The sequence below is a fragment of the Blastococcus sp. SYSU DS0973 genome (genome assembly GCF_054051055.1).
In genome coordinates this window covers 169,418-224,416 of the sequence record NZ_JBJHAN010000002.1, presented here as the reverse complement: position 1 = coordinate 224,416, position 54,999 = coordinate 169,418, and the positions used below count along the sequence as shown (strand labels likewise).

General features: G+C 75.0%; 58 protein-coding genes, 1 tRNA gene and 1 riboswitch (2 of these 60 only partly in view). Of the genes, 31 read left to right on the top strand and 28 right to left on the bottom strand.

Going from position 1 to position 54,999, the window contains the following annotated elements; all coding sequences use genetic code 11:
- Positions 1 to 726: the 3' portion of a cysteine--tRNA ligase gene (cysS, locus tag ACI791_RS04885; protein WP_456585013.1), read on the top strand. It extends 681 nt beyond the left edge of the window; only the last 726 of its 1,407 coding nucleotides appear in the window; the start codon falls outside the window, past its left edge; the stop codon is at positions 724 to 726.
- Entirely contained in the window at positions 708 to 1,688 is a 981-nt protein-coding gene (gene rlmB / locus ACI791_RS04880; protein ID WP_456585012.1) for a 23S rRNA (guanosine(2251)-2'-O)-methyltransferase RlmB, read from the top strand. The genes cysS and rlmB overlap by 19 nt, the downstream gene beginning before the upstream one ends.
- A 2-nt stretch (positions 1,689 to 1,690) precedes the next feature.
- On the opposite strand, the gene ACI791_RS04875 is transcribed toward rlmB, so the two are convergent.
- From ACI791_RS04875 to ACI791_RS04865, 3 genes are all read right to left on the bottom strand, one after another.
- Complete coding sequence (locus ACI791_RS04875; protein ID WP_456585011.1) at positions 1,691 to 2,971, bottom strand: DUF445 domain-containing protein; 1,281 nt, start codon at positions 2,969 to 2,971, stop codon at positions 1,691 to 1,693.
- Between the two features lie 42 nt (positions 2,972 to 3,013).
- A complete protein-coding gene (locus tag ACI791_RS04870; RefSeq protein ID WP_456585010.1) occupies positions 3,014 to 4,270 on the bottom strand; it encodes a S1C family serine protease in 1,257 nt (418 codons plus the stop codon).
- A 104-nt stretch (positions 4,271 to 4,374) separates the two neighbouring features.
- Entirely contained in the window at positions 4,375 to 5,148 is a 774-nt protein-coding gene (locus tag ACI791_RS04865; protein ID WP_456585009.1) for an ABC transporter permease, read from the bottom strand.
- A 139-nt stretch (positions 5,149 to 5,287) separates the two neighbouring features.
- Between ACI791_RS04865 and ACI791_RS04860 the strand changes: the two genes are divergently transcribed.
- Entirely contained in the window at positions 5,288 to 5,980 is a 693-nt protein-coding gene (locus ACI791_RS04860) for a hypothetical protein (protein ID WP_456585008.1), read from the top strand.
- Positions 5,981 to 6,183: 203 nt separating this feature from the next.
- Positions 6,184 to 6,256 (top strand) — tRNA-Thr (locus ACI791_RS04855).
- On the opposite strand, the gene ACI791_RS04850 is transcribed toward ACI791_RS04855, so the two are convergent.
- Positions 6,256 to 6,654, bottom strand: coding sequence for a DUF5313 family protein (locus ACI791_RS04850; RefSeq protein WP_456585007.1), 399 nt, complete (start codon positions 6,652 to 6,654; stop codon positions 6,256 to 6,258). The two genes, ACI791_RS04855 and ACI791_RS04850, sit on opposite strands and share 1 nt — an antisense overlap.
- Positions 6,655 to 6,728: 74 nt before the next feature.
- On the opposite strand from ACI791_RS04850, the gene rarD reads away from it, so the two are divergent.
- From rarD to ACI791_RS04825, 5 genes are all read left to right on the top strand, one after another.
- Positions 6,729 to 7,646, top strand: coding sequence for an EamA family transporter RarD (gene rarD / locus ACI791_RS04845; RefSeq protein WP_456585006.1), 918 nt, complete (start codon positions 6,729 to 6,731; stop codon positions 7,644 to 7,646).
- Positions 7,647 to 7,762: 116 nt separating this feature from the next.
- The gene (locus tag ACI791_RS04840) at positions 7,763 to 8,101 is read left to right on the top strand and encodes a DUF3263 domain-containing protein (protein WP_456585005.1); all 339 of its coding nucleotides are present in this window, start codon (positions 7,763 to 7,765) and stop codon (positions 8,099 to 8,101) included.
- A gap of 338 nt (positions 8,102 to 8,439) precedes the next feature.
- On the top strand, positions 8,440 to 9,600 hold the full coding sequence (locus ACI791_RS04835) for a LytR C-terminal domain-containing protein (RefSeq protein WP_456585004.1): 1,161 nt from the start codon (positions 8,440 to 8,442) through the stop codon (positions 9,598 to 9,600).
- Between the two features lie 77 nt (positions 9,601 to 9,677).
- Positions 9,678 to 12,548 carry an alpha/beta fold hydrolase gene (locus ACI791_RS04830; RefSeq protein WP_456585003.1) on the top strand — a complete coding sequence of 957 codons (2,871 nt, stop codon included), beginning with the start codon at positions 9,678 to 9,680 and terminating at the stop codon, positions 12,546 to 12,548.
- Positions 12,548 to 13,420, top strand: a complete 873-nt coding sequence (locus ACI791_RS04825; RefSeq protein WP_456585002.1) for an ABC transporter permease — start codon at positions 12,548 to 12,550, stop codon at positions 13,418 to 13,420. The genes ACI791_RS04830 and ACI791_RS04825 overlap by 1 nt, the downstream gene beginning before the upstream one ends.
- A 67-nt stretch (positions 13,421 to 13,487) precedes the next feature.
- On the opposite strand, the gene ACI791_RS04820 is transcribed toward ACI791_RS04825, so the two are convergent.
- Positions 13,488 to 14,309 carry an HAD family hydrolase gene (locus ACI791_RS04820; RefSeq protein WP_456585001.1) on the bottom strand — a complete coding sequence of 274 codons (822 nt, stop codon included), beginning with the start codon at positions 14,307 to 14,309 and terminating at the stop codon, positions 13,488 to 13,490.
- Positions 14,310 to 14,367: 58 nt separating this feature from the next.
- Positions 14,368 to 14,509: riboswitch (SAM riboswitch) on the top strand.
- A gap of 12 nt (positions 14,510 to 14,521) precedes the next feature.
- Here ACI791_RS04820 and thrC point away from each other — a divergent pair.
- The 3 genes from thrC (at position 14,522) to groL (ending at position 18,160) form a co-directional block, all read left to right on the top strand.
- Positions 14,522 to 15,823, top strand: a complete 1,302-nt coding sequence (gene thrC, locus ACI791_RS04815) for a threonine synthase (protein ID WP_456585000.1) — start codon at positions 14,522 to 14,524, stop codon at positions 15,821 to 15,823.
- Between the two features lie 213 nt (positions 15,824 to 16,036).
- Positions 16,037 to 16,237: a cold-shock protein gene (locus tag ACI791_RS04810; RefSeq protein ID WP_089306482.1), complete on the top strand. Its 201-nt coding sequence runs from the start codon at positions 16,037 to 16,039 to the stop codon at positions 16,235 to 16,237.
- A 297-nt stretch (positions 16,238 to 16,534) separates the two neighbouring features.
- The gene (gene groL, locus ACI791_RS04805; RefSeq protein ID WP_347059277.1) at positions 16,535 to 18,160 is read left to right on the top strand and encodes a chaperonin GroEL; all 1,626 of its coding nucleotides are present in this window, start codon (positions 16,535 to 16,537) and stop codon (positions 18,158 to 18,160) included.
- Positions 18,161 to 18,441: 281 nt separating this feature from the next.
- Here groL and ACI791_RS04800 read toward each other — a convergent pair whose 3' ends face one another.
- Positions 18,442 to 18,582 (bottom strand): hypothetical protein, encoded by a 141-nt coding sequence (locus ACI791_RS04800; protein ID WP_456584999.1) that lies wholly within the window; start codon positions 18,580 to 18,582, stop codon positions 18,442 to 18,444.
- Positions 18,583 to 18,752: 170 nt separating this feature from the next.
- Between ACI791_RS04800 and ACI791_RS04795 the strand changes: the two genes are divergently transcribed.
- On the top strand, positions 18,753 to 19,550 hold the full coding sequence (locus ACI791_RS04795; protein WP_456584998.1) for a DUF72 domain-containing protein: 798 nt from the start codon (positions 18,753 to 18,755) through the stop codon (positions 19,548 to 19,550).
- A 9-nt stretch (positions 19,551 to 19,559) separates the two neighbouring features.
- Here the strand turns inward: ACI791_RS04795 and ACI791_RS04790 are convergent, their stop codons facing one another.
- The 3 genes from ACI791_RS04790 to ACI791_RS04780 all read right to left on the bottom strand — a co-directional run bounded on the left by ACI791_RS04790 (position 19,560) and on the right by ACI791_RS04780 (position 22,113).
- The gene (locus ACI791_RS04790; RefSeq protein ID WP_456584997.1) at positions 19,560 to 20,183 is read right to left on the bottom strand and encodes a hypothetical protein; all 624 of its coding nucleotides are present in this window, start codon (positions 20,181 to 20,183) and stop codon (positions 19,560 to 19,562) included.
- Between the two features lie 107 nt (positions 20,184 to 20,290).
- Positions 20,291 to 21,121 carry an SDR family oxidoreductase gene (locus ACI791_RS04785; protein ID WP_456584996.1) on the bottom strand — a complete coding sequence of 277 codons (831 nt, stop codon included), beginning with the start codon at positions 21,119 to 21,121 and terminating at the stop codon, positions 20,291 to 20,293.
- The gene (locus tag ACI791_RS04780) at positions 21,118 to 22,113 is read right to left on the bottom strand and encodes a Gfo/Idh/MocA family protein (protein WP_456584995.1); all 996 of its coding nucleotides are present in this window, start codon (positions 22,111 to 22,113) and stop codon (positions 21,118 to 21,120) included. Before ACI791_RS04780 ends, ACI791_RS04785 begins: the two co-directional genes overlap by 4 nt.
- A 38-nt stretch (positions 22,114 to 22,151) precedes the next feature.
- On the opposite strand from ACI791_RS04780, the gene ACI791_RS04775 reads away from it, so the two are divergent.
- Positions 22,152 to 22,436 (top strand): DUF4031 domain-containing protein, encoded by a 285-nt coding sequence (locus tag ACI791_RS04775; RefSeq protein WP_456584994.1) that lies wholly within the window; start codon positions 22,152 to 22,154, stop codon positions 22,434 to 22,436.
- Here ACI791_RS04775 and ACI791_RS04770 read toward each other — a convergent pair.
- The 3 genes from ACI791_RS04770 to ACI791_RS04760 all read right to left on the bottom strand — a co-directional run bounded on the left by ACI791_RS04770 (position 22,393) and on the right by ACI791_RS04760 (position 26,710).
- On the bottom strand, positions 22,393 to 23,034 hold the full coding sequence (locus ACI791_RS04770) for an HD domain-containing protein (RefSeq protein ID WP_456584993.1): 642 nt from the start codon (positions 23,032 to 23,034) through the stop codon (positions 22,393 to 22,395). The two genes, ACI791_RS04775 and ACI791_RS04770, sit on opposite strands and share 44 nt — an antisense overlap.
- Entirely contained in the window at positions 23,031 to 24,299 is a 1,269-nt protein-coding gene (locus ACI791_RS04765) for an ArgE/DapE family deacylase (RefSeq protein ID WP_456584992.1), read from the bottom strand. The genes ACI791_RS04770 and ACI791_RS04765 overlap by 4 nt, the downstream gene beginning before the upstream one ends.
- Before the next feature lie 626 nt (positions 24,300 to 24,925).
- Complete coding sequence (locus ACI791_RS04760) at positions 24,926 to 26,710, bottom strand: DEAD/DEAH box helicase (protein WP_456584991.1); 1,785 nt, start codon at positions 26,708 to 26,710, stop codon at positions 24,926 to 24,928.
- A gap of 433 nt (positions 26,711 to 27,143) precedes the next feature.
- On the opposite strand from ACI791_RS04760, the gene ACI791_RS04755 reads away from it, so the two are divergent.
- On the top strand, positions 27,144 to 29,228 hold the full coding sequence (locus ACI791_RS04755; protein ID WP_456584990.1) for a DUF222 domain-containing protein: 2,085 nt from the start codon (positions 27,144 to 27,146) through the stop codon (positions 29,226 to 29,228).
- Between the two features lie 151 nt (positions 29,229 to 29,379).
- Here ACI791_RS04755 and ACI791_RS04750 read toward each other — a convergent pair whose 3' ends face one another.
- Positions 29,380 to 31,065 (bottom strand): DNA repair helicase XPB, encoded by a 1,686-nt coding sequence (locus ACI791_RS04750; RefSeq protein ID WP_456584989.1) that lies wholly within the window; start codon positions 31,063 to 31,065, stop codon positions 29,380 to 29,382.
- A 104-nt stretch (positions 31,066 to 31,169) separates the two neighbouring features.
- Between ACI791_RS04750 and ACI791_RS04745 the strand changes: the two genes are divergently transcribed.
- A complete protein-coding gene (locus ACI791_RS04745) occupies positions 31,170 to 31,670 on the top strand; it encodes a DUF1648 domain-containing protein (RefSeq protein WP_456584988.1) in 501 nt (166 codons plus the stop codon).
- Between the two features lie 7 nt (positions 31,671 to 31,677).
- On the opposite strand, the gene ACI791_RS04740 is transcribed toward ACI791_RS04745, so the two are convergent.
- A complete protein-coding gene (locus tag ACI791_RS04740) occupies positions 31,678 to 33,930 on the bottom strand; it encodes a helicase-associated domain-containing protein (RefSeq protein WP_456584987.1) in 2,253 nt (750 codons plus the stop codon).
- 52 nt (positions 33,931 to 33,982) lie between these two features.
- On the opposite strand from ACI791_RS04740, the gene ACI791_RS04735 reads away from it, so the two are divergent.
- The 3 genes from ACI791_RS04735 to ACI791_RS04725 all read left to right on the top strand — a co-directional run bounded on the left by ACI791_RS04735 (position 33,983) and on the right by ACI791_RS04725 (position 36,515).
- Positions 33,983 to 34,507, top strand: a complete 525-nt coding sequence (locus ACI791_RS04735; RefSeq protein WP_456584986.1) for a hypothetical protein — start codon at positions 33,983 to 33,985, stop codon at positions 34,505 to 34,507.
- A 114-nt stretch (positions 34,508 to 34,621) separates the two neighbouring features.
- Positions 34,622 to 34,852 (top strand): hypothetical protein, encoded by a 231-nt coding sequence (locus ACI791_RS04730; RefSeq protein WP_269191625.1) that lies wholly within the window; start codon positions 34,622 to 34,624, stop codon positions 34,850 to 34,852.
- Between the two features lie 7 nt (positions 34,853 to 34,859).
- The gene (locus ACI791_RS04725) at positions 34,860 to 36,515 is read left to right on the top strand and encodes an AMP-binding protein (protein ID WP_456584985.1); all 1,656 of its coding nucleotides are present in this window, start codon (positions 34,860 to 34,862) and stop codon (positions 36,513 to 36,515) included.
- Here the strand turns inward: ACI791_RS04725 and ACI791_RS04720 are convergent.
- Both ACI791_RS04720 and ACI791_RS04715 read right to left on the bottom strand, forming a co-directional pair.
- Positions 36,512 to 36,829 (bottom strand): hypothetical protein, encoded by a 318-nt coding sequence (locus ACI791_RS04720; protein WP_456584984.1) that lies wholly within the window; start codon positions 36,827 to 36,829, stop codon positions 36,512 to 36,514. The genes ACI791_RS04725 and ACI791_RS04720 overlap by 4 nt on opposite strands.
- A gap of 52 nt (positions 36,830 to 36,881) precedes the next feature.
- Positions 36,882 to 37,649: an endonuclease/exonuclease/phosphatase family protein gene (locus ACI791_RS04715; RefSeq protein WP_456584983.1), complete on the bottom strand. Its 768-nt coding sequence runs from the start codon at positions 37,647 to 37,649 to the stop codon at positions 36,882 to 36,884.
- A gap of 20 nt (positions 37,650 to 37,669) precedes the next feature.
- Between ACI791_RS04715 and ACI791_RS04710 the strand changes: the two genes are divergently transcribed.
- The gene (locus tag ACI791_RS04710; RefSeq protein WP_456584982.1) at positions 37,670 to 38,293 is read left to right on the top strand and encodes a hypothetical protein; all 624 of its coding nucleotides are present in this window, start codon (positions 37,670 to 37,672) and stop codon (positions 38,291 to 38,293) included.
- A 40-nt stretch (positions 38,294 to 38,333) separates the two neighbouring features.
- Here ACI791_RS04710 and ACI791_RS04705 read toward each other — a convergent pair whose 3' ends face one another.
- Genes ACI791_RS04705 through ACI791_RS04695 form a run of 3 tightly spaced genes read right to left on the bottom strand, consistent with a single transcriptional unit; the run spans position 38,334 to position 39,521 of the window.
- Entirely contained in the window at positions 38,334 to 38,798 is a 465-nt protein-coding gene (locus ACI791_RS04705) for a hypothetical protein (RefSeq protein WP_456584981.1), read from the bottom strand.
- A 49-nt stretch (positions 38,799 to 38,847) separates the two neighbouring features.
- Positions 38,848 to 39,165 (bottom strand): DUF202 domain-containing protein, encoded by a 318-nt coding sequence (locus tag ACI791_RS04700; protein WP_456584980.1) that lies wholly within the window; start codon positions 39,163 to 39,165, stop codon positions 38,848 to 38,850.
- A complete protein-coding gene (locus ACI791_RS04695; protein WP_456584979.1) occupies positions 39,162 to 39,521 on the bottom strand; it encodes a YidH family protein in 360 nt (119 codons plus the stop codon). Before ACI791_RS04695 ends, ACI791_RS04700 begins: the two co-directional genes overlap by 4 nt.
- 158 nt (positions 39,522 to 39,679) lie before the next feature.
- On the opposite strand from ACI791_RS04695, the gene ACI791_RS04690 reads away from it, so the two are divergent.
- The gene (locus ACI791_RS04690) at positions 39,680 to 40,072 is read left to right on the top strand and encodes a cold-shock protein (RefSeq protein ID WP_456584978.1); all 393 of its coding nucleotides are present in this window, start codon (positions 39,680 to 39,682) and stop codon (positions 40,070 to 40,072) included.
- A 16-nt stretch (positions 40,073 to 40,088) separates the two neighbouring features.
- Here ACI791_RS04690 and ACI791_RS04685 read toward each other — a convergent pair whose 3' ends face one another.
- Both ACI791_RS04685 and ACI791_RS04680 read right to left on the bottom strand, forming a co-directional pair.
- The gene (locus ACI791_RS04685) at positions 40,089 to 40,550 is read right to left on the bottom strand and encodes a DUF2771 family protein (protein ID WP_347059309.1); all 462 of its coding nucleotides are present in this window, start codon (positions 40,548 to 40,550) and stop codon (positions 40,089 to 40,091) included.
- Positions 40,547 to 42,076, bottom strand: coding sequence for an MFS transporter (locus ACI791_RS04680; RefSeq protein WP_456584977.1), 1,530 nt, complete (start codon positions 42,074 to 42,076; stop codon positions 40,547 to 40,549). The genes ACI791_RS04685 and ACI791_RS04680 overlap by 4 nt, the downstream gene beginning before the upstream one ends.
- A 64-nt stretch (positions 42,077 to 42,140) precedes the next feature.
- Between ACI791_RS04680 and ACI791_RS04675 the strand changes: the two genes are divergently transcribed.
- Entirely contained in the window at positions 42,141 to 42,953 is an 813-nt protein-coding gene (locus ACI791_RS04675; protein ID WP_347059312.1) for a DUF3027 domain-containing protein, read from the top strand.
- Positions 42,954 to 42,960: 7 nt separating this feature from the next.
- On the opposite strand, the gene ACI791_RS04670 is transcribed toward ACI791_RS04675, so the two are convergent.
- The gene (locus ACI791_RS04670) at positions 42,961 to 43,182 is read right to left on the bottom strand and encodes a DUF2530 domain-containing protein (protein WP_456584976.1); all 222 of its coding nucleotides are present in this window, start codon (positions 43,180 to 43,182) and stop codon (positions 42,961 to 42,963) included.
- Between the two features lie 105 nt (positions 43,183 to 43,287).
- Between ACI791_RS04670 and ACI791_RS04665 the strand changes: the two genes are divergently transcribed.
- From ACI791_RS04665 to thpR, 5 genes are read left to right on the top strand one after another with little or no spacing between them, the layout of a single operon-like run.
- On the top strand, positions 43,288 to 44,850 hold the full coding sequence (locus ACI791_RS04665; protein ID WP_456584975.1) for an NCS2 family permease: 1,563 nt from the start codon (positions 43,288 to 43,290) through the stop codon (positions 44,848 to 44,850).
- A gap of 27 nt (positions 44,851 to 44,877) precedes the next feature.
- Positions 44,878 to 45,312, top strand: coding sequence for a MarR family winged helix-turn-helix transcriptional regulator (locus ACI791_RS04660; protein ID WP_456584974.1), 435 nt, complete (start codon positions 44,878 to 44,880; stop codon positions 45,310 to 45,312).
- A 47-nt stretch (positions 45,313 to 45,359) separates the two neighbouring features.
- Positions 45,360 to 46,694 carry an MFS transporter gene (locus tag ACI791_RS04655; RefSeq protein WP_456584973.1) on the top strand — a complete coding sequence of 445 codons (1,335 nt, stop codon included), beginning with the start codon at positions 45,360 to 45,362 and terminating at the stop codon, positions 46,692 to 46,694.
- Positions 46,695 to 46,751: 57 nt separating this feature from the next.
- The gene (locus ACI791_RS04650; protein ID WP_456585334.1) at positions 46,752 to 47,135 is read left to right on the top strand and encodes a hypothetical protein; all 384 of its coding nucleotides are present in this window, start codon (positions 46,752 to 46,754) and stop codon (positions 47,133 to 47,135) included.
- The gene (gene thpR, locus ACI791_RS04645; protein WP_456585327.1) at positions 47,132 to 47,698 is read left to right on the top strand and encodes an RNA 2',3'-cyclic phosphodiesterase; all 567 of its coding nucleotides are present in this window, start codon (positions 47,132 to 47,134) and stop codon (positions 47,696 to 47,698) included. The genes ACI791_RS04650 and thpR overlap by 4 nt, the downstream gene beginning before the upstream one ends.
- Positions 47,699 to 47,760: 62 nt before the next feature.
- Here thpR and ACI791_RS04640 read toward each other — a convergent pair whose 3' ends face one another.
- Complete coding sequence (locus ACI791_RS04640; RefSeq protein WP_456584972.1) at positions 47,761 to 48,729, bottom strand: aldo/keto reductase; 969 nt, start codon at positions 48,727 to 48,729, stop codon at positions 47,761 to 47,763.
- Positions 48,730 to 48,756: 27 nt separating this feature from the next.
- Here ACI791_RS04640 and ACI791_RS04635 point away from each other — a divergent pair, with 27 nt between their 5' ends.
- Positions 48,757 to 49,587, top strand: coding sequence for an acyl-CoA thioesterase (locus tag ACI791_RS04635; protein WP_456584971.1), 831 nt, complete (start codon positions 48,757 to 48,759; stop codon positions 49,585 to 49,587).
- 5 nt (positions 49,588 to 49,592) lie between these two features.
- Here the strand turns inward: ACI791_RS04635 and ACI791_RS04630 are convergent, their stop codons facing one another.
- The 3 genes from ACI791_RS04630 to ACI791_RS04620 are packed head-to-tail and all read right to left on the bottom strand — an operon-like array spanning position 49,593 to position 51,690.
- Positions 49,593 to 50,288: a TetR/AcrR family transcriptional regulator gene (locus tag ACI791_RS04630; RefSeq protein WP_456584970.1), complete on the bottom strand. Its 696-nt coding sequence runs from the start codon at positions 50,286 to 50,288 to the stop codon at positions 49,593 to 49,595.
- Positions 50,204 to 50,974: an ABC transporter permease gene (locus ACI791_RS04625; RefSeq protein ID WP_456584969.1), complete on the bottom strand. Its 771-nt coding sequence runs from the start codon at positions 50,972 to 50,974 to the stop codon at positions 50,204 to 50,206. Before ACI791_RS04625 ends, ACI791_RS04630 begins: the two co-directional genes overlap by 85 nt.
- The gene (locus tag ACI791_RS04620; protein ID WP_456584968.1) at positions 50,971 to 51,690 is read right to left on the bottom strand and encodes an ABC transporter ATP-binding protein; all 720 of its coding nucleotides are present in this window, start codon (positions 51,688 to 51,690) and stop codon (positions 50,971 to 50,973) included. Before ACI791_RS04620 ends, ACI791_RS04625 begins: the two co-directional genes overlap by 4 nt.
- A 142-nt stretch (positions 51,691 to 51,832) precedes the next feature.
- Between ACI791_RS04620 and ACI791_RS04615 the strand changes: the two genes are divergently transcribed.
- A complete protein-coding gene (locus tag ACI791_RS04615; RefSeq protein WP_456584967.1) occupies positions 51,833 to 52,639 on the top strand; it encodes a TrmH family RNA methyltransferase in 807 nt (268 codons plus the stop codon).
- On the opposite strand, the gene ACI791_RS04610 is transcribed toward ACI791_RS04615, so the two are convergent.
- Complete coding sequence (locus ACI791_RS04610) at positions 52,636 to 53,109, bottom strand: general stress protein (RefSeq protein WP_456584966.1); 474 nt, start codon at positions 53,107 to 53,109, stop codon at positions 52,636 to 52,638. The two genes, ACI791_RS04615 and ACI791_RS04610, sit on opposite strands and share 4 nt — an antisense overlap.
- Positions 53,110 to 53,289: 180 nt before the next feature.
- Positions 53,290 to 54,207, bottom strand: coding sequence for a septation protein SepH (gene sepH / locus ACI791_RS04605; protein WP_456584965.1), 918 nt, complete (start codon positions 54,205 to 54,207; stop codon positions 53,290 to 53,292).
- A 131-nt stretch (positions 54,208 to 54,338) separates the two neighbouring features.
- Here sepH and ACI791_RS04600 point away from each other — a divergent pair, with 131 nt between their 5' ends.
- Positions 54,339 to 54,467, top strand: coding sequence for a hypothetical protein (locus tag ACI791_RS04600; RefSeq protein ID WP_456584964.1), 129 nt, complete (start codon positions 54,339 to 54,341; stop codon positions 54,465 to 54,467).
- Positions 54,464 to 54,999, top strand: partial view of a circularly permuted type 2 ATP-grasp protein gene (locus ACI791_RS04595; RefSeq protein ID WP_456584963.1) — the beginning only. 934 nt of this gene lie beyond the right edge of the window; only the first 536 of its 1,470 coding nucleotides appear in the window; its start codon is at positions 54,464 to 54,466; the stop codon falls past the right edge of the window. The genes ACI791_RS04600 and ACI791_RS04595 overlap by 4 nt, the downstream gene beginning before the upstream one ends.

Here is a 54,999-nt window from a genome sequence, read left to right as displayed (position 1 = left end):
GGGGGCGGGCTCGACCTGCGCTTTCCGCACCACGAGAACGAGCAGGCGCAGTCCCGCGCCGCCGGTGACGGGTTCGCGCAGTACTGGCTGCACAACGGCTGGGTGACCCTCGGCGGCGAGAAGATGAGCAAGTCGCTGGGCAACACCGCCCTGGTCGACGAGGTCGTGCGACGGGTGCGCCCCGTCGAGCTCCGGTACTACCTGGTGGCGCCGCACTACCGCTCGACCATCGAGTTCACCGACTCCGCACTGGAGGAGGCCGGGTCGGCCTACCGCCGGATCGAGTCGTTCGTGAAGCGGGCGGTCGAGCGGGTGGGCGCCGACGCGGGCCCGCCGGTGCTGTGCGCCGACTTCAGCAACGCCCTCGACGACGACCTCGGCACCCCGGCGGCCGTGGCCGCAATCCACGAGATGGTCCGCGAGGGCAACACCGCCCTGGCCGACGGGGACGACCGGGCGGTCGCGGGCACGCTGGGGTCGGTCCGGGCCATGCTCGGCGTGCTCGGCCTCGACCCGCTGGACCCGCAGTGGGCCGCCGCCGGCGCCGATGACGAGAAGCTGACCCGGGCAGCCGACGGACTGGTCGCCCTCGCCCTGGAGCAGCGCCAGGCTGCCCGGGCACGCAAGGACTTCGCGGCGGCGGACGCCATCCGCGACCAGCTCGCCGCCCTCGGCGTCACCGTCGAGGACACCCCCTCCGGACCCCGATGGGAGCTGACCTCCTGATGGCCGGCAACAGCCAGCGCCGCGGCCGCAGCGACGGAGCGGGCAAGAAGCGCGCCACCGCCGGGACCGGCGGCAAGAACCGCCGCTCCCTCGCCGGCCGGGGTGCCACCCCGCCCGCCGAGGCGCGGCCCGGGCACCCGGCCCAGCGCCGGGCGGCCGCCGACGCGAAGGCGCGGGCCGACCGGGCCCGCGCCCGCCAGCGCGCCGAGGAGTCACCGGAGCTGCTGCTCGGCCGCAACCCGGTGGTCGAGGCGCTGCGCGCGCAGATCCCCGCGACGGCGCTCTACGTCGTCACCGGTGACACGACGCGCGGCGGCACCGACGAGCGGATCGCCGAGGCCCTCGCGCTGGCGGCCGACCGTGGCCTGCCGCTGCTCGAGGTCGGCAAGGGCGAGTTCGACCGGATGTCGCAGGGTGCGCTGCACCAGGGCATCGGCCTGCAGGTCCCGCCGTACGATTACGCGCACCCCGAGGACCTGCTCGACACCGCCCGCGACTCCGGCCGGGCACCACTGATCGTGGCGATGGACGGCGTCACCGACCCCCGCAACCTCGGCGCTGTGGTCCGCTCCGCGGCCGCCTTCGACGCGCACGGGGTCGTCGTTCCGCAGCGCCGCGCCGTCGGCATGACCGCCTCGGCCTGGCGCACGAGCGCCGGCGCGGCGGCCCGCCTGCGGGTGGCCCGCGCGGTCAACCTGCCGCGGGCGCTCGCCGCCTACCAGGACGCCGGGCTGCAGACGGTGGGCCTGGCCGGCGACGGCGACGTCGACCTGCACGAGTACGACGGCTTCGCCGACCCGGTGGCGCTCGTCGTCGGCGCCGAGGGCGCCGGCCTGTCGCGGCTGGTGCGGGAGAAGTGCGACGTCGTCGTGCGCATCCCGATCGACCGGGACACCGAGTCGCTCAACGTCAGCGTCGCCGCAGGCATCGCGCTCTACGCCGCGGCGGCCGCCCGCCGCTGAACTCAGCCGAGCAGCTGCGCCACGGTGTAGATGACCAGGCCGGCGAGACCGCCGACCACGGTGCCGTTGACCCGGATCCACTGCAGGTCGCGGCCCACCTGGAGCTCGATGCGGCGGCTGGTCTCGTCGGTGTCCCAGCGCGCGACGGTGCTGCTGACCAGGTCCGCGAGGTCGCCGGAGAAGCGCTCCACGACGTAGCCGGCCGCGCGGGCGCTGTGCCGCTGCACCAGCTCCCGCACCGCGGGGTCGGTCTGCAGGAGGCGGGCGCCGTCGCGGATCAGCGCCGTCACCCGCGCCCGCAGTGGGGAGTCCGGGTCGGCGGCTGCGGCGAGCAGCCCCTCCTTGGTGGTGGTCCAGAGGGAACCCGACCAGGTGCGAACGGCGGGGTGCTCCAGCAGCTCCTTCTTGAACTCCTCGACCCGGGCGGCGGTGTCCGGATCGGTGCGCAGCGCGTGCACGTAGGCCTGCAGCCGGGCGTCGTAGGAGCGCCGCAGCTCGTGCCGGGGGTCGGCGCCGACCTCCTCCAGAAAGGCCTGCACACCGGCGAAGGCGCGGTCGAAGACCCGGTCGTCGACCCAGTCGGGCACCCAGGCGGGCGACGCGTCGCCCAGCTGCGCGCGGAAGACCAGCCGGTTGTCGTCGAGGAAGCGGGCCATCAGCCGCAGCCCCGCGGACAGCACCTCCTGGTGCCGGCCGCCGTCGACCACCAGCTCGACGACCCGGGCCAGCGGCGGGGCGGCGGGGGTCTCGTGCAGCTTCCGGTCGACGAGCGCCGCGACGGCGGGCTGCACGTCCTCGTCCTTGAGCAGGTCGATGAGGCCGGAGAGCACGGTGGCGGCGTCCCCGCCCAGGCGCTCGGCCCGGCCGGGCGCGGCCAGGAAGGCACCCAGCCGACCCGGGACGTCGATGCTCCCCAGCTTCTCCTCGACGACCGCGCGGGTGAGGAAGTTCTCCTGCACGAAGGCGCCCAGGCTCTCGCCGATCTGGTCCTTCTTGCGCGGGATGATCGCGGTGTGCGGGATCGGCAGCCGCAGCGGGTACCGGAACAGCGCGGTGACGGCGAACCAGTCCGCGAGCGCGCCGACCATGGAGGCCTCGGCCGTGGCCCGCACGTAGCCGACCCAGGCGCCGGCGTCCTCGCCGAGCAGCACGCACCCGAGGAAGACCGCGGCGGCGAGCAGGAACAGCCCGGTCGCGAACCGCTTCATCCGCGCCAGGTCACGGGCCCGTGCCGGGTCGTCGAGCGCCCCGGTCAGGGGCGCGGTCGGTCGGGGTGCGGCCACCCGGCCCAGCCTAGGGACCGGGCCGGGAGCCGCCTCCGGGTGTCAGTTGGTCTTCCCCAGGGTGACCTCGACGGTCCGGGCGTCCGACCCACGGCGGACGGTCAGCTCGACGGTCTTGCCGGGCGCCTGGCTGCGGATCGCGGCAGTCAGCTCCGTGGACGTGGTCACCGGGCGGTCGCCGACAGCGGTGACGACGTCGCCGGCCCGCAGCGCGGCCTCATCGGCGGCGCTGCCCGGCTCGACGGTGGCCACCTCCGCGCCCGTGCCGACCTCGCGGTTCTGGTCGTCGGTGGCGGTGCGCGCGGTCACCCCGAGGAAGGCGCGGCTCGCGGTGCCGGTCGAGACGATCTCCTGGGCGACGCGCTGGGCGGTGTTGCCCGGGATCGCGAAGCCGACGCCGATGTTGCCGCTCTGCGACTGCCCACCCGGGAGGCCGGAGGCGACGGTCGCGATGGCGGTGTTGATGCCGATCACCTCGCCGGCGCCGTCGACCAGCGCGCCGCCGGAGTTGCCGGGGTTGATCGCGGCGTCGGTCTGGATGGCGTCCAGCACGGTGGCGTCGTCCTGCGTCGATCCGGTGGCGACGGCGCGCCCGGTGGCGCTGATGATCCCGTCGGTCACCGTGTTCGACAAACCCAGCGGGGCGCCGATGGCGACGGCGACGTCGCCGATCTGCACCTCGTCGGAGTCGGCGAACGTGGCCGGCACGAGGTCCTCGGCGCCGTCGAGGCGGAGCACGGCGAGGTCGAAGGCGGGGTCGGTGCCCACGATCTGGGCGTCGTAGAGCGTGCCGTCGGCGGTGCGCACCTGCACCGTGCCGGAGCCCCCGCCCTCGCCCGCGACGACGTGGTTGTTGGTGAGCACGTAGCCGTCGGCGGTGAGGATGACACCGGAGCCGCTGCCCGCGCTGGCGCCCGTGCTCACGTAGACGGTGACGACGCTCGGCGCGGCCTTGGCCGCGGCGGCCGTGGCGGTGGTCGCCCGCTCCGGGTTCTCGATGGTCACGCTCTGCGCGGACGCCGAGGACGCCGTGGAGCCGGCCGGCTCGTCGAGCAGCGCGGTCACGCCGGCGCCGGCGCCGCCGCCGATGAGCGCGCCGGCGACCAGGCCCGCGAGGCCGATCCGCAGCCGTCCACCGCGTCGGGTCGTCGGCTTCTCGGGGGCGGGGGCGGGAGTGGGCAGACCGCCGTAGGCAGGGTAGGTCACGGGCGTCATGGGCTGCGGCGTCGTCGGCTGCTGCGGGGGCTGCCAGGTGAACTGGTGGCCCGCGCCGGGGTACTGGTGCTGGTGCTCGCTCACTGGTGTCCTCTCCTCGCACAGCCGTCCGCGGCTGCTGCGTCGCTGTCCACTGTGCGACCGTCCTCTGGCGCAACACTGGGGGGAGGCTGTGAGCTTCCTGGGTGCTACCGCGGCACGGGCAGGAGCCGCCCGCGCGCCACGAGCTCGGTGACCGCCCAGACGGCCAGCACCTCCGCCGCCAGCAGCCCGATGAGCACGAGCAGCTGCGCAGCGCCGGCCTCCAGCGGGCTGCCGCCGCCGAGCAGCACGCCGACGAAGGCGCCCGGCAGGGTGACCAGCCCGACGGTGCGCGTCTGGTCCAGCGGGGGCACGAGCGCGGTGCCGGCGACCGGCCGCGCGACCAGGAGGACGGCGTCGCGCGGCGGGAGCCCGAGGGCGAGCGCGGCCTCCACCTCGCCGTGCCGCTGGGCCAGCTCCTCCCGCAGCCGCCGGCCGGCCAGGGAGGTGGCGGTCATGGCGCCGCCGACGAGGATGCCGGCGATCGGGATGACGGCCTCCCCGCGCAGCGGCACGGTGCCGCTGACCAGGACCAGGGCGACGACGGGCGCCGCGCCGCCGAGGACGGGCAGTGCGGTGGCGGCCAACCGGGGGAGGGCCCCGGCGGAGCGCAGCGGCAGGTCGGTGGTGCGACCGGCGGCGGTGACGGTCGCGACGGTGACCATGAGCAGCACGAACGCGGCGGAGAGCCACAGGAAGTCGACGACGACCAGCAGGACGGCCGAGACGACGGCGAGCTGCACCGTGGCCCGCACCGCGGCGACCAGCACCGCGCGGTCCTCGCCGAGGCCGGACAGCCGGCCGCTGACGGCGGCCAGTGCCGTCAGGGCGAGGAGGACGACGCCGAGCCGGAGGTCGAGGTCGACCACGGAGGAACCCACGACCGCCGATCCTGCCGGGTGGCGCCGGCGTGCCCCGTGGTGGGTGATCGATCCGTGGCTCCGTGTGCATCGCCGCCGGCGACGGGGTAGTGGCGGGGACGACGGGCGGTGCCCGTCATCCGCCCCGTTCCATCGCGCCGTGGAGACTCCCGTGCCCGTCCGTGGTCCCTTCCTCCGGTTCCTGATCGGTCTCGGCCTGGCCTGCGCCGCCGTGGTGGCCGTCGTCGGCGGCATCGCCCTGCGCGGTCCCGGGCTCGTCGCCGTCTGCGTGTCCGGCGCCCTGGCCGGGTGCGTGGCCGCGGGGGTGGCCCGCGAGAACCCGACGCCCGCGCGCCGCTCCGCCCTCGAGGCAGTCGGCATGGTCGCAGCGGTGACGATCGGGGCGCTCCTGGTCGTCAGCGGGACGGCCGTGCTGGCCGGCGGCGCGGCGGCCCTGCTGCTCGTCGGCGTCGGGGTGGCCGCATGGGCCGCGCTGCGCTGGGCGCGCGACCGCCGGGCGGCCGCCGCCCGGCCGGCCTCCGTGTCCGGCATCCACGCCGTCGCCGGCGGGTGGGTCCCGGCGCCGTCCCCGGCCGTCGCCGGGCTGGCGACCGCGGCGCTGGGCGAGGAGTGGCTGCGCACCGGCACCGAGCTGCAGGGCCCCCTCGCCCCGGCGGCGCGGCAGCGGATCGTGAGCCGGCGGGCCCAGGTGCTCGACGAGCTCGAGCGCCGGGACCCGGCCGGCTTCGCCCGCTGGCTCGCCGCCGGCCCCATGCACGGCGGCGACCCGGCCGGCTACGTCCGCAGCGAGCCGCCGCGCGCCGACCCCAGCACCGAGACCGAGGCGGCCTGAGGCGACCCCTGCGTCGGCGCGCGGCCCGGTGGGCCGGTCGGGTGGCGGTGGCGGGCACCCGGCGCCGTTCCGATGATCCGCTCCGGGTCGACTCCGATCCCCGGCCTCCCGGGCGACGCGCGGCAGCAGACGTCCTGACCGACGTCCCGGAGCCGTGGCCCGGGATGTCCCTATCCTGATGCGGGGCCTGGAGCTCATGTCCCGCCGGCGTGGCGCAATTGGTAGCGCACCCGACTTGTAATCGGGCGGTTAGGGGTTCGAGTCCCCTCGTCGGCTCAGTCGAAGCTGCCCGCGCCGTCCCGCCGGTAGGGGGCGAGCCGCTCGACCCGGTCCCGCTCGGCCCGCTCGGTGCGCACCCGCGCGGCGGTGCCCGGCTCGTAGCCGGCCTTGGCCACCCGGTGCTCGATGGTCTCCACCATGTACGCCAGCGAGAACAGCAGGCCCAGCAGCAGCCCGCCGCCCGCGGCGCTGAGCCGGTACACGAGCGGGACGGGTACCAGCAGCAGGCAGACGACGACGAGGGGCAGCAGCTGCACGGCCGCCCGCGCCAGGTGGCGCCACACCCAGGTGCTGCGCGTCGTGTCGGCCAGCACCCACGGCGCCAGTTCCCGGGGAAGCCCTCCACCGAGGGCGTACCAGACCCATTGCGCGGGGGTCGGCCGCTGTCTGCGCACGCTCCGACGGTAGGCCGCCGCGGAGCCGGGCGGCGCCCCGTCGCGCCCGCCGGGCCCCGGCGTACCGTGCGGCCGTGGACGAGCGTCGCCTGGGGGTGGTCTCCGGGCTCGGCGCCTACGCGCTCTGGGGCATGTTCCCGCTGTACTTCCCCCTCCTCGAGCCCGCCGGCGGGCTCGAGATCGTCGCGCACCGGGTGCTCTGGTCGCTGCTGTTCGTCGGGCTGCTGCTGACCGTCGTCCGCCGGTGGGGGCACGTGCGCGCGGCGGTGGGCAGCCCACGCACGCTCCTGGTGCTGGCCGGGGCCGCGGTGCTCATCGCCCTGAACTGGCTGATCTACGTCTACGGCGTGAACTCCGGCCAGGTCGTGGAGACCTCGCTCGGCTATTTCATCAACCCGCTGGTCAGCGTGCTGCTGGGGGTGGTGGTCTTCGCCGAGCGGCTGCGCCCGCTCCAGTGGGTGGCCGTCGGCATCGCCGCCGTCGCGGTCGTCGTGCTGACCGTCGACTACGGGCGACCGCCGTGGATCGCGCTGGGCGTGGCCCTCACCTTCGGCTTCTACGGCCTCATGAAGAAGCTCGTGAAGGTCGAGGCGGCGCCCGGGTTGTTCCTGGAGACGGCCCTGGTCGCCGTCCCTGCCGGCGTCGTCCTGGCGGTCCTGCACACCGGGGGGAGCGGGACCTTCGCCAACGCCGGCGTCGGGCACGCCTTGCTCCTGGCCAGCGCGGGGGTGGCGACGGCGGTGCCGCTGCTGCTCTTCGCGGCGGCCGCTCGGCGGATCCCGCTGTCGACGGTGGGGCTGCTGCAGTACCTGACCCCGCTGATGCAGCTGGCGATCGGCGTCTTCGTCTACGGCGAGCCGATGCCGCCCGCGCGGCTGGCCGGTTTCGTCATCGTCTGGGTCGCCCTCGCCGTCTTCACCGTCGACACCCTGCGACACGCCCGGGCCGGGGCCCGGAGGGCCGGCCGGGACGTGGTGGTCGCCACTCCCTGAGATCACCGGGAGCCCGGCGCGGCGCTCGGCCGGAAACGTCGGTGGCCGGGGCTACCGTCCTCCTCGAGCCGCCCGGGGTCCCCGGGAGGCGGAGCGTGGCAGGAGATGGACGAACCATGAGCAGCGACCCAGCCCCCGTGGTCTCCCCGCCCCGGGCCGAGGGGTCAGGGGAGGGAACCGCGCAGGTCGGCGGCGCAGCGCTGTCCCGGCGGGAGCACGACATGCTCGGTTTCGAGCGGCAGTGGTGGCGGCGGGCCGGTGCCAAGGAGACGGCGATCCGCGACCTGTTCGGCACGACGCCGACCCGGTACTACCAGGCGCTCAACGCACTGGTGGACCGTCCGGAAGCGATGGCCGTCGATCCGTTGCTGGTCCGGCGTCTCCGCCGGCTGCGCACGGCGCGGCAGCGGACGCGTTCCTCGCAGATCCTGGGCAAGGCCAATCGCATCGATTAGATTCGGTGACCGTGGGCAGGCACGCCGCGTCAGGCAGTGACGAACTAGGTCGAGGGAACCCTTCTGCGACCGTGGGGCGGCGCAGGACGGATGCCCCCGACGGTCTGTGGCCCGACGCGGACGTGCGCCTGAGCGACCACCCCACGGCTCCGGGGCGCGAGCGCTCCGAGCGCCGTCGGGACGCCCTGCTGAGCACGCCCGCCGGCGAGGCCGCGCGTCAGGTCTCGCGCTCCCGGCTGCCGCTGCCCCCGGTCCCCGCCGGTGCCCGCCCGGCCGCATCCGCCGCCCCGGCCGCGCCCCGTCAGGCCGTGCCCAGTCCTGCCGTGCCCCGTCCTGCCGTGGCGTCCGCGCCGCTCACCAGCGTCGCCCCGTTCCGCGCGGTGCCCACGCCCGAGCCGCGGGAGGAGTCCGCGGCACCGGTCCGCGGCGCCGACCTCCTCTCGCCGGCCGGCGCGGGCGACGCGCTCTTCGGCGCACCCACCCCGGCCGCCCCCCGCCCCGCCTCGTCGGTCCTGGTCGACGACGAGCCCCTCGCCACCACCGGCCCGAGCCGCGGCTCCGGCGGGCACGCCCCCGCACCCCGCGTGCCGCGCGTCCCGCGCCAGACGACGCCGTCGGGTGCGCCGTCGTCCTCCTACGGGGACTGGACCAAGCCCTCCCGCACCGAGGACACCGGCCGCTCCCGGCTCGGCGCGGACACCGGCGCGGACGTGCTGCGCGGGCCGGTGGCGCCGCCCACCACCGCCATCCCGGAGCGGAGGACGACCCGCGGTGGCCAGGCGGCGGAGCCCGAAGCCGAGTTCGAGGCCACGTACGACGACCTCGACGACCGCGCGGCCGCAGACCTCGTCCACGGCGCTGTGACCGGCCCGGTCAAGGGCGGACGGGCCGCCTACCGCGCCGAGCGCCAGGCCGCCGACGCCGCGCGCCGCAAGGCCGCCAAGCGCAACGGCACCCCCGAGGTGATCTTCGACGACGAGCCGGAGCGCAAGCCGCGCCGCGTCCTCACGGGCCTGGTGGCCATGGCCGTCGTCGCCGGCACCGTCCTCGGCGTCTACACGGTCACCTCCCCCGAAAATCAGGAGGCGGCGGCCCAGTCGGCGTCGGCCCCGCCCAGCGTGCCGACCGTCGCCCCGCCGAGCGCGGCCCTGCCGCCGCTCACCGTCGACCCGGTTCCCGTCGAGCCGCCGGTCACCACCCCCGTCCGGGTCCCGGTCACCGTCCTCAACGCCACCAACGTGACCGGGCTGGCAGGCAAGATCTCCGGGGTCGTCGTCGCCGGTGGCTGGGAGTCGCCCGGCGTGGGCGCCTACCCCGGCGCGGACGTCGCCACCACCACCGTCTTCTTCACCGAGGGCGACGAGCAGCAGCGCCAGGCCGCCCTGCAGCTGATCGACCAGTTCCCCGACCTCGCCGGCCCCGCGCCCCGCTTCTTCGAGGTCGCCGACGTCCCGGCGCCCGGGCTGGTCGTCGTCGCCACGGGCAACTGGCAGCCCTGACCCCGGTCGCCCCGGGCTACCGGAACACGGGCGGGCACCCGGCCGTTGGGCGCTTCGTGCGCTCCCTCCGCGGGCTCGTGCGTCCCCGCCCGCGCTCCGCAGCGCGCGCCTCGGCCGCCGCCCTGCTCGCCCTCGCCCTGCCGACCGGTCTGGTCGTGCTCGCGCCCCCGGCGGCGGCCGCGGAGGTCAGCACCGAGGTGGCCCGGGTGCCGTCGGGCTCCGGGGAGGACGCCGTCGAGCTCGACACCACCCTCTACCTCCCGGACACCGACGACCCGGCTCCCGCGATCGTGCTCGCGCACGGCTTCGGCGGCAGCAAGCGGTCGGTCGCCGACGACGCCACCGACCTGGCCGGGCGCGGCTACGTCGTCCTCACGTACTCGGCTCGCGGGTTCGGGGAGAGCACCGGCCGGATCGGGCTCAACGACCCGCGCTACGAGATCGCCGACCTCTCCACGCTGCTCGACCTCCTGGCCGAGCGCGAGGAGGTCGAGCTCGACGCCGACGGCGACCCGCGGGTGGGGGTGGCCGGCGGGTCCTACGGCGGTGCGCTCGCCCTGCTCGGCGCCGCCTACGACCAGCGGGTCGACGCCATCGCGCCGCAGATCACCTGGAACTCCCTGACCACCGCGCTCTTCCCGTCGCAGACCGGCGAGACGCCGGCCGACACGGTGGCCGCGGTCCCCCAGACGGAGGCGGCCGGTGTCTACAAGCGGCTGTGGTCCGGGCTGTTCTTCGGCATCGGCTCCTCCTCGGGCGGCCTGCTGGACGCGCTCGGTGGCGCCGGCGGGGCGGCCGGCGGTGCCTCCCTCGGCGCCCTCCCGCCCGCGCTGCTCGAGCAGGCCGCCGAGAACCCGGAGGCCGCCGGGCTGCTGCTCACCTGCGGCCGGTTCCGGGTCGAGGTGTGCGAGGCGTACCAGACGGCCGCGGCCTCGGGCACGCTCACGCCGGAGGTGGCCGCAGTGCTCGACCGCAGCAGCCCCGACGGCGTGCTCGACCGCATCGACGTGCCGACGCTGCTGGTGCAGGGCACCCAGGACTCGCTCTTCGGCCTCGGCCAGGCCGACGCGAACGCGCGCGGCATCGCCGCGGACAGGACCCCCGTCAAGGTGGTCTGGTTCGCCGGCGGCCACGACGCGTCCTCGTCGGACCGGCAGAGGCAGGAGCTGCGTGACCAGATCGCCGGCTGGTTCGACTGGCACCTGCGGGGACAGGGCGAGGACCCCGGCACGGGCTTCGAGTTCCCGGCGCCCACCGGGCTGGGCGCCACGACCGGCCGGGTCCAGGGCGGCGGCCAGACCGTCGCCGCGGAGGCCTACCCCGGGCTGGACGGCGCGGAGCCGGCCACCCGCCGGTCGGTGACCGTCTCCGGGCCCGTGCAGCCGGTCGTCACCCCGGCCGGTGGCACGCCGGCCGCCCTCACCACCGTGCCGGGGCTCGGTGCGCTGACCTCCGCCCTGGGCGGGTCGACCGCGGAGATCCCCGGCCAGTACGCCGCCTTCGACAGCGCTCCGCTGGAGGAGGCCGTCGAGGTCGTCGGCGCCTCGACCGTCGACCTCGTGGTCGCCTCGCCCAGCGGCTCGGCGACGCTGTTCGCCAAGCTCTACGACGTCGGTCCCGACGGCGCCACCACGCTGCCCGGTGGCCTGGTCGCGCCCCTCGCGCTCACCGGCCTCTCCACCGATCCGACTGCCCCGACGCGGGTGGGCGTCACGCTGCCGGGGATCGTGCACCGCTTCGAGGCCGGCCACCGGATGCGGGTGCTGGTGTCCTCCACCGACCAGGCCTTCGCGCTGCCCGACGAGGCGGCCGTCTACTCCGTCGGCCTGGCCTCGGCCGGCGCCGCGAACGGCGTGGCCGCGGGCGAGACGCAGCTCGCGGCGCCCGAGGTCAGCGGCCGGAGCGAGTCGACCGGCGGCACCTCGCGCTGGTGGGTGCTGCTCGCCGTCGTCACCGGTCTGGGTCTGCTCGGCTGGCTGGCCGCCCGCTGGTGGGGGAGCCGGCGGCGCCGGCAGACCTCGCAGGTGGAGCCGGACGGCGAGGACGTCCCGCTGCGGTTCACCGGCGTGACCAAGGCCTACAAGGACGGCTTCGTCGCCGTGCGCGACCTGTCGTTCGAGGTGCGGCGCGGCCAGGTGCTCGGCCTGCTCGGGCCCAACGGTGCCGGCAAGACCACGTCGCTGCGCATGCTGATGGGACTCATCCGGCCGACCGAGGGGCGGATCAGCGTCTTCGGGCACGCCGCCGGTGCCGGCGCCCCGGTGCTGTCCCGGCTCGGCTCCTTCGTGGAGGGCACCGGCCTGCAGCCGCACCTGTCGGGCCGGGACAACCTCAGCCTCTACTGGGCCGCCACCGGCCGGCCGGCCGAGGACGCGCACATGGACGAGGCCCTCGCGGTCGCCGGCCTCGGCGCGGCCATCGACCGGCCGGTGCGCCGGTACAGCCAAGGCATGCGCCAGCGGGTCGCGATCGCCCAGGCGATGCTCGGGCTGCCCGATCTGCTCGTGCTCGACGAACCGACCAACGGGCTCGACCCGCCGCAGATCCACGCGATGCGCGACGTGCTGCGCTCCTACGCCGCCACCGGGCGCACCGTGATCGTCTCCAGCCACCTGCTCAGCGAGATCGAGCAGACCTGCAGCCACGTGGTGGTCATGGCCAAGGGGCAGAAGATCGCGCAGGGCACGGTGGAGGAGATCGTCGGCGCCGGAGGCTCGGTGCTCGTCGGCCTGGCCGACGACGCCGACACCGACCGGGCGATCGCCGTCCTCTCGTCGCTGCCCGGGGTCACCGCCGCGCGCGGCGACGACGGCCTGGTCGCCGAGCTGGACGGCGCCCGCCGCGCCGACGTGCTGCAGGCGCTGGTGTCGGTCGGCATCGCCGTCGAGCAGTTCACGCCGCGACGGCGGCTCGAGGACGCCTTCCTGGCCCTGGTGGGGGAGAGCTGATGACCACGACCGACCACGTGCAGCCGACCGGCGCGGTCGCCGGTTACCGGCCGGAGCGCACGCTGCGGCTGTCGGTGGAGCTGCGGCGGCAGTTCAAGCGCCGCCGCACCCTCGGTGTCTTCGCCCTCATGATCGCGCTGCCGCTGGTGCTCATCGCGGCACTGCAGCTGGGCGCGAGCGAGGAGGCGGCGGAGAACAGCCGGATCAACCTGGTCGACGTCGCGACGGCGAGCGGGCTGAACTTCACCCTGTTCGTGCTGTTCGCGACGACCAGCTTCTTCCTCGTCGTGGTCTACGCGCTGTTCTTCGGCGATACCGTCGCCGTCGAGGCGCAGTGGGGCTCGCTGCGGTACGCACTGGCCACGCCGATCCCCCGGATGCGGCTGCTCCGGCAGAAGTGGCTGGCCGCGCTGGTGCAGTCGGTCGCGGCGCTGGTCACGCTCGCCGCGGTCGCGGTGGTCGCCGGCGGGATCGCGTTCGGCTTCGACGACATCAGGACGCCGGTCGGTGTGGGGATCGACCAGGGCGAGGGCATGCTGCGGCTGGCCGGGATGCTCGGCTACCTCGCCGTCCACCTGCTCGTCGTCGGCGCGCTGGCGTTCTGGTTCTCCACGATCACCGACGCACCGCTGGCGGCGGTCGGTGGCGCGGTGTTCACCATGTTCGTCTTCGCCATCCTCGACCAGGTGGAGCAGCTCGGGTCGATCCGCGACTGGTTCCCGACGGCGGAGGAGTTCGCCTGGACCGACCTGCTGCAGACGCCGGTCGACGACGGCGACCTGTTCCGCGGCGTGATCCAGTCGCTGGTCTACATCGCCGTCTTCACGGCGCTCGGGTTCCGCCACTTCGCCCGCAGAGACGTGACCAGCTGACAGCAGTTCGTGCACGAACGGTCGTCCCAGACTGCCCGAGGCGACCGTTCGTGCACAGAACGCCGGCTCACAGGCTCTGGCGCACCGCCTGGGCCCAGCCCTCGCCCATGGCGGCGGCGGTCACCGAGGCGTTGGGGACCGCGGCCAGCGCCGCGGCCATCCCGTCGACCGCCCCGCCGTTCGCGGTGATCCACAGCCGGCCCACGGCGGGGGCCATGTCCAGGTCGCTGAGGCTGTCGCCGATCGCCACGGCGTCGTCGGGGAACAGGCCCCGGCGCTCCAGGTCCCAGGCGATCGCCGCCCCCTTGGAGATGCCGCGCGGCATCAGGTGGTAGACCCGCGGCGGCGCCGGGTCGTCGTGGAGGCCGAACCGGGACGACGCGGGGATGGCCCCGTTGTCCTTGAGCGTCAGCCACCCCGCCCCGCGTTCGGCCAGCCAGGCGTCGACGGCGAGCGGATCCACCCGGCCGCGCAGCAGCGCGTCGGTGTGGTGGGTCGCGTGCCAGGGGGCGTGCCACTCCAGCCGGCCGGGGTGCGCGGCGACGAGGTCCTCGACCACGCCGAGCTCGGCCATCACGTCCATCGGCGTGCGGTCGCCGTAGCCGGCCGGCAGCTCGCCGCGCAGCCGGTGGGTGTGCCGCCCGGAGCCCCAACCGATGGTGGCGCCGAGCTCCGCGATGGCGCCGTCGGCGGCGAAGATGCGCGCGGCCTCCACCACCTGCTCGTAGGTCCGGCCGCTGACCAGCACCAACGCCACCCCGGCGCGGTGCAGGTCGAGCAGGGCGCCGGCCGGGCCGTCGGTCAGCTCCCGGCCGGCGGTGTGCCAGAAGGAGCCGCGTGGGCCGACCATGGTGCCGTCGAGATCGGTGTAGACGATGCGCGCTGTCACGCCCTCATCCTGTCCGCCGCGAGGTGCCGTACCGCCCGCGGGTATGCTTCGGATCGTTCACTCATCCAGAGGGGCAGAGGGACACGGCCCGATGAAGCCCCGGCAACCGCCGTCCGCGCAGCGATCTCATGGAGCAGCGCGGCGGGAGGTGCCAATTCCGTCCCGCGCGGCTCGACGGCCCGCTGCGGGGAAGATGAGGAGGTAGTCGTCGCATGACTCTCACCGCTCCCGGTTCCGTTCAGGCCGACTCGTCGGCAGGCGGCCCCACCCCGCCGTGTCCGGCCCGCGGGCTGGTCTGCCGCAACTGCGGCGCCACCTTCGGGCTGATCGCCGAGCACGCCTGCGCCGAGTGCTTCGGCCCGCTGGAGGTCGACTACGACCCCGAGCTGATGCGCGCGGTCACCCGTGAGCAGATCGAGGCCGGCCCGCAGAACATCTGGCGGTACGTCGCCCTGCTGCCCGTGGGCCAGGATCCCGCCGAGCGCGTGTCCCTCGACCCGGGCATGACCCCGCTGGTGCGTGCCGACCGGCTGGCCGCCGAGCTGGGCCTGACCGGCGGACTCTGGGTGAAGGACGACTCGGCCAACCCCACCCACTCGTTCAAGGACCGGGTGGTCAGCCTCGCGGCGACCGCCGCCAAGGGCCTGGGCTACAAGAAGATCGCCGCCGCCTCCACCGGCAACCTGGCGAACTCCGTGGCCGCGCACGCCGCCCGGGTGGGGCTGCCGTCCTTCGTCTTCATCCCGGCCGACCTCGAGCCGGGCAAGGTCGTGCAGTCGGCGGTCTACGGCCAGACGCTGGTCGCCGTCGACGGCTCCTACGACGACGTCAACCGGCTGACCAGCGAGCTCGCCGAGACCGACGAGTTCGAGGACACAGCTTTCGTCAACCAGAACGTCCGGCCCTACTACGCCGAGGGCTCCAAGACGATGGGCTACGAGATCGCCGAGCAGCTCGGCTGGCGGATCCCGGCGCAGGTCGTCATCCCGATGGCGTCCGGCTCGCTGCTCACCAAGGTCGACAAGGCCTTCCGGGAGCTCACCGCCGCCGGCATCGTCGAGGCCACGGAGTGGACGATCTTCGGCGCCCAGTCGGCCGGCTGCGACCCGATCGCCACCGCCTTCGACAACGGCTGGGACGTCGTAAAGCCGGTGAAGCCCACCGGCATCGCCAAGTCGCTCAACATCGGCAACCCGGCCGACGGCCCGTACGCGCTGGACGCCATCCGGCGCACCGGCGGTGCCGTGGCCCGCGTCGGCGACGACGAGATCGTCCAGGGGATCCGCGACCTCGCCCGCACCACCGGGGTCTTCGCCGAGACCGCCGGCGGCGTGACCGTCGCGGTGCTGCGGAAGCTCGTCGAGGGCGGGCTCCTGGACCCGGCCAAGGAGACCGTCGTCCTCAACACCGGCGAGGGCCTGAAGACCCTCGACCCGCTGGAGCCGGTCGTCGGTCCGACGCACCGCGTCGAGCCGTCCCTGAAGTCGGTGCGGGCCGCAGGCCTCATCGACTGAGAGAGGACGCCGCCCTCCGCATCCGTCGGAGGGTCCGGGCGGCGCCCGGGACGGGGCCGGTATCGATCGGGCGAAGATGACCGCGACCAGGCCTTTCCTGATGTACCTTCTCGCGCGGATCCAGTTCCATGTTCGTGTTCGAGCGGGCGGAAGAGGTGGACCCGGTTCCCCGATCCGGAGGAGCCGTCCGCACGCACGAACGTGGGAGCACACGTGGCACAGGGCACCGTGAAGTGGTTCAACGCCGAGAAGGGCTTCGGCTTCATCGCCGTCGACGGCGGCCAGGACGTCTTCGTCCACTACTCGGCCATCCAGATGGACGGGTACAAGAGCCTCGACGAGGGTCAGCGCGTCGAGTTCGAGGTCGTCCAGGGGTCGAAGGGGCCGCAGGCCGACGCCGTCCGCTCTGCGTGACCTGTCGTCCTCCGGACGACGCACCGCACCACCCGTGAGGCCCGGTTCCCCGCTCGGGGAGCCGGGCCTCCGTGCACGTCAGGCCACCCGCAGGGAGGCCGGCCGACCCCCCGTTCTTGCACTCGCCAAGGTGGAGTGCCAGACTCGTTTCTGGCACTCGGGGCTCCTGAGTGCCAATCAGGTCGGAACGGTGAGGCACCGGTCCGTGGGCCGACGGAGCGTCCACGTCGCTGGTGTCGTCCGTCGCGGGCGCCGAACCCGGCCGTGCAGCGATCGATGCATGGAGGACACCACCACATGGCCAAGATGATCGCCTTCGAGGAAGAGGCGCGCCGCGGCCTCGAGCGGGGCATGAACACCCTCGCCGACGCCGTCAAGGTGACCCTCGGCCCCAAGGGCCGGAACGTCGTGCTGGAGAAGAAGTGGGGCGCCCCCACGATCACCAACGACGGTGTGAGCATCGCCAAGGAGATCGAGCTCGAGGACCCGTGGGAGAAGATCGGGGCCGAGCTCGTCAAGGAGGTCGCGAAGAAGACCGACGACGTCGCGGGTGACGGCACCACCACCGCCACCGTGCTCGCCCAGGCGCTCGTGCGCGAGGGTCTGCGCAACGTCGCCGCCGGCGCCAACCCGATGGCCCTCAAGAAGGGCATCGAGAAGGCCGTCGCCTCGGTCACCGAGTACCTCCTCTCCACGGCCAAGGACGTCGAGACCAAGGAGCAGATCGCCGCCACCGCGTCGATCTCCGCCGCCGACCCCGCCATCGGTGAGCTCATCGCCGAGGCGATGGACAAGGTGGGCAAGGAAGGCGTCATCACCGTCGAGGAGAGCAACACCTTCGGGCTCGAGCTCGAGCTCACCGAGGGCATGCGCTTCGACAAGGGCTACATCTCGCCCTACTTCGTCACCGACGCCGAGCGCATGGAGGCCGTCCTCGACGACCCGTACGTGCTCGTCGTCAACGGCAAGATCAGCTCGGTCAAGGACCTGCTCCCGCTGCTGGAGAAGGTCATGCAGTCGGGCAAGCCGCTGGCCATCATCGCCGAGGACGTCGAGGGCGAGGCCCTGGCGACCCTGGTCGTGAACAAGATCCGTGGCACCTTCAAGTCCGTTGCCGTCAAGGCCCCGGGCTTCGGTGACCGCCGCAAGGCCATGCTGGGCGACATCGCCATCCTCACCGGTGGCCAGGTCATCAGCGAGGAGGTCGGCCTCAAGCTCGACACCGCCGGTATCGAGCTCCTCGGCCGCGCCCGCAAGGTCGTCGTCACCAAGGACGAGACGACGATCGTCGAGGGTGCCGGGGACACCGACCAGATCCAGGGGCGGGTCAACCAGATCCGCAGCGAGATCGAGCGGTCGGACTCCGACTACGACCGCGAGAAGCTGCAGGAGCGCCTGGCCAAGCTGGCCGGTGGCGTCGCCGTCATCAAGGCCGGCGCCGCGACCGAGGTGGAGCTCAAGGAGCGCAAGCACCGCATCGAGGACGCGGTGCGCAACGCCAAGGCCGCCGTCGAGGAGGGCATCGTCGCCGGTGGTGGCGTCGCTCTCGCGCAGGCCACGGCCGTCGCGTTCGACAAGCTCGAGCTCGAGGGTGACGAGGCGACCGGTGCCAACATCGTGCGCGTCGCGCTCGAGGCCCCGCTGAAGCAGATCGCCATCAACGCCGGCCTCGAGGGCGGCGTCGTGGCGGAGAAGGTGCGCAACTCGGAGACCGGCTGGGGCCTCAACGCCGCCACCGGCGAGTACGTGGACCTGGTCGCGGCCGGGATCATCGACCCCGCCAAGGTGACCCGCTCGGCGCTGCAGAACGCCGCCTCCATCGCGGCGCTCTTCCTCACCACCGAGGCCGTCATCGCCGACAAGCCGGAGAAGAACGCTCCGGCCATGCCGAACAGCGATGGCATGGGCGGCATGGACTTCTGAGTCCGGCCCCCTCGTAGTACCAGCACTGCCCGGCAGGGGCGGTCCGCTCTCCAGCGGGCCGCCCCTGTCGGCGTTCCGGGGCCACGACGTGGTGGTCCCGGGTGCCGAGACAGAGGTCACCAGAGCGTGCGGGGGCGTCGGCCGGGCCCCGACCCCACCCCGTCGTCCGGAGCAGGCCGAGGGCCCGCCACCGGCTGGTGACGGGCCCTCGGGGTGCTCAGTTGTGGTGCGTCCCGGGCGGGCTCACCCCTGGCGGGGGTGACAGCCCATCCAGGACCGGGTCACCGGATCTCGACGGTGAAGGGACCGGCGACCGCTCCGTTGCTGGACTTGATCCAGATGGTGGTCGGAGCCGTCGCGGGCGCCGGGTCGATCGTGATGTCCCACGGGCCGGTGTTCTCCGGAGCCTCCAGCGCACCCACCGTGCCAGTCGGGTACCCGGCGATCGGGTCGCGGGCCGGTCTCGTGGACGGAACAGTGGCCCGCGGGCACCGCTGCGGGCAGCCGAGCGCAGGGGGGCGACCTGTCCCCAATACGGGGGGCAGGCGGCTGCCGTCGCGTCAGCCCGCGCACCGCGGGGTAGCGGTCGGGCGTGACGGTGATCATCGGGACGTCGGGGTGGCAGTACCGCGACTGGCGCGGCGCCTTCTACCCGCAGAAGCTGGCGCAGCGGCTTTGGCTCGAGCACTACGTCGAGCACTTCGCCACCGTCGAGAGCAACAACGCCTTCTACCGGCTGCCCGAGCGGGAGACGTTCGTCAAGTGGCGCGAGCGCACGCCACCGGACTTCCGGTGGGCGGTCAAGGCCAGCCGGTTCCTCACCCACATCAAGCGGCTGCGCGAGCCGGAGGAACCGGTCGCCCGGCTGATGGGCCGCGCGGCGGGTCTGGAGGCCAAGCTGGACACGATCCTGCTGCAGCTGCCGCCCACACTGAAGGCCGACCCGGAGCTGCTGCGCACCTGCCTGGCCCAGTTCCCCAGCGGGACGCGGGTGGCCGTGGAGCCGCGGCACGAGTCGTGGTGGACCGACGAGATCCGGGCGCTCCTGGAGCGCTACGGCGCGGCGCTGTGCTGGGCCGATCGGATGGAGCAGCCGGTCGCCCCGCTCTGGCGCACCGCCGACTGGGGATACCTGAGGTTCCACACCGGGCTGGAGAACTGGCGCTACCGGCCGGAGACCCTCCAGCGGTGGGCCGACCGGCTGGCCGCCAGGTACGGGGAGGACGACGTCCTCGTCTACTTCAACAACGACCCGGGCTGCGCCGCGGTCATCGACGCGTGCTTGTTCGCCGACGCGGTGCGCCGGGCCGGAGGCACGCCGACGCGGGTGCCCACGGCCGACCAGGCGACCGGTCTGGCCTGGGCGCCGGTGGAAGTCCCCCCGGTCTGACGGTTCCGGTCAGCCCTTGTCCTTGCCCTTGCCGTTGCCCTCGCCGTTGCCCCGCCCTGCGCCCGCCGCGGCCCCGTCGGCTTCCTCGGCGCTCTCCTCGACCTGCTCGTCGGCGTCGCGGGCGGCCTTCTCGGTGCCCTTCGGCGCCTTCTCGGCCGCACGCGCGGTCTTCTCCGCGGCGTGGGCCGCCTGGCGCTCCTGGGCCGCGGCGAGCGCCTTCTGCGCGTGCTCGTCGGCGTGGGCGATGGCGTTGTCGAGCCCGCGGCGGTCGCTGTCCTCGCCGCCGTCCTCGGTGATCTCCTCGGGCTGGACCTCGGTGGCGTCCTGGGTCCCGGACCCAGACTCGACCTCGGTGAGCTCCTCGGTCTCGGTCTCGGTCTCGGTCTCGACCTCGGCGGTGTCGTCGGTCGAGCGGGCGGAAACGGCGAGGTCGTCGGACCGGGGGAAGTCGAACGGCGTCACGGTCTGCACGGCGGAGGCGACGGTGTCCTGCACCGGGGCGGGCAGGGCGCCGGCCGCACCGGCGCCGGTCACCCCCGCGGCCGCGATGCCCAGGCCGGTGGCCACCTGCGCCGCGGTGCCGGCACCGGCGATCTTGGCGACGACGGCGGCGAGCCCTTCGAGCAGTGCCATGGGTGCAATCCCTTCCGAACGGGAACCGCGGATGCGGCGCTTCGAACGGGTATCGGCACCAGGTGGGGGCGGCTGTAGCGGTGCGGCCCGATTCACCCGGACGGGCGCTACCCGGTCGGGGCGTCGGCCAGGTGCTGGGCGAACGTGCGCGGTGATCGGCCGAGCAGGTCGGTGAGCACCCGCGGGCTGCCGGTGAACCCGTGCGCGCGGTACCAGTCGAACATCGCGGTGCGGCAGTGACCGGCGTAGGTGCCGTCGTCGCCGGCGGGCGCGTCGACCGCGGCGACGGGGCGCCCCAAGCGGGCGGACAGCAGGTCGGCGACGTCGGGTGCGGTCAGCTCCTCGGGCCCCACGGCCTCGAAGGTGCCGCTGTCCAGCCCGTCGGCCGTGAGCAGCACCGCCGCGGCCTCGGCGACGTCGCGCAGGTCGACGAAGGACTGCGCCTTCTCCAGGCCCCACGGGCTGCGCAGCTCGCCGCTCTCCGCCGCTCCGGCCAGCTGACCGTCGAGGTTGTCGGCGTAGGCGCAGGGCTGCAGCACCCGCCACCGCGCCGCCGTCCCCGCGACGGCGCCGTCGAGGGCCTCCTCGACCAGGTCCTTCGCCGCGTGGTGCGGCATCGCACGGACCTGCGGCCGCAGCACCGAGTGGTAGACCAGCCGGCGCACCCCCACGCGGGCGGCGGCGGTGAGGACCGCGGGGGCGCCGGTGGACTCCGACGGGTCGAAGTTGGGCCAGATCAGGTAGAGGGCGTCCGCGCCGGCGCACGCGGCGGACAGGTCGCCGGTGAGGTCGCCGACGACCACCTCGGCGCCGAGGGCGTCCAGCTGCGGGCGCGGCCGGCGCGAGGGGACGACGGCGCGCACCTGCTTCCCGCGCGCCAGCAGGGCACGGACGACGGCGGTGCCGGTGGAGCCGCCGGCGGCGGTCACGACGATCACAGGACGTCGACCGCCTCGGCGTGCCGGACGCCGAGCTGCTCCCCAGCCTGGCCCAGCACGTCCTGCACGACGAGCGTGTCGGCCAGCGGCATGACGGCGCTCTCGGTCCGGCCCGCCCGCAGGCAGTCGGTGACCTCGATCAGCTCGTGTGCGTACCCGGTGCCGGCCGGGGGCTTCGTGATCGTCTCGGGCTCGGTGCCGGTGCGGTGCAGCACGAACGTCGCCGGGTGGTGGAACCGGGGGAGGACGTCGATCCAGCCGGTGGTGCCGAACACCCGGGCCTGCCCCGGCAGGGCGTTGCGCAGCGAGGTGGTGAGCGAGGCCGTGCGGCCGCCGCCGAAGTCGAGGAGCAGGGCAGCGTCGGCGTCGGCCCCCGAGGAGAACAGCGAACCGGCGGCGACGACACGCTCCGGCGTCCCGAGCAGCATCTGGGCGAAGGAGACGACGTAGACGCCCAGGTCGAGCAGCGCGCCACCGCCGAGCTCCATGGCGAAGAGCCGGTCGGCGGGGTCGTACTCGCGCGCGACGCCGAGGTCGGCCTGCACGGAGCGCACCTCCCCGATGGCGCCGTCGGCGATGAGCTCGCGTACCGCGACGACGGCCGGCTGGAACCGCGTCCACATGGCCTCCATGGCGAAGACGCCGGTCTCCCGGGCCAGGTCCACGACCTCGAGGGCGCCGGCGGTGGTGGCGGTGAACGACTTCTCCACCAGCAGCGCCTTGCCGGCGCGCAGCGCGGCCAGCGCGAGCGCGTGGTGCTGCGGGTGCGGGGTGGCGAGGTACAGCACGTCGACGTCCGGATCGGCGATGATCGCCGCGTAGGAGCCGTGCGCCCGCTCCACGCCGTGCCGGGAGGCGAAGGCGTCGGCCCGCTCCTGGGACCGCGACGCCACCGCCGCGACCCGCGCGCCCGGCACGTGCGCGAAGTCGTGCACCACGTTCTCCGCGATGCGGCCCGGTCCGACGACTCCCCAGCGGATCTCTTCGCTCACCGGGCAGACGCTAGTCGGGGCGCGGCAGACTGCCTCCCGTGGCCGTGCTGATCGACTCCCCGGTGTGGCCCTGGCGCGGCCGCCGCTGGTCCCACCTGGTCAGCGACGTCAGCTACGAGGAGCTGCACGCCTTCGTCGCGGCGGAGCTGGGCATCCCGCGGCGGGCCTTCCAGGGCGACCACTACGACATCCCCGAGGACCTGTACGACGTCGCGGTCGCGGCGGGAGCGCAGCCGGTCGAGTGCCGGGAGCTGCTGCAGCGCCTGCTCGCGGCCGGGCTCAGGCTCCGGAAGCCCCGTCGGCCCGCTGCCTCAGCAGGGTGAGCTCCGCGCTCAGGTTCGCGCGGGCGAGCGGCTCCCACTCCGCGGCGGCGGGCAGCCGGTACAGCCGGGGCAGCGCGAGCAGCTGCTCCAGCACGGCGATCCGCCCCGCGGTGAACGTCTCGTCGTCCAGGTGCCCGTACTCCGCGCGGACGGCCGACGCGTAGCCCGCGTAGGCCGCCGGCGGGCTGGCCAGCACCGCCAGGTCGGCGTCGCAGAGCGCCGCGCCGGCGGCGTCGCCCGGTGCCACGTCGTGGCCGGCGGTGAGCAGCACCAGCCGGACCACCTCCTCGACCCGCTCGTCGGGGACCAGCCCGCGCAGTCCCGCGCGGGCGCGGTCGGCGCTGGTCTGCTCGTTGTCGCTGCGCCGCGGGTCGTAGACCACGTCGTGGTACCAGGCGGCCAGCCGCACGGCGTCGGGGTCGGGGACGTCGGCGACCAGCCGCTCGACCAGGCCGAGGACCGCCGCGAGGTGTGCCAGGTCGTGGTACCGGCGGTGCGGCTCGCTCCACGCGGCGACGACGGCGGCCCACTCGGTGCGCGAGGTGGGGGAGTCGCCGGCCAGCGCGGCCCAGGCCTCGAAGCCGACCGGGCCGCTCACCGGAGGACCCCGCACGTGCGCAGCGCGAGCAGGGCGAACGCGCGGGCGGCGGTGACCAGGGCGGCCACGGGTACCGACTCCAGCGGCCCGTGCGCGAGGTGCAGGTCGCCCGGGCCGTAGTGCAGCGTGGGGATGCCCGCGGCGGCGTACAGCCGCAGGTCGGTGCCCGCGGCGATGGCGCGCTCGGCCGGCTCGGCGCCGCCGGCGTCGACCACGGCGGACCTGACCGCGGGCAGCAGCGGGGAGCCGGCCGGCAGCTCGCCGCTGGCGAAGGCGCCGCCGGTCCAGGTCAGCCGCACCGGGTGCGCGGCCAGCCACGGGTGCGCCGCGCAGACCTCGGCCAGCCGCGCCTCGAGCGCCGCCCTCGCCGTCTCCAGGGGTTCACCGACCCGCACCCCGTACCGGCCCTCGGCGACCAGCCGGTCCGGGACGGAGCTGGCCCAGTCGCCCGCCTCCACCCGGCCGATGGAGATGCCGTGCGGGAAGCGGGCCTCGCCGAAGCGCGGATCGGCGTCGCGCTGCCGCTCGGCCTCGAAGGCGATCAGCGCCGCGTGCACGTGGGCGAAGAGCTCCACGGCGCTGACGCCGCGGTCGCGCATGGCGGCGTGCGCGGCGTGGCCGCTCACCTCCAGCCGGAAGGTGAGGGCGCCGCCGTGCGCGGTGACGACGGCCCCGGCCGTGGGCTCGGGGATCACGCACAGCTCACCGGTGTGCCCGCGGCGGAGCGTCGCCCAGGCGCCGAGGCCGCCGTCCTCCTCGCCGACGACGCCGTGCAGCGCGAGCGGCCGGGCCAGCCGCACCCTCGTCGTCCGGAGGGCGTGCACGGCGGCCAGCGAGGCGACCACGCCGGCCTTCATGTCACAGGCGCCGCGTCCGTGCACGGCGCCGCCGCTGAGCCGGGGGACGAAGGGGTCGCCCGCCCACAGGTCGCGGTCACCGGGCGGGACGACGTCGGTGTGGCCGGAGAGGATCAGCGCGGGCAGACCCTCGCCGCCCGTCGTTCCTACGACGCCCCACGCCTCGGTGCGCACGACCTCCTGACCAGGGGCGTGGGGGGCGCTCGCGGCCTCGGCCAGGTCGATCGGCCACCGGTCGACGTCGCAGCCGAGCTCGTCGAGCCAGTCGCCGAGCAGGTGCTGCACCTCGCTCTCGGCGGCGCTCCCGCCGACCGACGGGACGGCGATCATCGCGCTCAGCCGCTCCACCGCCCACTGCTCGTCGACGGCGGACAGCACGCGGGCCTCGACGGCGGTGAGGTCGGCCATGCGCCGGAGTCTGGCACGCCTCGCCGGAGCCTTCCGGGGCGCGGCGCCGGCGTGCGGGGGGACCTCGGACCGGCGCGGATGTCCAGGCTGGGCAGACCGCCGCGAAGAAGGCGGCCGGCTGGTCTCCCGCCTCGACCACGATGCTCACCACCGCCGACCGCTACGTCGTCCCGGTGCACCACCGCCTGCCCGAGCCCGCTGGCCGGCCTGGTCATCGCGTCAGCGTCCACGGTCGACTCCGCACGCAGGGTCAGCGCGGATCGAACTGAAAAGTCCTGCCGGACGGGTGTCGGCCCGGGGTGCGCGGGTAGCCTCGAAGGCGTCCGGGCCGGGTGCATCGTGCCCCCGGGTGCCATTTGGTTACGCCTTCACGGACTACCGCCCCGACCTCGGTCGGGGGCCTGGAGCCGCGTTGTGCATCTCGCCGCGAGGCGGCCGTCATCCGGTCCGGACCTCACTTCCCGATCGGCCCACCCTCAGGGTGCGGCCGATCGTCGTGAGGGGCGCTCGGACCCCGTGCGGGGGACAGGACTGCCTGATCGCCCGATGCCCGGACTGCCGTCGCAGCACGGGGCGAGCGGTCGCACGAGGCCGTCGCCCTCACCGCCCAGCAAGGGTCGCTCCACCTAGAGCATCGTGCGCAGGCGCTCCCGGCGCGCGCGGAGCACGTCGACCGACGCCGATGCCGACGGCGGGCCGGGCACCGACTGGCGCAGCTGGGTGTGCACCACGGCCTGCGGCTGCGAGGTGCGCGCCGCCACCCGGTTGACCAGCCGGTTGATCTCCCGGCGCAGCTCCGCGGCGTCGCGCCAGGAGCGGCCGGAGTCGTCCTCGTCGGGGTGGTCCTCGACGACCATGAAGTCGTCGCCGTCGGTCCGGTGCCTCTGTGCGATCCGCACCCGCAGCTCGTCGTCCCGCCTGGCCAGCAGCGACGCCGTCTGCTCCGGGGTGAGCAGGCCGGGGATGCCGAGGAAGTCCTCCTCCTCGGGCGCCACGAGCGCGGGGCGGCCCTCGCCGGTGTGCGCCGTCCCGCCGTGGAGGACGTGCGCGAAGCGGGCGTCGGCCTCCAGGGCCTCCCACTGCTTCATCTCGCCCTCGCGCGGCTCCCGTGGCGGCAGGTCCAGCGCCTCGAGTTCCTCGTCGGGCTGGGTCCTGGGCGGCGGCATCACGTGGTTGCGCTGCTCCTCCATGGACGCGGCCAGCGACAGCAGCGGGCGGACGGCGGGGAGGAAGACCGTCGCCGACTCGTGCGAGGCCCGGGAGCGGACCACGCGGCCGACGGCCTGGGCGAAGAACAGCGGCGTCCGGTAGGAGGTCATCCAGGCCAGGACGGCGGCGCGCGGGACGTCGACGCCCTCGGAGATCATCCGCACGCAGACGGCGATCCGGGCGCCGCCCTTGTTGAACTTCTCGATCTTCTTCGATGCCTTCGGGTCGTCCGACAGGATCAGCTCCGGTGCCTTGCCGGTCACCCGGCGCACGATCTTGGCGTAGTCACGGGCGTCGTCCTGGTCGCTGGCGAGGATCAGCCCGGCGGCGTCGGGCATGCCGCCCTCCTCGCGCAGGTGCGTGATCCGGTCGTCCATCGCGGCGATGACGTGCGGCACCCACTGGCCCTTGGGGTCCAGCGCGGTGCGCCAGGCCTGCATCTCCACCGACTTGGTGCCGGCCTCGCTCAGGGACGCGGCGACGACCTCGCCGGCGGAGTTCCGCCAGCGCGAGGTGCCGGTGTACGCGGCGAAGACGACGGGGCGGACGACGTTGTCGGCGAGCGCCTCCTTGTAGCCGTAGGTGTAGTCGGCCCGGCTGACCAGGCCGATCCCGCCGGCGCCGTCGTCGCCCTCGAAGACGTCCTCCTCGTAGCGGACGAAGGGGATGCGCTCGTCGGGCTTGGTGCGGAACGGCGTTCCGGTGAGGCAGAGCCGGCGGGCGGCCATGCCGTACGCCTCCTCGACCGCCTCGCCCCACGAGAGGCCGTCGCCGGCGTGGTGCACCTCGTCGAGGATCACCAGCGACTTCACGGCCGTGGAGCGGGCGGCGTGCAGCATCGGCTTGCCGGCGACCTGCGCGTAGGTGGTCACGTAGCCCTGCGTGCCGGCGCGGACCGGCCCGACGGCGTTGGTCAGGTTCGGGTCGAGGACGATGCCCATCGCGTCGGCGGCCTCGGCCCACTGCAGGCGCAGGTGGTCGGTCGGGCAGACGACGACGACGCGGGCGACCTCGCGGCGGGACAGCAGCCGGGCGGCCAGCGTCAGGGCGAAGGTCGTCTTGCCGGCGCCCGGCGTAGCGGTGACCAGGAAGTCCTTGGGGGAGGCCTCCTCGTACTGGCCGAGGGCGGCCTGCTGCCATGCCCGGAGCGGTCGGCTGGTCGTCTGCGGGGCCCGGGCCGCCGCTGCTGCTGCAGTCGCCATGTCGGGGCCCATTCTGGTCGGCGACCGGGCAACACGCCCAACGGGGCCCTCCCGCGCGCCGCCGCCACGGCCCCGTATGGAGGCGGTCGCGCACGCCGGTGACCAGCGGCTTCGCTCGAGGCCCGACGGCGGTATGGCGCGGATCACCGGCGTGCCGGACCGACCCGTCACGTCACGCCGGTCACGCCCGACGCACGGGTCAGGGCAGCCCCGGGAGGAGCTCGCCCAGCGTCACCGGGAGGTCCCGCAGCCGCACGCCCGGCTGCTGGCCCGGCGCGCTGCAGATCACCGCCGGCGACCGGCGCGATGAGGTGCTCATGGGCCTGGACTGGAGGCGGCGCGCGCCCCGACCCGGCCCTGCGCCCGCCCGACTCGTCCCCGCTCCTGCCCGGGTCGGTGAGAACTGTCGGTGATCGAACATACGATCGATCCCGTGGAAGACGCCGCCCCGACGACCGGTGCACCGCCGCGCGCGCCGTCGGCGGGCTGGGCGTCCGGGCCCCTCGGTGGGGTGCAGGCCGCCGACCGGGAGATCGCCCGGCAGACCGCACTGCGGGCGCGGGCGGTGGCCGAGTTCGCCGCCACCCGGCCCGCGTCGACCGATCGGCAGCCGGGGGAGCCGGGTGCCATGAGCGGCGAGCGCCGGGCGTCCCGGCCCGAGGTGCTCGCCGACGTCAGCGAGTGGGCGGCTCAGGAACTCGTCGTCGCGCTGTCGATCTCGTCGCAGGCAGCGGAGGCGCTGCTCGCCCGGTCGCTCATCCTCGTGCACCGGCTGCCGCGCACGCTCGACGCCCTGGAGGCGGGTGCGATCCACGGCGGGCACCTGTGGCCGATGCTCGGCTCGGTCGCGCCGATCGCCGACGCGACGGTCCGCGCGGAGGTCGAGGCCGAGTTGCTGGGCTGGGCGGTCGGGCGGGTCACCACGCCGGCCCAGCTGGGTGACAAGGCGCGGCGCCTGGTGCTGCGGCGGGACGCCCGCGACGCCGCCGACCGGCTGCATCGGGCGTTGCGCCGACGCGGGGTGTCGGTGCGGCCCGACACCGAGGACGGGATGGCGGTGCTGAGCGCCCTGCTCACGGTGCCGGAGGCGCAGGCGCTGCTCGACGCCCTGGGCCGCTGTGCCGACGAGCTCGCCGGCCCGGACGACCAGCGCACCCGCGGCCAGAAGATGGCCGACTGCCTGCTCGACCTCGTGCTGCGGCCCGGCGAGAACGGCCTGCCGCCCGTGCAGGCGCAACTCACCGTGGTCGCCGGCGTGCGCACCCTGCTGGGTGGCGACGAACCGGGGGAGATCGGCGGGCAGCCGGTCCCGGCGGAGATGGTCCGCGCCCTCTCCCGCGCCCTCGGGCTGCTGCCCGATCCCGCGCCGCCCGGGAGGTGGCCAGGCGTGCCGCCGGGTGCCCGGCCGGCGGACCCGAACCGGATCGAGGCGCCGGGAGCGAGCGACGAGGAGGCCCTCGCCGACTGGTGGACGGCCACCGAGGCGCGGGTCCTCGAGGAGTGGGGCGGCGAGGACGATCCGTCACCCGAGGAGATGGCCCGGTACTGGGCGGAGGGCGCTCGCTGGGAGCGGATGCCCTCGGCGGCCGACCTCAAGATTCTGGACGACCCGGAGCCACCGGACGACCCGGGGCCACCGGACGACGCCCCCTCGCCGGACCACGCGCTGGACCCCATGCCCGACGAGGCGCTCGGTTTCTGGTCCGACCGTGCGCCCGATACCTCGCCCGAAGACGTGATCGACCATGCGCCCGAGGAGGATCCCGCTCCAGGCATGGCCGCAGGGCCCGGAGCGAGCAGCTGGGCTGCGGCGGACCGTGCCGTCGAGTCGGCGGGTGCGGTGCTGCTCGATCTGCAGCGGGCGGTCGGCCGTGCCCAGTGCGCGGTGACGGCGGCGCAGCGCCTCGACGCCGGCGACGAGGACGCATGGCAGCGCGGCCCGGCAGGGCAGGTGTCCGCTGCGCCCGACGCGCTGGCCGCGCTCCGCGTCGCCAGCGTCGCGCAACGGACCGCGCTGACCTCCCTGCTCGACGCGACGGCCGGCGGCGGCCTGGTGGACTGCCCCCGGGTCGCGGTCGTCGCCGAGCTGGCCGGCGCCCTCCTGGCGCTGACCGGCAGCCGGGAGCTGCGGCGGCTGGCGCACTGTGGCGCCGCGAGCTTCCGGCGCGACCCGGCCGGGTGCGACCACGACCTCGCCGGGCGACCCGGGATCGGCCCGCCATCACCCACCGACGGCTACCGCCCCAGCGCACCGCTGGACCGCTACGTCCGTGCCCGCGACCGCCGGTGCCGGTTCCCCGGCTGCCGCCGTCCGGTGCCACGCGGTGGCGAGCTCGACCACGACCGGCGGTGGCCCGACGGCGAGACGAGCGCGGCGAACCTTCTCGGCTACTGCACGTCCCACCACCGCGGAAAGCACCAGGCGCCCGGGTGGAGGCACCACCTGGCCGCCGACGGCACGCTGACGGTGACGAGCCCGACCGGCCTGGTGGCGAGCACCTCGCCACCGCCCTACTGAGGCGTCGACGGCACCACGGTCCGGCCGCATGGCGCGCTGCGTCACCGTCGCGCCCGGGGCGGAGGCCCCGCAGGCGGTGGCCCGGGTGGAGGGTGTGGTGCCGGTGGGCTTCGTCGATCAGCTGCCGACCGGCACCCGGTGACGCGAGGGTTCAGTCCGCGGGCTCGTCCACCCAGTCGGGGCCGTTGACCTCGCCCGGGCCGGCCAGGTCGGCGGCGTCGACGATCGTGTAGGCGTAGCCCTGCTCGGCGAGGAAGCGCTGCCGGTGCGCGGCGTACTCGCTGTCGAGGGTGTCGCGGCTGACCACCGTGTAGAAGTGCGCCTGCCGGCCGTCGGCCTTCGGGCGCAGCACCCGGCCGAGCCGCTGGGCCTCCTCCTGCCGGGAGCCGAACGTCCCCGACACCTGCACCGCGACGGCGGCCTCGGGCAGGTCGATGGAGAAGTTGGCGACCTTGGAGACGACCAGGGTCTTGATCTCCCCGGTGCGGAACGCCTGGAAGAGCCGCTCCCGCTCCTTGTTGGTGGTCGAGCCCTGGATGACCGGGGCGTCGAGCGCGGTGCCGAGCTCCTCGAGCTGGTCGAGGTAGGCCCCGATGACGAGCTTCTGCTCGTCGGGGTGGCGCTCGAGCACCCGCCGGATCACCGGCAGCTTCGACTGCGCGGTGGCCGCGATCCGGTACCGCTCCTCGGGCTCGGCGACGGCGTAGGTCATCCGCTCCTCGTCGTCGAGCGAGACCCGCACCTCGATGCACTCGGCCGGCGCGATGTAGCCCTGCGCCTCGATGTCGCGCCACGGGGCGTCGTACCGCTTGGGGCCGATCAGCGAGAACACGTCGTCCTCACGCCCGTCCTCGCGCACCAGCGTCGCGGTCAGCCCCAGCCGGCGGCGGGACTGCAGGTCGGCGGTCAGCCGGAAGATCGGCGCCGGGAGGAGGTGCACCTCGTCGTAGACGATCAAACCCCAGTCCTGGGCGTCGAACAGGTCCAGGTGCCGGTACTCGCCCTTCCGGCGGGTGGTGATCACCTGGTAGGTCGCGATGGTGACCGGCCGGATCTCCTTGCGCTCACCGGAGTACTCGCCGATCTCGTCCTCGGTCAGCGACGTGCGGGCGATCAGCTCGCGCTTCCACTGCCGCCCCGCGACGGTGTTGGTCACCAGGATCAGCGTGGTGGCCTTCGCCTCGGCCATCGCCGCGGCGCCGACCAGGGTCTTCCCCGCGCCGCAGGGCAGCACGACGACGCCCGAGCCACCGGCCCAGAAGCCCTCGACGGCTTCCTGCTGGTAGTCGCGCAGGTGCCAGTCGGCCTGGTCCAGCTCGATCGGGTGGGCCTGGCCGTCGACGTAGCCGGCCAGGTCCTCGGCCGGCCAGCCGACCTTCAGCAGGGCCTGCTTCAGCCGGCCGCGCTCCGACGGGTGGACGACGACGGAGTCGGAGTCGATCCGCGCGCCCAGCATCGGGGCGACCCGCTTGGAGCGGATGACCTCCTCCAGCACCGCGCGGTCGGTGGTCGTGAGCACCAGCCCGTGCACCGGGTTGTTGGCCAGCGTCAGCCGCCCGAACCGGTCCATCGTGTCGGCGACGTCGACCAGCAGCGCGTGCGGCACCGGGTAGCGGGAGTACCGCACCAGGGCGTCGACGACCTGCTCGGCGTCGTGCCCGGCCGCCCGGGCGTTCCACAGCGCGAGCGGTGTCACCCGGTAGGTGTGCACGTGCTCGGGGGAGCGCTCCAGCTCGGCGAACGGCGCGATCGCCGACCGGCAGTCACGGGCCAGCGGGTGGTCGACCTCGAGCAGCAGGGTCTTGTCCGACTGCACGATGAGCGGACCGTCGTTCACGCATCACTCTTTCCGTCGCGGGAGGTGCCGGGCGCGAGCCGCCGCACCGGACCATCCACCGTAACCCCGTGCAGACCCCGGACCTTCCCGCCTAGGTTGCTCCCATGGGCCGCCCGCGCACGTGGTTCGCCGCCTCCGCGGTGCTCTACGCCGCCGTCTGGGCGTGGTCCTGGACCCGGCTGCCGGAGCGGGTGCCCACCCATTTCGCCGCCGGCGGCGAGCCCGACGACTGGAGCAGCCGGGCCGCCGCGCTGTGGTTCAGCGGGCTGCTCGGCCTCGGCATGGTCCTGCTCTTCGCCGGCCTGGTCCAGCTCGTACGGCGGGCTCCGGCGGCGATGGTGGACGTGCCACACCCCGAGTACTGGAAGCGGCCGGAGAACCTCGGCCGGCTGCGGGAGATCGCCGTCGCGGATCTCTGGCTGCTCGGCGCCTGGACGCTGCTGCTGCTCACCGCCGTCGACTGGCTGGTCGTCCGGGCCGCGACGGCGGAGGACCCTGCCCTGGGCCCGTGGCCGCTGCTCCTGGTGGGCGGCTACCTCGTCGTCGTCCTGGGCCGGGTGGTGTGGATGGTCACCCGCCGCTACGCGGTGCCGGAGAACGGCTGACCCGGGCTCAGACCGCGTCGTCGGGCTCGACGAGGGCGACCGAGGTGATCCGGTGCACGGCGAACGTGCGGTTCTCCCCGCGCCGCTCGTCGTAGCCGGAGAGGAAGCCGCCGGCCAGCGACACCGGCTGCACCACCCGCTGGCTGCCGCTGCCCTGGGCGTCGACGTAGCCCAGCCACACGGGCACGCCCTCGCGGACCGCGCGGGACAGCAGTTCCAGCGTCGACGCCGTCGTCACGCCGGGCACCTGGCGCACCGCCTCGCCGCGGCGGGCGGCCAGCGCGGCGTCGCCCGCGCGGATCTCGCGGACCGTGGCGTCCAGGTCGTCGGCCGAGAGCGGACGCGGCGCCGGATGCGACTCGCTGCCGGTCCGGCGGCCGGCGGCGCGGGGCCGGGCCGGCGGGCGGGTGAGGACGGCGCCGCCCGGGTTCTCGCCGGCCGGCGCGTAGCCCGCCTCGCGGAGCACCGTGAGCACCTCGTCGGCGCCCAGCGCGCTGACCAGCACGCCGGGTGCCAGCCGGCGCAGCTCGGCGGCGGCGGTGCGGCGGTCGTTGAGCACCTGGGAGAGCAGCCCGTGGTCGTCCGAGCGCACGTACGACTCGATCGCGCCCACCCGCAGCCGCCCGTGCTGGCGCGCGACGTCGTCGACCAGGTAGTCCAGGGCCTGGGGCACCGGCGTGCGTGACGCGCGGGCGAAGAAGTCGTGCAGGTCCGAGGCCGACCACCCGGCGTCGAGCGCGCGGCGGATCGAGGACTCCGAGACCCGGAACACCGTCGCACCGCCGGAGGACTCGACGTCGGCGATGACGGACAGGGTGTCGGCCAGCTCCGCGACCAGGGGACCGGGGGCGATCAGCGAGAGGTCGGGCTGGGCGAGCACGTGGTCGACCGGCTCGGGCAGCAGCCCCCGCATGCCGTCCGCGGCGCCGTCCTCGCCCGCCGCGAGCAGCCCGCGGCCGGCGGTGGAGAGCACCCCGGACACCAGGACGCCGAGCCGCGCGGCCTCGGTGAGCATGTCGGGCACCGGGGCGAGCCGGTCGGCCCGGCGCGGGGTGCGCCAGCGCAGCAGCGCGGTCAGGTCCTCCGGCGCCAGCCCGGAGCCCGGGGGCTGCTCGGCGAGCACGGTGAGCGCCGCGCGGCGGATCGCCGGTGCGGTGTGCCGCACCAGGTCGGGGGAGAGCGCGTTGGCCGCCTTCCCCGCGAGGTCGCGCACCCCGACCAGCGAGGGCAGCCGCACGCACTCCAGCCAGCCGGCGGCCAGCACGGCCCAGCGGTCGGCGAGGTCCTGCTCCCGCCACAGGTCGTAGGCGCGGGTGGGCAGCCACTCGTCGCGGTGCGGCCCGCCGACGTCGAGCAGCCCGCCGGCGTTCGCCAGCTCCAGCAGCCAGGCCGCCTCCGGTTCCGTCACGTGCAGCGCACGCGCCAGGCGCTTCTGGTCGCGCACGCCCACGCCGCCGCTGCGCAGCAGCCCGGCGGGCTCCTCCTCGAGCAGCGCGAGCAGCTCGCCGATCCGGCCGACCGCCTCCAGCGCGGCGCCCGCGGCCCGGCGATCGAGCACCGCGCGGTCCTGGGTGACGACGTCCGGCTCGGGCCGGTGCCGCGGCGGGCCGTAGGGCCGGTCGCCGCGCAGCAGCAGGCCGATCTCGCGGGGCAGCTCGACGTTCAGCGCGTCGATGCGGGCGAGCAGGCCCCGCTGCAGCAGCCGGCGGGCCGGCGTCGCCGAGCCGTTGGCGGGCGCGTCGGGGAGGTGGCCCACCGGCCGGTCGCCGGCCAGCTTCTCCAGGACGGCGCGCTCCTCGGGGGCGAGCTCGGCCACCGCGGCGGGGAGATCGGCGGGCAGCTGCACGCGCAGGTCGAGTGCGCGGCGCCCCAGGCCGGCGGGGTGCCGGACGGCGCGGCGCACCGGGTCGGGGGCGTGCAGCAGGTCGTCGCCCCACAGGAGCGCCCGGGTGGTGAGGATTTCGACCGCGCCGGTGAGGACGTCGTCGGCCACCTCGGGCAGGGCGGCGATCAGCTCGTCGGGGGCCATGCCGTCGGTGGGTGCGAGCAGCACCACGTCGAGCACCTGGAGGGTGGTGGCGTCCAGCTCGTCGAGCGCGCGGTCGACCGACACCGGCACCGCCAGGCGGCTGGCCAGCGCCACGACGTCGGAGGGGGCGGGGCGGGCGACGTCGGGCCGGGCCACCAGCAACGCGCGCAGCTGCTCGTCGCTGCGGGTGCGCAGCCAGGCGGCGAGCGTCGCGGGGGCTTCCGTGGACATCCGGTCCACGCTACGTCGCCGACCGCGCCGGTGCTGCTGCCAGCATGGGTGCATGCACCCGGCGAGTGATGATCCGCAGACCAGGACGGCCCTCGCCGCGTACCAGGTGGGTGCCCTGCGCTGGCTCGGGGGCGGCGTGATCGCCATCGTCCTGGGGGCCCTGCTCGGTGCCGCCGCGGTGTCGGCCGCGGGTGAGGACGGTGGGCGCATCCCCGGGGCCGGGCTCGCCGTCATCGCCCTGGTGGCAGGCGGGCTGGCCGCCGTGGTCGCGGGGGCCGGCGCGCTGCTGCGCACCCGCCGCTGGGCGCGGGCCCTCGCGGGCGCTCCCTGGCGCACCGGGACGCTGCGGATCGCCGGCCCCGCGCTGCTGGCGTTCGAGCCGGCGGGCTACGACGAGCTGAGCGGCGAGCCGGTGCGGCTGCGGCTGCTCAGCACCGCTGTCTGGCGCACCCGGGCGGTGCAGGCCCTCGACGGCGGCACCGTGCAGGCCGCACCGGTCGGCGGCGGCCGGTGGGTGCTCACCGCCGACGGCGCGGGCACCGTCTATGGCGCGCGCGAGGTGGCCCGGCCGCGCTGAGCGCGACACCGGCCACCCCTCCCGGGGCGGGCGTGCGCCTCCCGGGCGGGATCGGCCAAGATGAGGGGGAGCGGTGCACCGTGCGGTGCACCCGGTACCGCACACGGAGGCGTCATGGCCAAGCGCAACGAGAAGCACGCGCACCTCGTGGAACCCACCTGGGGCGAGTCCGAGGACGGCGGTCCGCCGCTGACCGAGCTCTCGGCCTCGGTCGCCGGAGGGTTGTCGCCGTTCGGGCAGGACCACGACTTCCCGCTCCCGGCCGACCGGCTGCGCTACGCCCACCCGACGGACAAGCCGAACCGGGCCGGCGTGCAGACCCCCGAGGGCCGGCGCCGGCGGTGAGCGAGCGATGAGCGCACCCGCGCTGCCGTCCTACAGCAGCGGAACCTCGACCATCCCCCTGCTCGGGGACACCATCGGGGCGAACCTCGATCGGACGACGGCGCGGGTGGGCGACCACGAGGCGCTCGTCGAGTGCGCCTCCGGCCGCCGCTGGACCTATCCACAGCTGGTCGACGACGTCGACGCCTGCGCACTCGGCCTGGACGCCCTCGGCGTCCGGAAGGGCGATCGGGTGGGCATCTGGGCCCCCAACTGCGCCGAGTGGGTCTTCGTCCAGTACGCGACGGCCAAGCTCGGCGCGATCCTGGTCAACATCAACCCGGCCTACCGCACCCACGAGCTCGGCTACGTGCTGAAGCAGGCCGGCATCTCCGTGCTGGTGAGCGCGCCGGAGTTCAGGACCAGCGACTACCGCGCCATGGTCGGCGAGGTCCGCGGTGAGTGCCCCGCCCTGCGCGAGGTCGTCTTCCTCGGCTCGCCGGAGTGGGCGCGGCTCGTGGCGACCGGCCGGGCGGGTGACCGCGGGCTCCTCGCCCGGCGGGAGACGGAGCTCTCCGCCGACGACGCGATCAACATCCAGTACACCTCGGGGACGACGGGCTTCCCGAAAGGCGCCACGCTCACCCACCACAACCTGCTCAACAACGGCTTCTTCGTGGGCGAGGGCTGCGGCTACACCGAGGCCGACCGCGTCTGCATCCCGGTGCCCTACTACCACTGCTTCGGCATGGGCATGGGCAACCTCGGCGCCACCTCGCACGGCGCGACGATGGTCATCCCGGCGCCCGGCTTCGACCCCGCGCTGACGCTGCATGCCGTCCAGGACGAGCGGTGCACCTCGCTCTACGGCGTCCCCACGATGTTCATCGCCGAACTGGGCCTGCCCGACTTCGCCGACTACGACCTCTCCAGCCTGCGCACCGGCATCATGGCCGGCTCGCCGTGCCCGGTGGAGGTGATGAGGCGGGTGGTCAGCGAGATGGGCATGACCGAGGTGACCATCTGCTACGGGATGACCGAGACCTCACCGGTCTCCACCCAGACCGGCGCCGACGACGACCTGGAGCGCCGCACCGCGACGGTCGGGCGGGTGCACCCGCACCTGGAGGTGAAGGTCGTCGACCCGGCGACGGGGCTGACCGTGCCGCGCGGGACGCCGGGGGAGTTCTGCACCCGCGGGTACTCGGTGATGCTCGGCTACTGGAACGAGCCGGAGAAGACCGCCGAGGTCGTCGACCGTGCCCGCTGGATGCACACCGGCGACCTCGCCGTCATGGACGACGCCGGCTACCTGAACATCGTCGGCCGGATCAAGGACATGGTCATCCGCGGCGGGGAGAACGTCTACCCGCGGGAGATCGAGGAGTTCCTCCACACCCACCCCGACGTCGTCGACGCGCAGGTGATCGGCGTTCCCGACGAACGCTACGGCGAGGAGCTCATGGCCTGGGTCCGGCTGCGCGAGGGAGCCGAGCCGCTCACCGCCGAGACGCTGCGGGTGTTCTGCGCCGGCCGGCTGGCGCACTACAAGGTGCCGCGGTACGTGAAGGTCGTCGACGACTTCCCGATGACGGTCACCGGCAAGATCCGCAAGGTGGAGATGCGCCAGGTGTCGGTCGAGGAGCTGGGGCTGCAGGAGGTGGCGGCGATCCGGAACGCTTAGGCGTTCACCTTCGACGACGACGACGACGGCGCGAGCCGGACGATCAGCGTGGAGATCAGGCTGCCCGCGACGACCCAGATCACCGCGGCCAGGGCGGCGTTGACCGCCTCGGCGATCCTCGGGTCCGACGGCGTGAACAGGTCCTCGGTGAACCAGCCGAACGAGTTCCGCCAGCCGGCGGCGAACTCGACCAGCGGGTTCGCCGGGTTCGCCTGGAACAGCACGAACACCGCGTGCACCACGAGGACCGCGGCGATGACCGCGAACACCACGCGCACGATGCTGGCGACGAGCGACAGGATCCGGGCGGCCATGCGGATCATGATCCCACCCGGTGACGACGCTCCGCGACCGGGCGTCCGCAGGTCAGCCCGCCTCGACGGGCACCACGAGCGCCCGGTGGTCCGACAGCGGCAGGCGGACCGCCTCGGCCGGGCCGCTCGCGCGGAGGGCCCCGCGCACCAGCACGTGGTCCAGCTGCCGGGTCGGCCGGGGCGCCGGGAAGGTGTCGGCCGTGGCGATCGGCGTCAGCCTGCTGTTCCGGGCGGCGGCGCGCTGCTGCATGTTCAGGTCGCCCATCAGCACCAGCGGCTCCCGCGTGCCCTCGAGCGAGCGCACCAGGGTGCGCAGCTGCCGGCCGTTCCAGCGCGGGATGAACGACAGGTGGGTGTTGCAGACGGTGAACTGGCCGAACGGGCCGTCCAGCACGGCGGCCACGGCCACCCGCGGCTCGTCGCGGGCCAGGAACGGCCGGCGGGAGTCCGGCGACCACAGCGGCACGCTGACCTGCAGCGGGGCCAGCCGGACCACCCGCCAGGAGACGACGGGGTGACGCGACAGCAGGGAGATGCCGTAACTGGCCGATCCGGGCTGCTCGTCACCGGTGGCGGCCATCCAGGTGCCACCGGGCGTTCCGGAGAGGGCGGCGACGAACTGCGAGTCCACCGCGCCCATCGCCTCGGCCGCGACGGCGGTGAGGTCGGCGCCGAGCGACCGCGGCTGGTCGCGATCGACCTCCTGCAGGCCGAGGACGTCGGCGTCCAGCGCCTTCACCGCCGCGGCGAGCCGGTCGACGTCGACCCGGCCGTCGTCGAGGGAGCGTCCGTGCAGGAGGTTGAAGGTCGCGATGCGCACGGGACCTCCATAGCCGCGCAGTGGCCCGATACACCGTGCACATCCCGCCCGATGCGGGTAGCAGCACCGTCGTGCCGCATCCCGAGGAGCTCCGTGAGGACGTCCGCGACCTGCTCAAGCGCACGGGCGTCGCGCTCAAGCAGGCCGGGGTCCCGTTCGCGCTGTGCGGCGGCTACGCCGCGTGGATGCGGGGCGCGCCCGAGCCCGACCACGACGCGGACTTCCTCGTTCCGGCAGCCGAGGCCGAACGGGCCGCCAAGGCGCTGGCCGACGCCGGCCTGGAGGTGACCGACCCGGCCGAGGACTGGCTGCTCAAGGTGGTGCGCGGCGACGTCTTCGTCGACGTCCTGTGGCGCACCTGCGGCCGGCCCGTCGAGGCCGACCTGATCGAGCGGGCCGACCTCATGCCGGTGCTCTCGGTGGAGATGCCGGTCCTCGCCGCCACGGACATCCTGGCCGGCAAGCTCATGGCGCTCGACGAGCACTACTGCGACTTCGCCCGGCTGCTGCCGGTGGCCCGGGCGATGCGCGAGCAGGTCGACTGGCCGCTGGTGGCCCGCGAGGTGGCCGGCAATGACTTCGCCGTCGTCTTCCTGGCCCTGCTGGACCGGCTGGGCATCGTTCCCGACGTCGTCCCCCGATGACCTCCGCGGCCGCGCGGGTGGCGGGCCCCCTCGGTCCGGTCTACCGCACCGGGTCCAGGACGCGGTCGAACACCGCACCGGTCGCCTGTGCCTGCACGTACTTGTCCACGACGTCGACCACCAGGTCCCTCGCCGACCACCGCAGCGGGTGGTACAGACCCAGGGCGGTGTTCAGGGCCACGTCCCCGGCGTAGACGACGGCGAACACGGCGTTGACCGCGCGCTGGCCCCGCAGCGCCCGGGCGGCGGCGACGCCGTAGGCCGCCCCCCACACGGCCCCCAGCGCGACGTGGGTGAACCGGTTCAGCCGTCGGCGACCCTCGGGCGACCGCGGGCGCACGGGGGTCACCTCCTCGGCGAGCTGGGCCGGGGCGTAGCTGTCGCCGCGCCCGGTGAGGGGCATCTCCACGAGCCGCTGGAACCCCGTCATCACGACGGTTCCGGCCAGCCCGGCGACGACGCCCCGCACGATCAGGTCTCCGGTCGACACCTGCTGCTTCCGCATGGGAGTCGGTGTACCCCGGCCATCGGACCCGACACGGGTGGGACCGGACTCAGCCCGGGACGAGCACGGCGACGGCGGCGGCGAGCGCGGTGAGCACCACCACGCCGGTCGCCGCCAGGGCCGGCACCGACGTGGTCACCGCCCGGCCACCGGCCACCCGGTCCTGCACCTGCCGGTAGCGCGCCGGGGCCAGGCCGCCGAGCACCCCGAGGCCCAGCAGCGCCGCCAGCCCGGCCACGACGAGCAGCGCCGGGTGCCCGACCTCGAGCGCGCGGTGGCCGAGCAGCGCGGCGACGGCCAGCACGCCCAGGCCGGTGCGCTGCCAGGCCAGCGCAGTGCGCTCGGGCTGGGTCTCCACCGGCGTCACCCGCGCATCACCTCGACGCCGACCAGCACGCCGACCACGACCACGACCGCGGCCACCGCGGCAGCGATCGCGGGCACGACGTGACTCGACGGGAGCGCCCGCCCCGCGGCGATCGCCGCCTCGTTGCCGCGCCACCGGCGGTAGCCGGCCAGCGCGGTGCCCAGCCCGATCAGCACGAGGGCCAGGGCCACCGCGGCGCTGCCCCAGCGCACGCCCAGGTCGGGGGCGTAGGTGGCGACGGCGACCCCGCCGGCGACCAGGGCCAGCCCGGTCCGCAGCCAGGCCAGCAGCGTGCGCTCGTTGGCGAGGGTGAACCGGTAGTCGGGATGGTCGGGGCCGTCGGCGCGCTCGGGCACCGGCCCAGGGTAGGGACGGCGGCGCGCGTCCGCCGCAATCGGCAGGTCGGGGGTGCGTCGCGGCGGCTAACCTGTGCAGCGGGTGGAGCGTGCCGCCCGTCCTCGTCGTCCGACCGGCCCGCGGGCCCCGCCATACCGAGAACTGAGGGAAATCCACCGTGCCCACCGGCAGAGTGAAGTGGTTCAACGCGGAGAAGGGGTTCGGGTTCCTGTCCCGCGAGGACGGTCCCGACGTCTTCGTGCACAAGGACGCGCTCCCCGCGGGTACCGACCTCAAGCCCGGTCAACGCGTGGAGTTCGGCATCGTTGCCGGCCGCCGCGGTGATCAGGCGCTGCAGGTGCGGCTGCTGGACCCGCTTCCATCGGTCGCCGCCACCGTGGCGGCGAAGAGCCGCAAGAAGCCCGACGAGCTGGTGCCGATCATCGAGGATCTGATCAAGCTCCTCGACGACGTGTCCGAGGGCCTGCGCCACGGCCGCCACCCCGAGCGCGGGCACGCCCGCAAGGTCGCCTCGGTGCTGCGCGCGGTCGCCGGCGACCTGGAGGGCTGAGTTCCGCGGGGGACGTTCAGCCGGTCAGGTCGCCCCCGGCACGCAGGAAGCCGATCGGCCAGGCGCCGGTGAACTCGCCGCAGTCGCCACCCTTGTCCTCGACGACGACGAGGTAGAACGCGGGCGGGACGACGTCGGAGGAGCTGATCTCCGCGAACGTCTCCGTGCCCGCCGGGACGTCGACCTCGCCGATCACCTCCTGCAGCGACTCGTCGAACACCTGCACCTGCCAGCCGCGCTCGGCGATCGGCTCGGGGACGGTCAGCGAGATGGCGGTGCCGGGGGAGACCTCGACCACCGGGGGCGTGGTCGCGTAGCGCTGCCCCTCGCCGTCCAGGCAGTACTGGGTCGGCCGGGCGGTCACGTCCTGGCTCCCGGCCTGCACCCGGACGTCGCCGGGGGTGTCGGGCTCGCTCGCGCAGGCGGCCAGGGAGCCGGCGGCGCAGAGGGCGAGCAGGGACGCGGTCGGCCTTCTCACGTCCACGACGGTCCCACCGGCGTCGTCGGCGCGTCCGGGGACCCCGTCGCCACCAGCGGCGTGCGGCTGCGGTAGAGGGTCCACAGGACCAGCCCGACGGCGAGCGCGAGCAGCGCCGCGGCGACGGTGAACCCGATCCAGCCGGTGGGCGGCAGCGCGATGCCCAGCGCCCCGCCGACGACCCAGGCCAGCTGCAGCATCGTCTCCGACCGGGCGAAGGCCGAGGCCCGTAGGGTCTCGGGCACCTCGCGCTGGATGATCGCGTCCAGGGACACCTTGCCGAGCGCGTTCGCGACGGCGGACACGGCGGCCACCACCACCGCCATGCCGAAGCCGTAGAACACCGCGGCGAGGACGGTGACCACCGTCGCGCCCGAGGCCGCCCACAGCACCAGCCGGTCGGGTGCGGCGGTGTGCAGCCGGGAGCCGACCGCCGTTCCGGTGAAGCTGCCGGCACCGGCCGCGATCGCGAGGGCCCCCAGGGCGAGGGTCGCCTCCCAGCCGTCGGCGAAGGTCGCCTGCACCAGGAACGCCATGAAGATCGTGAGGAACCCACCCAGCCCGCGGAGGGCCGCGTTGACCCGGAGCGCGAGCACCACGTGCCGGGTGACCCGGCGCCGTCGGCCGGGCAGCGGGATCTCCGTGGTGGTGAGCACGTCGGCCGGCTCCTCCCCGGTGGGGACGTCGACGTGCGGGGGCAGCCGGACGGCGAGCACCGCGCCGGTCAGGAACACCGCGGCCGTCGCCCACAGCTCCCAGTCGAAACCGACGAGCGCGGCGACCCCGGCGGCGAGCCCGCCGGCGACCCCGGCGGTCGCCAGGCCGAACACCGACAGCCGGGCGTTCGCCGAGGTCAACGACATGGGGCCGGGCAGCACGCGGGGCACCACGGCGGCCCGCAGCACGTTGTGCGCCTTGGAGAGCACCAGCACCCCGAGCGCCGCCGGGTACAGCCAGAGGTCGTCGAAGTGGGCGGCCATCACCAGCGCCAGCACCGCGCGGCCGCCCAGCGAGACGCCCATGGCCCACCGCCGGCCGCGCTGCAGCCGGTCCAGCGCCGGCCCGATGACCGGGGCGAGGAGGGCGAACGGGGCCATCGTCACCAGCAGGTAGAGCGCGACGTTGCCGCGCTGGGCGTCGGTCGTGGCGGCGAAGAAGAGCGTTCCGGCGAGCGAGACGGCGATCATCGCGTCCCCGGCCATGTGCAGGGCGTTGACCCACAGCAGGTGCGTCAGGCCGCTCTCGCCGGCACCGTCGGCGCGGCTGGCCGTCCGCACCTTCCGCGCCGCGGCGACGGTGAGCTCACGGCTGCGTGCGGCGGCGACGCGGGTGACCGTGAGCTTGGCCGGTCCGGCCGCCGCCGGGCCCGGCGGCGGGGTCGCCGACGGAAGCGGCCGGGTCTGCGCCCGCGCGACGTCGAGGGGTGCCGTGCCGACCCGGTCCGGGTCGGCGGGCACCGACCGGCGGGACAGCCGCGACCGCCGGGGAGCGCCGGGCGGACGACGGGATGCGGACACGATCGCCATGGTGCCGCACCGACCCGGGAGTCCGGTCGGAGCCGGACGCGGGGTCGTCCGCCACAATGGGTGGGTGTCCGAGTCCTCCGCAGCAGCCCGGCCCGCCTCCGCCGCGGTCGACCCGCTGACCGCCGCGATCGAGCCTGCCCGAGCGGCCGCCGTCGAGACGGCCGGCGACGCCGACGCAGTCGGCGAGCACCTGGGCGCCACGCCCGAGACCATCCCCTCCGGCGAGGCCGGGTCCTCCCTGGGTGAGGTGCTCACCCACACCTTCGCCAGCCGGCTGCCGGGGTACGTCGGCTGGCACTGGGCGGTCACCATCGCGCGCGTTCCGGGCGAGGACCGGATCACCGTGGACGAGGTGGTGCTGCTCCCCGGTGACCAGGCGCTGCTGGCGCCCGCCTGGGTGCCGTGGCACGAGCGGCTGCGCCCGGGCGACCTGTCGGTGGGCGACGTCCTGCCGGCCACCGAGGACGACCCGCGGCTGGCGCCGGCGTACACGGTCGACGACGACTCCGCCGACGACCCGGAGGGCCGGGTGGTCGCCGGGGAGATCGGCCTGGGCCGGGAGCGGGTGATGTCCCGGGAGGGCCGGTCCGAGGCGGTGTCCCGCTGGAGCGCAGGGGAGTTCGGCCCGACGTCGCCGATGGCGCGGCAGGCACCCGGCCCGTGCGCCACCTGCGGTTTCTACCTCCCGCTGGCCGGGTCGTTGCGGCAGACGGTCGGCGCCTGCGGCAACGCCTACTCCCCCGGCGAGGGGCGGGTGGTCACCGCCGACTACGGCTGCGGCGCGCACAGCCAGGCCACGCTGGTGGTCGTCCAGGACACCGAGGTGGTGACCTCGGCCCGCTACGACACCTCGGAGTACGACGTCCTGAGCGACTGACCGCGGCTCAACCGCGGTCGCGGTCGCGGTGCTGCAGCTTCATGACGCCCAGGCCGAGCACCGCCAGCCCGATGGCGGCGACGCAGGTCCAGGTCCACATCCGGTCCACGCGGTCGCCCAGGAGCAGCAGCACGACGAGGGCCACCGCCCACAACCCGGTCCCGGCCAGCACGACGCGGGCGGTGTCGACGTGCAGCGGCGGCGGGGCCTGCTTGAGTGGACCGGGCACGAGGGCACCCTAGATCGTCGCTGGGACACGGGGGGACGTGCCCGGCGCGGCCGTGTGGCACGCTGTCGCCGCTCGTTGGCCACCCGCACCGCCCGGAGAGTCCGCATGCCCCAGCAGTCCCGTCCCTCCGGTGGCGCCAGCGCCTCGGGCGCCCCGGCAGACGGCGGCACCCCGGCCGACGTCTCGGCCGGCACCCCGACGCCGCGACGCAGCGAGGGCCCGCGGTCCAGGCCGAAGAACGGCCTGGACCGGTACTTCGAGATCAGCGCCCGCCGCTCGACGGTCACCCGCGAGGTGCGCGGCGGTCTCACCACCTTCTTCACGATGGCCTACATCGTGGTGCTCAACCCGATCATCCTGACCAGCATCGCCGGGCCCGACGGCACGCCGGGCGCCGACGTCGAGGGCACCGTGCTGCCTTTCGGCTCCATCGCCGCGGTCACCGCGCTGCTCGCCGGTGCGCTGACGCTGCTCATGGGGATCGTCGGCCGCTACCCGTTCGCGCTGGCCACCGGCCTGGGCATCAACGCGCTGGTCGCCGTCTTCGCCGCCACGCAGCTCTCCTGGCCCGAGGTCATGGGCCTGGTCGTGCTCGAGGGCCTGCTGATCACCGTGCTCGTGCTCACCGGCTTCCGCAAGGCCGTCTTCGAGGCCATCCCGGCCCAGCTGAAGACGGCGATCGCGGTCGGCATCGGCTTCTTCCTCGCCATCATCGGGCTGGCGGACGCCGGCATCATCCGCCCGGGGAACCCGCTGATCAGTTTCGGCATCGGCGGGCAGCTGGCCGGCTGGCCGATGCTCGTCTTCGTCGTCGGCCTGCTGCTGAGCAGCCTGCTGGTCGTCCGCAAGGTCAAGGGCGCGCTGCTCATCGGCATCGTGGCGACGACGGTGCTCGCGATCGTCGTCGAGGCGATCGCCGAGGTCGGGCCCCGCTTCGGGGCCGACGGCGCGGAGAACGAGCGCGGCTGGGCCCTGCAGGTGCCGGCGCTGCCCGAGGACGTCGTCGGCAGCCCCGACTTCTCGCTGCTGGGCAACTTCTCGCTGTTCGGCGGGTTCGAGCGGATCGGCGTCCTCGCCGCCCTGCTCATCGTCTTCTCGATCATGATCGCCGACTTCTTCGACACGGTCGGCACGGTCACCGCCGTCGGGGCCGAGGGCGGCATGCTCGACGAGAAGCGCAACCTGCCGCGGTCGCAGCCGGTCCTGCTGGTCGACTCGCTGGCCGCCGCCGCGGGTGGCGCCGGCAGCGTCTCGTCGAACACCACCTACATCGAGAGCACCGCCGGTGTGGCCGACGGCGCCCGGACCGGGCTGGCCAGCATCGTCACCGGCCTGCTCTTCCTGGTCGCGGTGTTCTTCACCCCGCTGGTGGCCGTGGTCCCCTCGGAGGCCGCCGCCCCGGCGCTGGTCATCGTCGGCGCGCTGATGATCAGCCAGATCAAGCACCTCACCTGGGACGACATGTCCCTGGTCATCCCCGCGTTCCTCACCATCGCGCTGATGCCGTTCACCTACTCGATCACCAACGGCATCGGGGCCGGCGTCATCAGCTTCGTCCTGCTCCGCGTGGCGGTGGGACGGCGCCGGGAGATCCACCCGCTGATGTGGGTGGTGGCCGCGATGTTCCTCGTCTACTTCGCCCTCGAGCCGCTGCAGCAGCTCTTCTGAGCGGCCTCCTGAGTTAGGCTAACGATCGTGAGCCGGACGACGCTCGGCACCGCCGCGCTCGCCCACGAGCTGCGGCTGGCGGTCATGCGCTTCTCGCGGCGACTGCGCAACCAGCGGGTGGACACCTCGGTCACGCTCACCCACCTGGCGGCGCTGTCGACGCTGCAGCGGCACGGCCCCATGAGCCCGGGCGAGCTGGCGAGCCACGAGCGGGTCCAGCCGCCGTCGATGACCCGGGTCGTCGTCGCGCTGGAGAGCGCGGGGCTGGTCACCCGCACCCCGCACCCGACCGACGGGCGGCAGGTGATCATCGACCTGACCCCGGCCGCCGAGAAGATGCTCTCGGTGGAGGCACGGGCGCGGGAGGCGTGGCTGGCCGGCCGGCTCCAGGAGCTGACCGCCGAGGAGCGGGCGGTGCTGCGTGAGGCGGCCGAGATCATGGACAAGCTCGCCAGTGGGTGACCTGCACGAGCACTGACCAGCGGGGGCCGTCCGAGCAGGGCAGGGGGATGTTCCGCGCCCTCCGGGTGCGGAACTTCCGCCGCTACGCCTCGGCCAACCTGCTCAGCCTCACCGGTACCTGGATGCAGCGCATCGGCCAGGACTGGCTGGTGCTGCAGCTGTCCGACGACAGCGGCGTCGCCCTCGGCCTGATCACCGCGCTGCAGTTCGGGCCGTCCCTGCTGCTGAGCATGTACGGCGGGGTCCTCGCCGACCGCTACCCCAAGCGTCGGCTGCTGCTGATCAGCCAGGCGCTCATGGGGCTGCTGTCGCTGGTACTGGGGACGTTGGTGGCCACCGGCGCGGTCGAGCTGTGGCACGTGTTCGTGCTGGCCGGGGCCCTCGGCTCCGTCTCGGCCGTGGACGTGCCGGTGCGGCAGGCGTTCGTCTCGGAGATGGTGGGGCCGGGGCTGATCACCAACGCCGTCAGCCTCAACTCGACGATCTTCAACGGTGCCCGGCTGGTCGGGCCGGCGCTGGCCGGCCTGCTCATCGGAGCGGCGTCGGGGAACACCGCACCGGCGTTCTTCCTGAACGCGGCCAGCTTCGCCTTCACCATCGCCGCGCTGGCCGGCATGCGGGCCGACGAGCTGCTGCCCAGCCCTCCGGTCGCCCGGGGCCGGGGCCAGCTGCGCGCCGGGCTGGCCTACACCTGGGCCCATCCCGACCTGCTGCTCGCGATGGGCCTGGCGTTCGTGATCGGCACCTTCGGCTTCAACTACCAGGTCACCATCGCGCTGATGGCCCGCGAGACCTTCGACCTCGGTGCCCAGGCGTTCGGCCTGCTGTCCACCTGCTTCGCCGTCGGCTCGCTCAGCGGCGCCCTGCTGTCCACCCGGCGCAGCGTCCGCCCGCGGCAACGGTTCCTCATCGGCTCGGCGGTGCTGTTCGGTGTCTGCACCGTCGTCGCCGGGCTGATGCCCACCCACGTCGCCTTCGCGCTGCTCCTGGTGCCGACCGGTGCGGCGGCGCTGGTCTTCAGCGTGGCCAACAACAGTTTCGTCCAGCTCGGTGTCGAGCCGCAGATGCGCGGCCGGGTCATGGCGCTGTACTTCATGTGCTTCATGGGCGGCACGCCCGTCGGGGCGCCGCTGGTCGGCTGGGTCTCCGAGCACCTCGGCGCGCCGTGGGGCCTCATCCTCGGCGGGGGAGTGTGCGTCGTCGCCGGGCTCGGTGCGGCCGCGGTGCTGGCCCGCCACCGGTCGGTGCGCGTGCGGCTGGACCGGGCGCCGCTGCGGTTCCGCCTGCAGGTCGGCCCGCAGCGCCCCGTCGTCCCGCCCCCGCAGGTGCGGGCCGCGGAGGAGAGGCTGGCCGAGAAGGCGCCGGGGCAGCAGTCGCTCTGAGCGGGCTCGCGCGCGTACCGTCGGCGGCACGGTTCCGCACGTGCGCAGGGGAACGCCATGGTCGCTCTCGTCCAGCTCGTCGCGCTGCTCGCCGCGTTCGCCGCGCTGGTCGCCGGCATCGGCCCGCTGACCCGGTGGCTCGAGGCGTGGTCCGCGCGCCGCCACGCCGCCCGCCACCCGGCGCCGCCCGGCCGGCCGTTGCAGCTCGTGGCGGCGGACCTGCGCCGGCTCGGCCGCCAGGTCGAGCTCCTCCCGGCCGGGGCGCCGATGGCCCGCCGCCGCGCCGTGCAGGCCGCCTACGACGACGTGCTGCTCGAGGCCGCCGCAATGCTCGGCGAGGCCTCGGACCTGGGCGCCCTGCGGGACGACCGGGCCCGCGGGATCGAGCGGCTGCGGCTGGTGAGCGCCCTCCGCCGGGCCGGTCTGCAGGTGCCGGCCTGAGCCCCGGTCCCGCGCACCGGCTGTTCGTCGCCGTCGACCCGCCCGGGGAGGCCCGACGGCACCTCGACCGCGCGCTCGCCCCGCTGCGCGACGCCCCCGGTGCGCCCCGCTGGAGCCGTTCCGAGCGGTGGCACCTCACGCTGCTGTTCCTGGATCGCGTGCCGGACGCCGTGGTGCCGGCCTTGGTCTCCGCCGCCGGGCCGGCGATCGCCGCCACCCCGCCGATGACGCTGCGGCTGGCCGGGGCAGGGCGGTTCGGCTCGCTGCGCCGTCCGCAGGTCGCCTGGGCCGGGGTCGAGGGCGACGTCGCCCCGCTGGTCGGGCTCGCCGGCCGGCTGGCCGACGCCGCGCGGGGCCTCGGCCTGCCGGTGGAGGACCGCCCGTTCCAGCCGCACCTCACCCTCGGCCGGTGGCGGCCCGGCCGGCCCGCCGACGGCGGCCTGACCGACCGGCTGGCCGGCTACCGGGGGCCCGGGTGGCCGGTGACCGAGGTGGGGCTGGTCGAGAGCCACCTGGGCGCGACCGCCCGGTACGAGGCCCTCGCCACGTGGCCCTGCAGCTGAGCTACGGCCCCGCGTCGGGGGCCCGGCCCGAGCCCGCGAGGGCTGGGGGACGTGGGGTCCTCCTACCAGGCGTACTCCACGGGCGCCGGCCGGTAGCCGGGGAAGATCTCGTCGAGCCGGGCCAGGGCGGCGTCGTCCAGCCGCACCTCCAGCGCCCGCAGCGCGCCCTCGAACTGCTCCGTGGTGCGCGGCCCGACGATCGGCGCGGTGACCGCGGGCTGGTGCAGCAGCCAGGCCAGGCCGACGTCGGCCGGGGCGTGCCCCAGGTCCCGGGAGAAGGCCTCGTAGGCCTCCAGGGCGGGGCGGTGGGCCTCGATCCGCTCCTGCTGGCGGTCCTCGTTCCGCCGTCCGCCCTCGGTCTTCTCCAGGACACCGGCGAGCAACCCGCCGGCCAGCGGGCTCCACGGCAGGATGCCGACGCCGAGGTGCTCCGCGGCCGGCAGCACCTCCAGCTCCACGTGCCGGGTGAGCAGGTTGTAGTGCGACTGCTCGCTGACGAGGCCGGTGGTGTGCCGGCGCTCGGCCACCGCGTTGGCCCGAGTGATCTGCCAGGCGGCGTGGTTGGAGGAGCCGACGTAGAGGACCTTGCCCTGCGCCACGAGCGTCGCGCAGGCCTGCCAGATCTCCTCCCACGGGGTGCGCAGGTCGACGTGGTGGAACTGGTAGAGGTCGATCCAGTCGGTGCCCATCCGGCGCAGCGACCCCTCGCAGGCGCGGACGATGTTGCGGGCGGAGAGGAACCTGTCGTTGGGCCAGTCCGACATCCCGCCGTAGACCTTGGTGGCCAGCACCGTCTTCTCCCGGCGCCCCTCGCCGCGGGCGAACCAGCTGCCGAGCACCTCCTCGGTGCGGCCCTTGCCGGCGTCGAAGCCGTAGACGTTGGCGGTGTCGAAGAAGTTCACGCCCTCGGCGAGGGCCCGGTCCATGATCGCGTGGGAGTGGCCCTCCTCGGTCTTCCAGCCGAAGTTCATGGTGCCCAGGCACAGCCGGGAGACCGAGAGGCCGCTGCGGCCGAGGTGGATGTAATCCATGCGGGCGACCCTGGCACCCTGTCCGGCGTGCCGCAGAACGATCACCGGGCCCTCTCCGACTTCGACGCCGCCACCGCGGTGCGGCGGGGGGAGGACGGCGCGCTGGTCGCTGACCTGCACCCCGGGTGGGAGGTCGGCGGCGGCATCCTCAACGGCGGCTACCTGCTGTCGGTGGCCGGCCGGGCGGCGGTGTTGGAGAGCCCGCACGCGCACCCGGTCGCGATGTCGGCGAGCTACCTGCGCGCGGGCGCGGCGGGCCCGGCGACCGTCGCCGTGACCCCCGGGCCGGCCGGTCGCACGCTGGCCCACTCGACGGTCGTGCTCTCCGACCCCACGGGCCCGGTCGTCACCGTGCAGGCCACCACGGCCACCCTGGGCGACGGCGAGGTCGAGTACTCGACGCCCATGCCGCAGGTGCCCGCCCCCGAGCAGTGCCTCGACATGGCTGCGGACGCCCACCTGGCCGCGGTGCCGATGCACCTGCCGCGCCTCACCGCGCACGTGCAGAGCCGGCTGGACCCGGCGACCGCCACGTGGACGATGGGGCAGCCCTCGGAGGAGCCCGTGCTGCGGGCGTGGGTGCGGTTGGCCGACGGCCGCCCCGCCGATCCGCTGGCGCTGCTGACCTTCGCCGACGTCCTGCCGCCCACCAGCTTCGCGACCGGCCGGATGGGCTGGGCGCCGACGGTGCAGCTCCAGGTCCTCGTCCGTGCGCTGCCGGCGCCGGGCTGGTGTCTGGTGGAGGCACGGGCCACCGAGATCGCCGGCGGCTGGTCCGACGAGGACTACCGCGTCTGGGACTCCACCGGCCGGCTGGTGGCGCAGAGCCGCCAGCTGGCGCGCACCGCCCGTCGGTGAGGCCGTCAGCGGGGGAGGTCGAGCTCTCCGGTGAGGTAGCGCTGGACGGTGGGACCCATCCCCGCAACCAGCGGCTCCGGTGCGGACGAGGCCAGCGGCTCCACCTTCAGGACGTACCGCGCCATGACCAGCCCGATCAGCTGGCTGGCCACCAGCGCCCCCCGCGCCTCGCGCTCGGCCGGCGGCAGGTCCAGCGTGCCGACGACCCGGCGCAGCACCTGCGACACGAGGAACTCCCGCAGCAGCTTCGCCGTCCACTCGTTGCCCACGGCGGACCGGACGAGCGCCAGCGCCGCCGGCTGCATGGGGCCGTCCCAGACCCGCAGCAGCATCCGGACGAGGTTCTCGCCGAGGTTGTCGCGACCCCCCGCGAGCACCTCGGGCAGCAGCTCGGCCGGGTTCGCCGGTGCCTCGATCGCGGCCAGGAAGAGCCGGTCCTTGCTGCCGAAGTAGTGGTGCACCAGCGCGGGGTCGACGCCGGCCGCTGTGGCGATCCGGCGGATGGTGGCGCCGTCGAAGCCGCGCTCGGCGAAGGCCTCCCGGGCGGCGGCGAGGACCGCCTGCCGGGTGTCGGGGTTCCCGGGACGCCGTCCGGTCGGCCGGTTGCGTGCTCCGGTCAGCTGGTCCTCCTCCGCAGGGTCGCCGCCGCCAGGGCGAGGGCGAGCAGGGCGACCCCGGTCACGATCGCCACGTCGATCCACATCGTGCCCGTCGCGGTCGGCGAGCGCCCCACCTCCTGCAGGGCCTCGACGGCGTAGGTGAGCGGCAGGACGTCGCTGATGGCCTGGAGCCAGCCGGCCATCTGCTCGCGGGGGACGAGCAGCCCGCAGAGGAAGAACTGCGGCAGCACGATCACCGGCATGAACTGCACCGCCTGGAACTCGCTGCGGGCAAAGGCGCTGGCCAGCAGGCCGAGGGCGACGCCCAGCACCGCATCGGCGACGGCGATGAGGATGACGAGGGCGGTCGGGCCGGTCACGTCCAGGTCGTACAGCGTCGTGGCGACCGTCACGGTGACCACGGCCTGCGCCGCCGCCGCGAGGCCGAAGGCCAGGCCGTAGCCCAGCAGCAGGTCCACCCGGGCCAGCGGCGTCGTGAGCAGCCGCTCCAGCGTGCCGGAGGTGCGCTCCCGGAGCATGGCGATGCTGGTGACCAGGAACATCACGACGAACGGAAAGACCCCCAGCATCGTGAGTCCCACCCGTTCGAACGTGCCGGCCTGGCCGGGGAGGGTGGGCACGTCCCTCCACAGCAGGTGCAGCAGCCCGAGCAGCAGGCTGGGCAGCACCAGCATCATCGCGATGGTGCGGCCGTCGTGCCGGAGCTGGCGCAGCACCCGGCCGGCGGTGGCGGCGGTCAGCCGGGGACTCCCCGGGATGGCGGTCACGCCGCGACCTCCGTCCGGGCGCGGACGACGGCGAGGAACGCCGCCTCGAGATCCTGGGAGCCGCCGTCGGCCCGCAGCTGCGCGGGGGTGGAGTCGGCGAGCAGCTCGCCGTCGCGCAGCAGGAGCAGCCGGTCGCACCGGCCCGCCTCGTCCATGACGTGGCTGGACACGATCAGCGTCGTGCCGGCCGCCGCCAGGGCGTGGAACCGGGCCCACAGCTCGGCCCGCAGGACGGGGTCGAGCCCGACGGTCGGCTCGTCGAGCACCAGCACCTCGGGATCGCCGACCAGGGCGCAGGCCAGCGACGCGCGCCCGCGCTGGCCGCCGGAGAGGTCGCCCACCAGCTGTCGCGCCGCACCGGCCAGGCCCACGTCGGCGATGGCGGCGTCGGCTGCGGCCGCATCCCGCCCGTGGAGCGCGGCGAAGTATTGGGCGTTCTCCCGCACGGTGAGGTCGGGGTAGACGCTCGGGGCCTGGGTGACGTACCCGACGCGGGCGCGCAGCGCGGGGGAGCCGGCCGGTGCGCCCAGGACGGTGACGGTGCCCGAGCGCACCCGCTGCACGCCGACCACGGCGCGCAGCAGGGTGGTCTTCCCGCTGCCGCTCGGCCCGAGCAGCCCGGTGACCTGCCCCCGGGGGACGGTGAAGGAGAGACCGGGGAGGACGCGGCGGCGCCCCCGGTCGACGACGAGGTCGGTGACGGTGACGGCGTCCATGACGCGCCCTCCAGAACTCATCCAGTAATGAATTCAACGCTAGATGAGTTGCCGGTGCGGTGTCAACGGGGCTCGTGGTCCCGTCGGGCTCAGGGGGTGGGTGTGGTGGGCCGGCCGGTCAGCGGCGGGCAGAATCGGCAGCGTGCCCGCTCCCGTCGTCATCACCGATCCGCGCGACGAGCGGGTGGCCGACTTCCGCGACCTGAAGGCCGGTGACCGCCCGGCCGGCACCCCGCGCGGCACCGGGCCGGTGATCGTGGAGGGCGTGCCCGCGGTCCAGCGGCTGCTGGGCTCCCCGTACCGGGTGCGGGCGGTCTTCGGCGTGCCCGGGCGGGTGGCCGCGCTGGGCCTGCCCGACGACGTCCCGGCCTACGAGGCGGACAAGTGGGTGCTCTCGGAGGTCATCGGGTTCCGGCTCACCCGGGGCGTGGTCGCCTCCGCCGACCGCCGGCCCGCCGACGACCTCGACGCCGTGCTGGCCGGACCCGAGCCGGCGGCGCCGCGCCGGCTCGCCGTCCTCGAGGCGCTCAACGACGCCGAGAACCTCGGCTCGATCGCGCGCTCGGCGGTGGCGCTCGGTGTGGACGGGCTGCTGCTGGACCCGCGCTGCGCCGACCCGCTCTACCGCAGGTCGGTGCGGGTCTCGATGGGGCACGTGCTGTCACTCCCGTTCGCCGTGCTGCCCGGGTGGCCGGCCGGGATCGAGCGGCTGCACGAGGCCGGGTACCTGACGGTCGCGCTCACCCCGGCCGCCGACGCCGTCGACCTCGCCGACGTCGATCCGCGGGCGCACCCGCGCACCGCGGTGCTGCTCGGCGCCGAGGGGCCGGGGCTCACCCCGGAGGCGCAGCAGGCGGCGCGGGTGCGTGCCCGCATCCCGATGCGGACGGGGGTGGACTCCCTGGGCGTCGCCGCCGCGGCGGCGGTCGCCTTCGCCGCGCTGCGCTAGCCGCGCAGCGAGAAGCGGGCGAGCATGGCGGGGGCCTCCTCGGCGTGCGCCGGGTGGCACATCACGTCGTAGCGGCTCGCGGTGATCTTGCTCGTGCTGGTGAAGTCGCGTCGGCCGCGGGTGGCGGCGTACCCCATGCCGCCGAAGGCCGCGCCGAACGCCAGACCGATGAGCAGGCCGGTGAGGACCGAGCCGACCCAGCTGCCTCCGTCGGGCGTGAAGATGCCCAGCAGCAGGCCGACGAACAGACCCCACCAGGCGCCGCCGGCCGCACCGGCGGCCACCGCCCGCCCCATGGTCATGCGGCCGGTGACCGTCTCCACCATGCGCAGGTCGGTGCCGATGATCGTCACGTTCTCCACGGCGAACTTCTCGTCCGACAGGTAGTCGACCGCCGCCTGCGCCCGCTCGTAGCTGTCGTAGGACCCGACCTGCACGCCGCCCAGCGGCATCGACACCGAAGCACCCATACCTGGTCGACTACCCGGCGGAGGCCGATTTTCCACTCGGACGAGGCTGTCGGCGCGATCTCGGTGCACCCCGGCGGACCGGCCGGCACCCGCGGTCAGGTCGGCGGGGACCCGCCTCGTCCACGACGAGCTCGCTGCACACGCCGGGCGCAGTGGTGATCGGGCGGACGACTCTCGCCACTAGCGGTTGCGGCGGACCCCGAAGACGATGTCCTCCCACGCGGGGATGCGGGCGCGCGGGTCTTCGTCGTCGTCCGGGGCCGCACCGCCGCCGCGGCCGAGTACCACCGTGTCGTGCTCGGCCACCTCGTCGAGGAGCGCGGCCATCGCCTCGTCGTCCTCGGGGGAGCCGTCGGGTGCGTGGACGTCGCGCACGACCGCGTCGCCCTCCGCCGGTGGGAGGGGGTCGGGTGCGGCAACCGGCTCCGGGGCGCGGACCACCGCGACCGGGCGGCTGCGGGTGATCGGTGCGGGCCCCCCGGAGGGCACGTCGGGAACCACCCGGACCAGGCGGGTGCCCTCGGCGAAGTCGGTCGTCGCGGCGTCGGCGGGGGTGACCGTGCGGGAGGGCAGGTCGTAGTTCCACCGGGCGGTGCCGGACTTCCCCCCGGCGCGCCAGGCCGCGGTGACCACCCAGGTGCCTTCCTCGCCCCGGAAGGCGTCCCACTGCACGGCGTCGATGTCGGTGTCGATCAGCCGCAGCCGCTCCAGCATGAACTGCTGCAGGATCGCACCGGGAGCGCCCTCGCTGAGTCGGACCCGGGACTCGCGGGCCTGCCCGGCCACGCGCTCGCGCTCCTGCAGCACCGGGTGGGCGAAGCGCATGATCCGCTCCACCCGCGCGCCGGTGGCGGCGGCGACCTGCTCGGGCGTCTCGCCGGAGCGGATGCGGGACTGGATCACCCGCGGCGGCAGCTCGGTGCCCATGTCGACGTCGATCTGGGTGAGCCGACGGGCGTCCCCGCGGGCGGCGGCACGCAGGCGGTCGTCGATCGGGAGCTCGAACCGCTCCCCGCTGTCGGGGGCGTCGGGGCCCTCCGCGGAGAGGATGAGACTCTTCCCGTCGTCGGAGAGCGCCACGAGGCGCAGCGTGCGCATGGGCGACCTCCTGCAACCGGCGCGGCGGGCCCGAGAGGGGGCCCGGTCCCCGAGGCTATCGGGGTCCGGCGGGCGCCGCGCGCAGGCGGCCCGGCGTGGCGCGCACGCGCCCCCGGTCACCGCGTCCCCCGGTGGGGGGCCCTGCATGGCGGACCTCGCCGGTGCTGCTGCTCGCCGGCGAGGGGCACGCCATCGTGGGCCGCGACCACCTGGTCGAACTGGGCGGGCGCCTCGCCGCCTGGTTCGATCGGTGGCTGTGAACGGGGAGCTCTTCGCCGGATACGCCAGCGCCCGCACCGACGAGGCCGTCGATGCGGCCGGTCGCCTGCGCGACGGGTGGGCGCTGCCCACCGCCACCCTGGAGCAGCTGGGCACCGACGGGCTGACCGCCGCCGGCCGGCACCTGGCGGCCTGGCGCGAGGAGCACGGCGTCACCGTCTCGACCTGGGTGGACGGCCGGCAGGAGGTGCGCCCGGTGCCCACCGACCCGGTGCCCCGGCTGGTCGACGCCGCCACGTGGGCCGCGCTGGCGGCGGGTGTGGCCCAGCGGCACCGGGCCCTCAACGCCTTCCTCGCCGACGTCTACCGCCCGGCCGGGCGGCGGCGGGGCGACAGCGACCGCGCCCCGGAGGTGGTGCGGGCCGGCGTGCTGCCCGAGTGGGCCGTGGCGCACGCACCCGGCCGGGACCCGGAGGCGGTGGCCCGTGCCTGGCCGGGCCAGCCCCGGGCGACGGTGGCGGCGGCCGACCTGGTGCGCACCAGCGGCGACCGCTGGGTGGTCGCGCCCGACCA

What these genes read in the sequence shown, in the direction of transcription:
- sepH (WP_456584965.1), bottom strand. Translation starts at nt 54,207, where the DNA reads ATGCGCACGCTGCGCCTCGTGGCGCTCTCCGACGACGGGAAGAGTCTC.
- groL (WP_347059277.1), top strand. Translation starts at nt 16,535, where the DNA reads ATGGCCAAGATGATCGCCTTCGAGGAAGAGGCGCGCCGCGGCCTCGAG.
- ACI791_RS04650 (WP_456585334.1), top strand. Translation starts at nt 46,752, where the DNA reads ATGGTCGCTCTCGTCCAGCTCGTCGCGCTGCTCGCCGCGTTCGCCGCG.
- thrC (WP_456585000.1), top strand. Translation starts at nt 14,522, where the DNA reads ATGACTCTCACCGCTCCCGGTTCCGTTCAGGCCGACTCGTCGGCAGGC.
- ACI791_RS04680 (WP_456584977.1), bottom strand. Translation starts at nt 42,076, where the DNA reads ATGGCGATCGTGTCCGCATCCCGTCGTCCGCCCGGCGCTCCCCGGCGG.
- ACI791_RS04665 (WP_456584975.1), top strand. Translation starts at nt 43,288, where the DNA reads ATGCCCCAGCAGTCCCGTCCCTCCGGTGGCGCCAGCGCCTCGGGCGCC.
- ACI791_RS04705 (WP_456584981.1), bottom strand. Translation starts at nt 38,798, where the DNA reads ATGCGGAAGCAGCAGGTGTCGACCGGAGACCTGATCGTGCGGGGCGTC.
- ACI791_RS04620 (WP_456584968.1), bottom strand. Translation starts at nt 51,690, where the DNA reads ATGGACGCCGTCACCGTCACCGACCTCGTCGTCGACCGGGGGCGCCGC.
- ACI791_RS04730 (WP_269191625.1), top strand. Translation starts at nt 34,622, where the DNA reads ATGGCCAAGCGCAACGAGAAGCACGCGCACCTCGTGGAACCCACCTGG.
- ACI791_RS04725 (WP_456584985.1), top strand. Translation starts at nt 34,860, where the DNA reads ATGAGCGCACCCGCGCTGCCGTCCTACAGCAGCGGAACCTCGACCATC.
- ACI791_RS04735 (WP_456584986.1), top strand. Translation starts at nt 33,983, where the DNA reads ATGCACCCGGCGAGTGATGATCCGCAGACCAGGACGGCCCTCGCCGCG.
- ACI791_RS04640 (WP_456584972.1), bottom strand. Translation starts at nt 48,729, where the DNA reads ATGGATTACATCCACCTCGGCCGCAGCGGCCTCTCGGTCTCCCGGCTG.
- ACI791_RS04740 (WP_456584987.1), bottom strand. Translation starts at nt 33,930, where the DNA reads ATGTCCACGGAAGCCCCCGCGACGCTCGCCGCCTGGCTGCGCACCCGC.
- ACI791_RS04825 (WP_456585002.1), top strand. Translation starts at nt 12,548, where the DNA reads ATGACCACGACCGACCACGTGCAGCCGACCGGCGCGGTCGCCGGTTAC.
- ACI791_RS04610 (WP_456584966.1), bottom strand. Translation starts at nt 53,109, where the DNA reads ATGGGTGCTTCGGTGTCGATGCCGCTGGGCGGCGTGCAGGTCGGGTCC.
- ACI791_RS04840 (WP_456585005.1), top strand. Translation starts at nt 7,763, where the DNA reads ATGAGCAGCGACCCAGCCCCCGTGGTCTCCCCGCCCCGGGCCGAGGGG.
- ACI791_RS04655 (WP_456584973.1), top strand. Translation starts at nt 45,360, where the DNA reads ATGTTCCGCGCCCTCCGGGTGCGGAACTTCCGCCGCTACGCCTCGGCC.
- ACI791_RS04760 (WP_456584991.1), bottom strand. Translation starts at nt 26,710, where the DNA reads ATGGCGACTGCAGCAGCAGCGGCGGCCCGGGCCCCGCAGACGACCAGC.
- rlmB (WP_456585012.1), top strand. Translation starts at nt 708, where the DNA reads ATGGGAGCTGACCTCCTGATGGCCGGCAACAGCCAGCGCCGCGGCCGC.
- ACI791_RS04765 (WP_456584992.1), bottom strand. Translation starts at nt 24,299, where the DNA reads ATGGCCGACCTCACCGCCGTCGAGGCCCGCGTGCTGTCCGCCGTCGAC.
- ACI791_RS04745 (WP_456584988.1), top strand. Translation starts at nt 31,170, where the DNA reads ATGGGCCGCCCGCGCACGTGGTTCGCCGCCTCCGCGGTGCTCTACGCC.
- ACI791_RS04720 (WP_456584984.1), bottom strand. Translation starts at nt 36,829, where the DNA reads ATGGCCGCCCGGATCCTGTCGCTCGTCGCCAGCATCGTGCGCGTGGTG.
- ACI791_RS04790 (WP_456584997.1), bottom strand. Translation starts at nt 20,183, where the DNA reads ATGGCACTGCTCGAAGGGCTCGCCGCCGTCGTCGCCAAGATCGCCGGT.